This window comes from Tumebacillus amylolyticus, assembly GCF_016722965.1.
Lineage (GTDB): Bacteria > Bacillota > Bacilli > Tumebacillales > Tumebacillaceae > Tumebacillus > Tumebacillus amylolyticus.
This window is the reverse complement of the sequence record NZ_JAEQNB010000003.1, coordinates 114,688-172,358: the sequence shown is the minus strand read 5'-3', so window position 1 is coordinate 172,358 and position 57,671 is coordinate 114,688. Positions and strand designations below refer to the sequence as shown.

The window sequence follows — 57,671 nt, the reverse complement described above, 5'->3', positions numbered from 1 at the left end:
AAGAAGATTCCCAAGCATGAGGGTGCTCATCATCAGCGATTCCCACGGCCGCACCGACCGGATTCAACTCGTCGTGCGGCAGGTGGGCCGCTTTGATTTGTTGGTGCATGCGGGAGATCATGCGGACGACGTGCTCGATGATTTCCCCCGCGCCATCGCGGTCTGCGGAAACTGCGACGACCCGGCAAGCGCCGCCACCGAGCAGGAATTCGAACTGCTGGGCTTGAAAGTTCTGCTCGCTCACGGCCATACGCTCAACGTCAAAACCACTCCGCTTCCGTTGCTCTATCGTGCCGCCGAACGACAGGCGGATATCGCGGTATTCGGACATACCCACACGCCGACGCTGACCGAAGAGGAGGGCCGAGTTTTTCTCAACCCAGGTTCGCTCTCGTACCCGCGCGGCTACACCGTTTGTACGTACTGCGTGCTCGACCTCACGCGCACCGAACAGGGCGGGGTGGAAGCAGACTTTGCGTTCTACACGCTCGACGGTGACCGGATTCCTGCTTTTGATCTAAAAAAAACGTGGGAAGCCCGTTGACTTCTCCACGTTATCTGATGTATACTAAGTTTCGTTGCCGCGACAAGCGCGGCTTTCTTCTCTGCGGGTGTAGTTCAATGGTAGAACTCCAGCCTTCCAAGCTGGTCGCGTGGGTTCGATTCCCATCACCCGCTCCATTGCTTTGACTCAGTAGCTCAGCTGGATAGAGCAACCGCCTTCTAAGCGGTCGGTCGGGGGTTCGAATCCCTCCTGGGTCGCCATTTCTATTTAATTCAATATCAACATGGCGGTCGTGGCGAAGTGGTGAACGCACCAGATTGTGGCTCTGGCATTCGGGGGTTCGATTCCCCTCGATCGCCCCATGTTGGGGAGTCGCCAAGCGGTAAGGCAACGGACTTTGACTCCGTCATGCGAAGGTTCGATCCCTTCCTCCCCAGCCAATGCAACGATAAAATCCTCGCCCTTGGGCGAGGATTTTCTGCATGTATTTGAAAGTTGATTGGGTTGTGTTATAATGTGATGGTCTATCCAATCAAAAATACAACTCGTGGAGCCACGACCTACATATGGACGAGCTTTCGCACGGTATTTTTAAGGAGGAAATTGTCAGATGGCAGTTGCAGTCAAAAAATGGGAAAAAGTTGAAAAAAACGTCGGCGTTCTTGAATTCCAAGTCGGCGAAGCAGAAGTAACCGAAGCGCTTGATCAAGCGTTCAAAAAAGTTGTAAAGGGCGTTTCCATGCCGGGCTTCCGCAAAGGCAAAGTGCCGCGTGCGATCTTCGAAACCCGTTACGGCGTCGAGGTATTATATCAAGACGCGTTGGACATCCTGTTACCGATTGCCTACTCCCAAGCAGTTCGTGAAGCGAACATCACCCCGGTTGATCGTCCGGAAATCGATGTTGTTCAATTCGGCAAAGGCCAAGAAGCGGTTATCAAAGCAACCGTAACCGTCAAGCCGGAAGTTGAACTCGGCGAGTACAAAGGCCTCGAAGTCGAGAAAAAAGACTTCACCGTTTCCGCTGAACAAGTGGAAGAAGAACTCGCAAACCTGCAAAAGTCCCACGCTGAAATCGTGGTTGCAGGCGACGACGTAGCGGTTGAAAACGGCGACATCGTCTTCATGGACTTCAAAGGTTTCGTCAACGGCGAAGCGTTTGAAGGCGGCGAAGCAGACAACTACCAACTCGAGATTGGTTCCGGTCTGTTCATCCCGGGCTTCGAAGAGCAACTGATCGGCACGAAGAAAGGCGAAGAGAAGGAGATCAACGTTACCTTCCCGGAAGCTTACCATGTGAAAGCTCTGGCGGGTCAACCGGCTGTCTTCAAGATCACGCTCAACGACGTGAAGCGCAAGCAATTGCCGGCGCTGGACGATGAATTCGCGAAGGACATCTCCGAGTTCAACTCCCTCGACGAATTGAAGGCTGACATCTCGAATAAACTTCAAGAAAAAGCCGAGCAAGATTCCAAGAACTACCTCGAAGAAGCTGTGATCTCCAAAGCTGTGGAGAACGCAACCATCGACATCCCGACCGCGATGTTCGAAAACGAGATCGAAGTTCTGATGAACGACTTCAAACAACGCCTGCAAATGCAAGGCATTCCGTTTGACGCTTACGTTCAATTCACGGGCGCATCCGAAGAATCCCTCAAGGACGAGTTCCGCGGCCAAGCCGAAGCTCGCGTCCGCACCGGTCTCGTTCTCGAAGCGATCACCGCTGCAGAAGGAATCGAAGCTACCGATGACGAAGTAAACGTTGAACTCGCAAAAATCGCAGAATCTGCGAAAATGGAAGTGGACCGCGTCAAGTCGATTCTCGAATCCCGTGACCCGGAACTCTCCAACCTCAAGAACGACATCAAGACCCGCAAAACGGTCGAATTGCTCGTTTCTTCCGCGAAGTAATTGTAGTAACCACATAGCTTGTTGGATCGAAACAAGGCACTTTCATAAGTGCCTTGTTTTTCCAAACATACATAACCCTACCGATATTCCCGACAGTGAAGGAGGATCAGACACATGAACTTGGTACCGATGGTAGTTGAACAGACGAGCCGCGGGGAGCGTGCCTACGACATCTACTCCCGCCTGCTGAAGGACCGTATTATTTTCATCGGCACGCCGATTGACGACATGGTGGCGAACGTGGCGGTGGCACAACTCCTGTTCTTGGCTGCAGAAGACCCGGAGAAGGACATCCACCTGTACATCAACTCGCCGGGTGGTTCGGTGACCGCCGGTATGGCGATCTACGACACGATGCAGTACATCAAGCCGGACGTCTCCACGATCTGCATCGGTCTTGCCGCGAGCATGGGTGCATTTCTCCTGAACGCCGGGGCCAAAGGCAAGCGTTACGCGCTGCCGAACGCCGAGATCATGATCCATCAGCCTCTGGGTGGCGCACGCGGCCAAGCCAGCGACATCAAAATCCACGCTGATTGGATCCTCAAGACTCGTGAGAAGCTCAACCGCATCATGGCGGAGCGCACCGGCCAACCGCTGGAGCAGATCGAGAAAGACACCGACCGTGATAATTTCATGTCGGCGGCAGAATCCAAAGACTACGGTCTGATCGATACCGTCATCGAGCGGATCGACCAGATGTAAGGTAAGGGGGGAATCTCATGTTCAAATTCAACGACGACAAGGGACAGCTCAAGTGCTCGTTCTGCGGCAAAACGCAGGATCAAGTCCGCAAGCTGGTCGCCGGTCCGGGCGTCTACATTTGCGACGAGTGCATCGAACTCTGCAACGAGATTGTAGAGGAGGAGCTCGGGGAAGAGGAAGAGTTTGAAATGAAGGATGTCCCGAAACCGCGGGAGATCCGAGAAATCCTCAACCAATATGTAATCGGCCAAGACGACGCCAAAAAAGCGCTGGCTGTAGCCGTTTACAACCACTACAAGCGCATCAACACCGGCTCGACCAAATCCAGCGAGGAAGTCGAACTGTCCAAGTCGAACATCCTGCTGATTGGTCCGACCGGTTCCGGTAAGACCCTGCTCGCACAAACCCTTGCCCGCATCCTGAATGTTCCGTTCGCGATTGCCGATGCAACTTCGCTGACCGAAGCAGGTTATGTCGGGGAGGACGTCGAAAACGTGCTGCTTCGTTTGATCCAAGCAGCCGACTACGACGTGGAGAAAGCGCAGAAGGGCATCATCTACATCGACGAAATCGACAAGATCGCCCGCAAGTCGGAGAATCCGTCGATCACCCGCGATGTTTCCGGCGAAGGCGTGCAACAAGCCCTGCTGAAAATCCTCGAAGGCACCACCGCTTCCGTTCCGCCGCAAGGGGGACGCAAGCATCCGCACCAGGAGTTCATCCAGATCGACACCAAGGACATCCTGTTCATCTGCGGCGGTGCTTTCGACGGTATGGAGCAGATCATCAAGCGCCGTATGGGGGACAAGGTCATCGGTTTTGGCAGCGACCCGGCCAAGAAAAAGGAAGAGTTCGTTCTGACCAAACTGATGCCGGAAGACCTGCAGCGCTACGGTCTGATCCCGGAGTTCGTCGGCCGTCTGCCGGTTCTGACTTCGCTCGAACCGCTTGACACCGACGCGCTGATCCGCATCTTGACCGAGCCGAAGAACGCCATCGTGAAGCAGTACCAACGTCTGCTGAACATGGATTCCATCGAGCTGGAGTTCACCGATGAGTCTCTGCATGCGATCGCCGAAGAAGCGATCAAGCGCAAGACCGGTGCGCGTGGTCTGCGTGCGATCATCGAGTCGACGATGTTGGACATCATGTTCGACCTTCCGTCGCGCGATGACGTCACCAAGTGCGTGATCACCAAGGAGAGCGTCGACGGCGAAGAGAAACCGCGTCTCTTCACCGCCGAAGGGCAAATCCAAGGCGAGTCCGCGTAAAAAGTTACAAAAAAGAACCGATCCTCTTGCGAGGATCGGTTCTTTTTTTGCTTCAAACTGGACATACTACTATCCATTACTGGGAACGTGAACAAGAGGGGGTTACGCAATGTTTACCTTTACGTCCATTCTCAGCCTCGTGCAAGTGTTTTTTGCCGTGGTGATCGGGCTGTACTTCTGGAACCAGTTGAAAGCCCAGCAGGGCAACCGATCTGCCATCGAGTCTGAGTCGAAAAAGGAACTAGAGAAGCTTCGCAAGATGCGTGCCGTGTCCCTGACCGAGCCCTTGGCGGAGAAAACCCGCCCGAGCAAGTTCGAAGAAATCGTCGGGCAAGCAGACGGCTTGCGTGCCTTGCGCGCAGCACTGTGCGGGCCGAATCCGCAACATGTCATCATCTACGGCCCGCCTGGTGTCGGCAAGACGGCAGCGGCCCGCTTGGTGCTCAGTGAAGCCAAGCGCAACTCGACGTCGCCGTTCGGGCAAGAAGCAAAGTTTATCGAGCTCGACGCAACGACTGCGCGTTTTGACGAACGCGGCATCGCCGATCCTCTGATCGGCTCTGTACATGATCCGATCTACCAAGGTGCGGGTGCGATGGGCATGGCGGGAATCCCGCAACCCAAAGCGGGTGCCGTCACCAAAGCGCACGGCGGCGTGCTGTTCATCGACGAAATCGGGGAACTGCACTCGATTCAAATGAACAAACTGCTCAAAGTGTTGGAAGACCGCAAAGTGTTCTTGGAGAGTGCGTACTACTCCTCCGAGGACAATCAGATTCCCAGTCACATCCACGACATTTTCCAAAACGGGTTGCCGGCTGACTTCCGCTTGATCGGGGCAACCACTCGTACACCGGATGAGATTCCGCCGGCCATTCGCTCGCGTTGTGTGGAGATTTTCTTCCGCTCTTTGAAACCGGATGAGATCATGTCAATCGTCCGCACCGCCGTCAAGAAGATCTTCTTTGACATCGAGGACGCTGCAATTGAGACGATTGCCAAGTACGCGACCAACGGTCGTGAAGCGGTCAACGTTGTGCAGATTTCCGCAGGTGTTGCTCTCGGGGAAGCCCGCAAGCGCATCACCACCGCCGATGTTGAGTGGGTCATCAACTCCTCGCAGATTTCACCGCGACCGGAGAAGTGCGTACCCGACAAGCCGCAAGTCGGTTTCGTCAACGGTCTCGCCGTCTACGGCCCGAACCTTGGGATGTTGCTTGAGATCGAAGTCACCGCGCAAGAAGCGTGGGAGAAGGGCAAAGGCACGATCAACATCACCGGCGTCGTCGAAGAGGAACAAACAAACGGCGGTGCGCGCAGCACCCGCCGCAAGTCGATGGCAAAAGGTTCGGTGGAGAACGTCATGACCGTTCTGCGCCGCATCATGGATGTTGATCCCTTGGATTACAACCTGCACGTCAACTTCCCCGGCGGTATCCCGGTCGACGGGCCGTCTGCCGGTGTAACGATGGCGACGGCGATCTATTCGGCGATCAAGGGCATTCCGGTCGACAACTGCGTGGCGATGACCGGCGAAGTTTCGATTCGCGGCTATGTCAAGCCGATCGGCGGGGTTGTTGCCAAGATCGAAGCGGCTCAGCAAGCGGGCGCCACCCGCGTGATCATCCCCAAAGACAACTGGCAAGACATGTTCAAATCGATTAAGGGGATTGAAATCGTTCCGGTGGAGCGTATCGAACAAGTGCTGGAATTGTCGTTGCAACCGCAGGTGGAGGAAGAGACGTCCCGCGTCGCAACTCCCGCTCCGGGCTTGCTCTCCAAAGGTACGATACCGGCTCAAGCGTAAGGCAAAAAAAACTGCATAGGAGCAGGCAGGGAGCTACCTCCCTGCTTTTGTTCTGCTTACATGTAGAGATTAATTTGCAAGTTAACTTTTGATTTGGTCAGGATTAGACAAAGCAGATTGCGTAAGGTACAATGGAAAAACATACGAACCCTGCCAGCAGGGAACCCTATGTAGGGTGTATTTGTTAAGGTAGTGGAGGTGAACTTGATGGGAATCACTCGTACGAAACGCAGACTGCCATTACTCCCGTTACGCGGACTGTTGATCTACCCGACGATGGTGATGCACCTCGATGTCGGCCGTGACAAGTCGGTGAAAGCGCTGGAGAAGGCGATGGTCGGCGACAACCTGATCCTGCTCGTATCCCAAGTGGAAACCCATATTGACGACCCCGAGCCGGATGAGATTTTCGAGATGGGGACGATTGCCCGCGTGAAGCAGATGCTCAAACTCCCCAACGGGACGATGCGCGTGCTGATCGAAGGGTTGAACCGCGCGAAGATCTTGGAATATCTCGATTCGGACGACTTCTACCTCGTAGAGGCCGAGGAGTTGCCGGAGAAGGAAGAGCATGACCCGGAGATTGACGCCCTCATGCGTGCGATCCTCCATCAGTTTGAACAGTATATCAAGATCTCGAAGAAGATCACGCAGGAGACCCTCGCCGCTGTCACCGACATCGACGACCCGGGCCGCTTGGCCGATGCGATCGCGTCTCACTTGACCTTGAAGATCAAGGACAAACAAGTGATTCTCGAAGCGGTTGACGTCAAGGAACGCTTGGATAAACTCCTCAAGATCCTCTCCGACGAACGCGAAGTGATCGAACTTGAACGCAAGATCAACCAGCGCGTGCGCAAACAGATGGAGAAAACGCAGAAGGAATACTATCTGCGCGAACAATTGAAGGCGATTCAGAAGGAACTCGGCGAGAAGGAAGGCCGTGCGGGTGAAGCAGACGAATTGCGCGAAGAGCTCGCTGCCAAGAACCTGCCGGACGAAGTTCGCACCAAAGTCGAGAAAGAAATCGAACGCCTCGAAAAAATGCCCTCCACTTCGGCGGAAGGCTCCGTGATCCGTACATACATCGATTGGATCCTCGCGCTCCCGTGGAGCGAAGAATCCGAGTCGGAAATCGACATTAAGCGAGCAGAAGAAGTGCTCGACGAAGAGCATTACGGCTTGGAGAAAGTCAAGGAGCGCATCCTTGAATACCTTGCCGTCCAAGCTCTCGTCAAGAAACTCAAAGGCCCGATCCTCTGCTTGGCGGGACCTCCCGGCGTGGGGAAAACCTCGCTTGCTCGTTCCATCGCCAAAGCGTTGAACCGCAAGTTCGTGCGCGTCTCTTTGGGCGGCGTGCGTGACGAAGCGGAGATTCGCGGCCATCGCCGTACCTATGTAGGCGCGATGCCGGGCCGCATCATCCAAGGGATGAAGACGGCCGGCGAGAGCAATCCGCTGTTCCTGCTTGACGAGATTGACAAGATGACGTCCGACTTCCGTGGCGACCCGTCGTCTGCGCTTCTTGAAGTGCTCGACCCGGAACAGAACTCCACGTTCAGCGACCACTATATCGAGACGCCGTATGACCTTTCCAACGTGCTGTTCATCACCACGGCGAACGTCCTGCACAACATCCCAGGCCCGTTGATGGACCGGATGGAAGTGATCAACCTCTCCGGCTACACCGAAGTGGAGAAGTTGCACATCGCCAAGAACCATCTCTTGAAAAAGCAGATCGAGAACCACGGTCTGACGATGGAGCAAGTGGAGATCACAGACGACTCGCTCTACAAAGTCATCCGCGGTTACACCCGTGAAGCGGGCGTGCGGAGCTTGGAGCGTCAAATTGCCGCTCTGTGCCGCAAAGCAGCGAAGCAAGTCGTGTCGGGTGAAGCGGAGAAAGTCGTCATCACCCCTGACAAAGTCGAGGAATACCTCGGCGGCGAGCGCTTCCGTTTCGGCATGGCGGAAAAGGAAAACCAAGTCGGCGTCGTCACAGGTCTTGCCTGGACGTCCGTTGGCGGCGATACGCTGTCCATCGAAGCGTCGATCTATCCGGGAAAAGGCAAGCTGACCCTGACCGGGCAGCTTGGCGATGTGATGAAGGAGTCGGCACAAGCTGCATTCTCCTACATTCGCAGTCGTGCGGACCAATTGGGTATCGACCCTGACTTCCTAGAGAAAAATGACATCCACCTGCACATCCCCGAGGGAGCCATTCCAAAGGACGGCCCATCGGCGGGCATCTCGATGTGTACCGCATTGATCTCTGCGATGACCGGCATCCCGGTCAGGCGCGAAGTTGCCATGACGGGCGAGATCACCTTGCGCGGTCATGTTCTGCCCATCGGCGGGGTCAAGGAAAAGTCCATGTCGGCGCACCGTGCCGGCATCACAACCATCCTGTTGCCCATTGACAACAAGAAGGACATCGAGGACATCCCGGAATCGGTTCGCAACGAGTTGACTCTTCACCTCGTCGAGCACATGGATCAGGTATTGGAATATGCCTTGACCTCCAAGCCGGAACCGAAACCCGCACTCCAAAAAGAATAGAAGTGATACACCCATGATTATCAGAGACGTAGAATTTATCATCTCCGCCGTCAAACCGGACCAATATCCGATCACAACGATGCCGGAAGTTGCGATGGCGGGCCGCTCGAATGTCGGCAAATCCTCGCTGATCAACAAGTTGCTGAACCGTCGCAGTGTCGCCCGCGTTTCGGCGACGCCCGGCAAGACGCAGCAGATCAACTATTTCTTGATCAACAACGATTTCCACTTGGTCGACTTGCCGGGCTACGGATTTGCAAAAGTACCGGTCGACGTCAAGCGCCAATGGGGCAAGATGGTGGAAACCTATCTCAGCCGCCGCGAGAACTTGCGTCTCGTGATGCTGTTGATCGACATCCGCCATGCACCGTCCAAGGAAGACGTGGAGATGTACCAGTACCTCGCGCACTACAACCGCCCGCACGCCATCCTCGTGACCAAGGCGGACAAGATTTCGCGCGGTCAGTACCCGAAGCATCTCAAGATCATCAAGGAAACGCTCAAGATCCTTCCGAACACCCCGATCATCATCACCTCGTCGGAGACCGCCCTCGGTCGCGACGAAGTGTGGGACTTGGTCGAGAAGCACTTGATCCCGTTGCCTGAACCGGAGTTCCAAGATGAAGAAGAAATTCCCTCCGAATAACGGAGGGAATTTTTTTGTGCAAAAAAAGTGAAGGGAATCCACTTTCAACTTCGTCTATACAGACAAATACCAAAAAGGTACAGGAGCGTGACGTATAGATGAAGACGAGAACCGCAATTGGCTTGGCCGTCATCGCAATCGGTGTAGCAGGGCTGATCGGAGCGGGCCTGACGTATTTCCAACCGCAAGACATCCTCGCAGAGAAGTTCGCAGGCACTTTGGAGAGCAAACTAGACAACATCGGAAACGACATTAGCAACAGCATCAACGAGAACAGCTTTTCCTCGGAGAAAGACACGCAACGTGAAGAGGGCGACCTCCAACTTGATGTGAAGAACGCCAAAAAGTTGATCGTCAACTCCGAAGTCGGAAACATCCACGTGGTCGGTGCCGGCAGCAACACAGACGGCACTCTGCACTTCGTCAAGGGCGTGTTCGGCTACAGTGACGCAGAAGCGACGAAGTTCCTCCAGAACGTGAAACTTGACGTCGTCCGCAACGGCGACACCGTGAACGTCAATGTCAACGATGCAGCCAACAAGTGGTTGAAGCGCCTGCACATCGACCTCGAAATCTCGATCCCGGAAACGCTTGACGTCCAGTTGACCAACAAAGTCGGCGAGATCACCACCCAAGGTCTGCAAAGCGCCGTCACCGTGGCAAGTGAAGTGGGCTCGATCAACATTCAAGGCTACAAAGGAACGGTCAAAGCCAACTCGAAAACGGGCAAACTCGACATCGCAGGCGGTCAAGACATCGCATCGGTCAACGTCGAAACCAACGTGGGCAAAGTAATCGTTGCGCTGCCCGCAGATGCCAACCTAAACTTGGAAGCTCAGACCGACATCGGGCACATCAACAACGAACTCACCCTTAACGACTCTCACATCGACCGCCAAAAAGTCACCGGCACCCTCGGCGACGGCTCCAAAGGGCATGTCTACATCAAAACCAACGCCGGCTCCATCGACATCACCAAACAATAAGCAAAAAAAGAGACCGAACCTCACAGGGGTTCGGTCTCTTTTTTCAAGAAAAGGTCAGGTGCTCGGCACGACGTCCGGTTCCGGCGTGTCTTTGTGCCCGCCGAGCTCTGCAATCAGCGTGCCGCCGAGGATCATCAGGCAGCCGATGATCTGCTGAACATCGAGTCGTTCTCCCGCCCAGAAGTAAGCGGTGATCGCTGCGAACACAGGCTCCGTCGCAAAGATCAACGCCGTGCGGGTCGGGGTGGTGAATTTCTGGAACTGATTCTGCGCCACGAATGCAACCGCCGTCGCGAGGACGGAGCAGATCAACAAGCCCCAGAGCACCCACGGATCGAAGAGCACAGCCGGCGAGACAATCACCGAGACGTCCTCAAACAGGAACGACCCGATCAAGTTGAACACACCGCAGAAGAAAATCTGCAAGAGCGCCAACGAGAACGCATGATAGCGCGGAGCGTAGCGCCCGACCAAGACGATTTGCAAACCGTACGAGATCGCGCACAGGAAGACCAACAGATCTCCGAAATTGACGCTGAGGTCTCGTGTCAACGACAGCAGGGCCAGCCCAATCGTGGCAACGCCGGAGCCGAGCAGGGCGTTGCGCTTGAGTTTCTGTCCAAGCAGCCACAGGCTGAGGAACGGTACGAACACGACCGACAACCCGGTGATGAAGCCGGCCTTGGAGGACGTGGTGAACTCCAATCCGAACGTCTGGAACGCATACCCGGCAAACAACCACAGCCCAAGAATTGCGCCGGAGATCCACAAACGGCGGTCCATTCCCTTGAGCGAGTCACGGGCGAAAAAGAACATAAAGAGGAACAGAACAAGTGCTGCAAACAGAAAGCGCACCGCCAAAAACGTGAACGGCGGCATCGTGTTGATCGCTTCTTTGACCAGCACGAACGTTGCACCCCACACGAAGGTGACGCCGAGCAAAATCAGATCCGCCAAGAAAGATTTTTTCATGTATGTTACGCCCTCCGTAAAAATGTCTGACTCATTCTTTCATAGAAGAGTCGTCCGCGTCAAGACCATGAATATACATATGTCGACATCAAAACTCCACGGGCAGAGGGAGGGGATGGAGTGGAGGTCTTGGGACTTTTGTTTTTGACATCATTTCTGTACGTGATCTTCAAGATCGTACAGAGGCAAGAGCAGTAAAAAACGAGAGAGCTCGCCGGGCGGGCTCTCTCGTTTTTTTAATAAGAATAGCTATGGTGGTTCGACGAATCGACGGCGATGGCAAAAATCATGAGGACGGTTACGAGGAGGGCGACCAGCAGACCGATGATGGTCATCACAAGCCCGGCGACCGCCATACCGCGCTCGTTGGATTTCATGCCGAAAGCGGAGAGGATGAGTCCTGTTAGGTTGACGATGAATCCGAAGAAGGGAATCCAGCAGAAAATCAATCCAACGATCCCGACGATCATGCCGGCGATGGCCAAGCCGCCGCCGCTTTTTTGCGGTTGGGGAGCATCCGGGAAGTCGTACATGTCGTTCATTGTGTTCACCTCAATTTTCTACACGAGATAGCTCCATTGTAATCGCCTAATCCTTCCATTTCAATGAACGTTTTTCCAAGAGAGAAACGGCATGGTACATCACGGTGGAGACGAGGAGGATGACGAACAGCGAGAGCATGACGAGCGTGAGGTTGAACACTTGAAAGCCGTAGATGATCAGATATCCGAGACCCGCTTTGGCCACGAGAAATTCGCCGACGATCACGCCGATCCAAGCAAGCCCGACGTTAACTTTGAGTGTGGAGAGGATGGCCGGGAGAGATGCGGGGAACACGACTTTCTGGAAGACCTGCCGCTTCGACCCCCCGTAGGTGCGGACGAGTTTGATCATGTTTGGATCGACGTCGCGAAACGCCGTGTAAACGACGATGGTCGTAATGACGACGGAGATCGCCAGTGCCATCATCAGAATCGACAGGAACCCCTGCCCGAACGCGACGATGAAAATCGGCCCGAGCGCGACTTTGGGCATGGAGTTGAAGATGACGATGTACGGATCGAGCACCCGGGCGAGGAAGTTTGATCCCCACAGCACCATGGCGAGCAAAGTTCCGGCGATGGTGCCAAGCAGGAAGCCGACCAACGTTTCGTAGACGGTGATCCAAGTGTGGTGGAGAAGCGTTCCATCGTGAAGCATGGTGAGGAATTGCGCCCAGATCTTTGACGGCATGGAGAAAATAAACGGGTTGATCCAGTTCTGTCGCGCTCCAATCTCCCAGAAGGCGAGCAACGCGATCAAGATCAACAGTTGCACGGTGAACACAAGCCAGGTTCGTTTGCGTTGCCCTTGCAGAAATTTTTTGTACTCCGGCGTTTTAGTATTCATCTTGGAGATCCCCCCAGATCATGCGGAAGAGGTTGTGAAATTCCGCGTTCTCCCGAGCTTCCAAGGGAGAGAGCTCGCGAATGGAGTGTGGAACTTCCAACACGCGCTTGATGCGGCCGGGGCGGTTGGAGAGCACCACGATGCGGTCGCACATCGCCACCGCTTCGCCGAGGTCGTGCGTGACGAGCACGCCGGTCAGGTTGCGAGCTTTCAGAGTCTCTGCAATCAGGTCCTCCAACTGCAACTTGATCTGATAATCCAGCGCGGAGAACGGTTCATCGAGCAACACGACCCGAGGTTCCGTTAAAAGCGTCCGCCCCAACGCCACGCGTTGGCGCATGCCGCCGGAGAGTTGATGCGGGTGTTTGGACGCCGTGTCGGAAAGCCCGAGTTCGTCGAGCAGGTGCAGGGCTCGCTGACGAAGTGCGGGGGTAACGGTGCCGGTGATCTCGGGGCCGATGAGCACGTTGTCGAGGATCGTGCGCCAAGGCAGGAGGTAGTCCTGTTGAAACATGTAGCCGCAGTCCGGAGACGGACCTGCGACTTTTTTGCCGAAGAGTTGTACGGTGCCGTTGGTCGGTTTGAGGAGCCCGGCGATCAGCGAGAGCAACGTTGATTTGCCGCAGCCGCTGGGTCCGACGAGTCCGATCAGTTCACCCTCCTGGATGTCCAGCCAGATCTCTTGCAAGGCGGTGGTCTCGCCGGACTTGGTCATGTACGTCTGGTTGACGCCTTCGAAGGAGATGGCCGTCATGTTTTTCACCTTCCTCTGAACGTTTGAGGTATAAAGGGTGGGGAAGTCGGAGAAGATAGGGATGAAAACCCATATTTCTCCTCTCCTTTTTCTTTGAAAGCCCCTGACCTACATGGACAGGGGCCTTTTTTTGTGAGCAAGCCCCTAGTTTTGCTTGGCTTTTTCTGCGAAGCTTGGTTGGACGACTTTTTCATACGGGACGTCTTGCTGAAGTTGGCCTGCGTCTTGCATGATTTTTTTCATGTTGTCAAACTCTTGTTGGTCGATCAGCGTATCGGTCGGCCAAGCGTCGGAGTTTTGGTAGCGCTGAACCACGCGCACGAGGATGTCTTGGTCCACGTCGGTGAAGTACGGCTTGATCACTTGGGCGATCTCTTCGGGTGCGGTGCTGTGCAGGTAGGTTTGGGCTTTTTGCACCGCGTTGGTGAATTTTTGTGCCGTTTCCGGATGAGACTTCAAGTAACTGGCTTTGGCCATGAAGACGGTGTACGGCAATTTGCCGCTGTCTTGGCCAAACGACGCGACGACGTGGCCTTGGCCTTGTTTCTCCAAGAGAGAAGCAGCCGGTTCAAACGCTTGGAAAAAGTCCCCCGTGCCCGAGGCAAACGCTGCCGCTTGGTTGTCAAACGCGATGTTTTGGATGATTTGGTTGTCGGTCAGCGGCTTGATGCCGTGTTGCTTCTGAACGTATTCGGAGACCATCTCCGGCATGGAGCCGGCGCGAGAGCCGAGCAGGGACTTGCCTTTGAGTTGAGACCAGTCGAAGTTCGTGACGTTCTGGCGGGCGACGAGGAAGGAACCGTCGCGCTGGGTGGCTTGGGCGAATGAGACGAGGGCGTCCGGTGAGCCTTGTTGTTGAACGAAGATCGTCGTTTCGGCGCCGACGAGGGCGACTTCGTCTTGGTCGGCTAGCACACGGGTGGCCGCTTTGTCACCGCCCCATGCGGTGTCGAGTTGGACGTCGAGGCCTTGGTCTTTGAAGTAGCCTTTTTCAATCGCCACGTACTGCGGCGCGTAGAAGATCGAGCGGATGACTTCGGTCACACGGACGGTTTCCGTTTTTCCGTTGTCGGTCTTGGAGCTGTCACCTCCGCATGCTGTCAACGTAAACAGCATCGCGCCAAGGGAAGTTGCGACCGCAACTTTTTGCCAATGCTTCATGGGAAAACCCCCTTGGGAGTGTTTTGTGTTAGCATGTTATGCATGGGCTGTTGTCACGGTGAATGTCGAAGCTGACATACTCTTGTCAAATTTCGTCGGCGGTTTTGGGACAGCCTATGGTATAATGAGGATGTTTGACCGTTCGGAATTCGATACGTACGCAATCTTACTTTGATATAGAGGGCGTTTTGAATGGTTCATGAGATAGGGGAGTGAGAAGGGATGTACATCATGGTCGTGGGTCTGAATTACCGTTCGGCCCCTGTCGAGATCCGCGAACGATTCGCCCTGCAGGAATCGCAATTGGATGGGGCGCTGTCGAAGTTGCGCGCGTCCGGCGATCTGCACGAAGTCGTGCTGGTGTCCACCTGCAACCGCACGGAAATCTACGCAGTCGCAGAAGAACGCGCCGGCGGGGAAGAAGCAATTCACGGTTTCCTCGCGGAGCTCTCGGGTGTGCCGCGCGCGAAGTTTTTGCCGCATCTGTACCAATACGGTGAGAATGCGGCGATTCGTCACCTGTTCCGTGTGACAGCGGGACTGGACTCGATGGTGCTTGGGGAAACGCAAATTCTCGGCCAAGTCCGCTCGGGCTTTTTGTTCTCGCAGGAAATTGGGGCCACCGGTCCGGTGTTCAACAACTTGTTCAAACGCTCCGTCACCGTGGCGAAGCGTGCGCACAACGAAACGAAAATCGGCGAGAACGCCGTGTCGGTCTCGTATGCGGCGGTGGAGCTGGCCAAGAAAATTTTCGAGTCGCTCGATCACAAAACGGTGCTCGTCATCGGGGCGGGCAAGATGTCGGAACTGACCGCGAAACACTTGAACGCCAACGGGGCCACTCGGGTCATCGTCGTCAACCGCACGTACCAGCGTGCGAAGGAGTTGGCCGACAAGTTCAACGGCAAAGCGCTCGACATGAACTCGCTGGATTTGGCGCTCAAGGAAGCGGACATCGTCGTGTCCTCAACAGGGGCAGAAGGCTATGTCGTGACCAAAGCGCACGTCCAAGCGACGATGAAAGCGCGCCGTCACCGCCCGCTGTTCTTGATCGACATCGCGGTGCCTCGTGACCTCGATCCGGAGATGTGCAAAGTGGACAACGTGTTCCTCTACGACATCGACGATCTGGAGGGCGTCATCGCGGTCAACATGAAGGAACGCGCCAAGGAAGCGGAGAAAGTCGAAGGCATTATTGCCGAGGAAATGATCGCGTTCCGTCAATGGCAGAACGAACAGAACGCCAAGCCGCTGATCATGAAACTCCGTGAATCGGCGATGGCGAACCAAGCGCAACTGATGCAGAACTTGGTGAACAAAGTGCCGGGTCTGACAGACAAAGACATCCACACCGTCAACAAGCTGACCACCGCGCTGATCAACCAGATGATTCACGGTCCGATCACGCAAGTCAAAGAGATGGCGGCGGAGAAGGAAGCGGACATGTACCTGGAGGTGTTCGCCCGCATCTTCGGACTGGAGAACACGGTGGACGAACCCGCAGGCAAAAAGGACTCTGACAAGCAGAGCCCGCAAAAGCCCGCAAACGGCCAGTCTGCGGGAACCGCTCAACCTGTCAAAGAAGCAACTCCGATGGTACAAGCCATCGGTTTGAACGCCAACGCCGCGGCGAAAGTGGCGGTCACGAAGCAACTGGAGCAAACCCGTCAAGAGGAAGCGCCCGCCGCAACCCGCACCATGGGATTGCGCGGTCGCTGGGGGACGCACTAGAGCTCATGCCTTTCGTGGAAAGGAGGAACGTGCACCATGCCAAGAAGTGTTCTTCTCTATGACCTCATGACGTTTTTGTATGCGGTTTGCATCGTCTTGTACTTTGCCGATTTTGTTACTCATAAGCAGGTTCTCAACCGCATCGCGTATGGATTCTTGGCGGTCGTCTGGGGCTTGCAAACGTCCTTCTTCCTAACGCGGATGACAGAGGTTCACTATGTGCCTCTGATGACCACGTTTGAGACGACGCTGTTTTTCTCTTGGTTGTTGATCACGTTTTCGCTGGTCATCAATTATTTTTACAAAATCGACCTGTTTGCGTTTTTCACAAACGTCATCGGGTTTGCGATGGTTGTGTTTGATTTATTTACGGGAGAGGGCGCTTCAAGCGTTGTCGGCGAAGGATTGCAGGGGAACCTGTTGATCATCCATATCACGTTGGCGTTCCTGAGTTATGCGGCGTTCTCGCTGTCGTTCATCTTCTCGATCATGTACCTGATCCAGTCCAAGATGCTCAAGGAAAAGCGTTGGAACTCGTGGTTCCGCCGTCTCCCGGCGCTTGATAAACTCGATGCGTTCACGTACCGTCTGATCATCGTCGGCTTCCCGATGTTGTTGCTGGCGTTGATTCTCGGGGTGAACTGGTACTACAAGATGTTCGGCTCGGTGTTGGTGTTCGACGCCAAGCCGTTGGTTTCCATCGTGTTGCTCGGCTTCTACGTCGGCTGGTTGTATTTGCGAAATTCATTCGGCTGGTCGGGACGGAAGCTGGCTTGGTGGAACGTCGCGTCGTTCTCGCTGGTTGTCGTCAACTATCTGTTTGTCGGGACGTTTTTCTCCGGCTTCCACCGCTGGTAGGTGGTGGAGATGAACTCCTACGGAGTTTTTTTGAATCTGACAGGGCGGCGGTGTCTCGTCGTCGGAGGGGGCCCGGTGGCGGAACGCAAGATCACCGGGCTTCTCGATTGTGGGGCGGACGTGACGGTCGTTTCGCCAACTGTGACGGATGTCATAGCCGCTCATGCAGAAACTGGTACACTGAAGTGGGAAGCGAGGGCCTACCGAGAAGGGGATGCCACTCGTTCTTTTTTGGTCATTGCAGCGACAGATTCCAAAGAGTTGAACCGACACGTCTACGAAGAAGCCGAAGCGTCGGGGAGATTGTGCAACGTCGTCAATGACCAGAGCATCGGAAACTTTACCGTCCCGGCGCTGGTCAGACGGGGCCGTTTGCAAGTGGCCGTCTCGACCGGCGGAGCAGCACCGGCAGTGGCCAAACGCATCCGCCGGGAGTTGGAAGAACATTTTGGCTTTGAATATGCCGCATTTTTGGATGAAATGGCAGAGATTCGCCAGCTTTTGCTGGGCACAGTAAGAGATGAGAGGCGACGTACGAAGATCTTGCAGATTCTAGCCGAGTCGGAGCTGTTGACGCTCCTGCGCGACGGGCGAGGGGAAGAGGCCCGGCGGCTGGTGGAAGACTGCTTAGGAGGACACGAGATATGAAGTCAATCGTCGTCGGGACTCGCAAGAGCCCGCTCGCACTGACGCAGACGGAATGGGTATTGGCTCAACTGCGCAAACACTATCCGGAGCTTGAAATCGGCATGGAGCAAATCGTCACCAAGGGTGACCGCATCCTCGATGTCACGCTCTCGAAAGTCGGGGGCAAGGGCCTTTTTACAAAAGAACTGGAACAGGCGATGTATGACGGCACGGTCGACTTTGCGGTCCACAGCCTGAAAGATATGCCCAACGAAATGCCGGAAGGGCTGATGATCGTCGCGATCACGCACCGTGAAGACCCGCGTGACGTGCTGATCTCCCGCAACGGCTCGAAGTTTGAAGACTTGCCGATCGGGGCGAAAGTCGGCACCTCGTCGCTTCGTCGCTCTGCGCAATTGCGAGCGGCGCGCCCGGACTTGGAGATCGTCTCTCTGCGCGGCAACATCAACACCCGCCTCGCAAAATTGGAAGAGCAGCAACTCGACGCCATCGTCTTGGCGGCGGCCGGGTTGGAACGCATGGGCTGGGGAGACAAGATCACGGAGCGATTGTCTCCGGAACTGTGCATTCCGGCTGTTGGGCAAGGTGCTCTCGCGATTGAGTGCCGATCCAAGGACGAAGATGTCCGCCAACTGCTGTCCGTGCTGGAAGATCCGGCGACCCGCAAGATCATCACTGCAGAACGCACGGTGCTCGGTAAGTTGAACGGAGGTTGCCAGATTCCAATCGGAGCGTATGCGGAGTTCATCGGCGACGACGAACTGCGTTTGACGGGCATCGTCGGTTCGGCAGACGGTTCCATTCTATTGCGGGAGAGCGCGACGGGTCATGATCCGGTTGCACTTGGCACTCTCATTGCAGATCGTCTGATCGAAAAAGGTGCCGGCGCCATCCTCGCCCAAGTTCGCGAGGAGCTGAACGCCTAATGAAGCCGCTGCAAGGCAAACGCGTCGTGGTCACACGCTCGCGGGCACAGGCGAGTGAACTTTGCCGACGAATTGAAGATCTCGGGGGCTCTACCTATGAGTTCCCGGTGATTCGCATCGAGTGGCCGGAGGATCTCAGGCCACTCGATGCCGCTATACATAGTGTGGAAACGTACGACTGGGTGGCATTCACGTCGCCTAACGGAGTGGAGATGTTTTTCGAGCGGTTGCAGTCGTCGGGTCGGACAACCCAGGCGATGCAGAGCGTGAAAATCGCCGCCGTCGGCCCCAAAACCGCCGCGCTCGTGGAACAGCAAGGACTGACCGTTCACGCTCTGGCCGGAGAATTCGTCGGCGAAGGGCTGGCCAACACTTTGACCACGCATACGCAGGCCGGGCAAAAAATTCTCCTGCCGCGCGCCAACCTCGCGCGCAAGCAACTCCCGCAGGCACTGCGGAACTTGGGCCTACACGTCACAGAAGTGGAAGCCTACCGCACCCTGCCCGTTACAGAGGATGCATCCGACTTGGTGAAACGACTGGAAAGCAAGGAGATTCAAGCCGTCACTTTCACTTCCTCGTCCACCGTGACCAACTTCCTCAACGCGCTCAAGGACTACCCGATCCACGACCTGCTCGCGGGCGTCACGCTCGCCGCCATCGGCCCGATTACCGCCGATACGGTGGAGAAAAACGGCCTCACCGTAGACGTCATGCCCGCAGACTATACAATTCTCGGACTTGTCGAAGCGCTTGTCCGACACCTTAGGAGGGACTGACACATGAACCTGTTCGACTTCCAACGTCACCGCCGCCTGCGTCGCAGCGCCGGCATCCGCGCGATGGTGCGCGAGAATCACCTGTCTGTCAACGACATGCTCTATCCGGTTTTCGCTGTCGAAGGCGAAGGCATCAAGCAAGAAATTCGCTCGATGCCGGGCGTGTATCATTTCTCGCTCGACAAACTGAAAATTGAAATCCAAGAGGTCGTCGACCTCGGCATCCCGTCTGTGATCTTGTTCGGCGTTCCGTCGCACAAAGACGAGTGCTCTTCGGAAGCCTATTCGGAGAACGGCATCGTCCAACAAGCGATTCGCATGATCAAAGCGGACCACCCGGACCTCGTCGTCATCACCGACGTCTGCCTCTGCCAATACAACCCGGCGGGTCATTGCGGCATCGTGGACGCAGAGAGCGGGAACATCCTCAACGACCCGTCTTTGGAATTGATCGCCAAAACCGCGCTGTCGCACGTCCAAGCGGGCGCCGACATCGTCGCACCGTCCGACATGATGGACGGCCGGATCGCCGCCATCCGTCACTTGCTTGATGAGAACGGCTACACCGACATCCCGATCATGTCCTACTCCGTGAAGTATGCGTCTGCGTACTACGGTCCGTTCCGTGAAGCGGCACACTCCGCTCCGGCGTTCGGTGACCGCAAGACCTACCAAATGGACCCGGCGAACTCCCGTGAAGCGCTGCGTGAAGCAGATTCCGATGTGGTCGAAGGAGCCGACTTCCTCATGGTCAAACCGGCGCTTGCGTACCTCGACATTCTGCGTCAACTGCGCGACCGCTATGACTTGCCGATTGTGGCGTACAACGTCTCGGGCGAGTACGCGATGATCAAAGCGGCTGCACAAAACGGTTGGGTTGATGAAAAAGCCATCGTCATGGAAACCCTGCTCGGCATGAAGCGCGCCGGTGCCGACATCATCATGACCTACTTTGCCAAAGACGTGGCACGCTATCTGAAAGAAGGCAACTAATTCCCCACGAGGTGACTCTGATGCACAAAGGCTACATTCGTTCTGAAGCGGCATTCGCCGAAGCGAAAAAAATCATCCCGGGCGGCGTCAACTCTCCGGTGCGCGCATTCCGCGCTGTCGGAGGCACTCCGGTGTTCATCGAGCGCGGGTCCGGCTCGAAGATGTACGACATCGACGGAAACGAATACATCGACTACTGCCTCTCTTGGGGCCCGTTGATCCTCGGTCACGCTCATCCGGAAGTTGTGCATGCGATCAGCGAGTACGCACTGCGCGGCACTTCGTTTGGCGCACCGACCCTGTTGGAAACGGAAATGGCGCAACTGGTCACCGAGATCATGCCGTCCGTTGAAGTGGTTCGTATGGTCAACTCCGGTACGGAAGCGACGATGTCTGCACTGCGTCTCGCACGCGGCTACACCAAGCGCTCCAAGATCGTCAAGTTCGAAGGATGCTACCACGGTCATGCCGACTCTCTGCTGATCAAAGCGGGCTCCGGCGTTGCCACCCTCGGCTTGCCGGATTCTCCCGGCGTTCCGGAGGCTGTCGCGACGAACACGCTGACCGTTCCGTACAACGATGTCGAGAGCTTGAAACTCGCGTTCGAAAAGTTCGGCGATGACATCGCAGCGGTCATCTTGGAGCCGATCGCCGGCAACATGGGTCTCGTGAAGCCGCGTGACGGCTACTTGCAACAAGTCCGCGAGATCACCAAGCAATACGGCGCGTTGTTGATCTTTGACGAAGTCATGACGGGCTTCCGTGCAGCATACGGCGGTGTTCAAGCACTCTACAACATCGAGCCGGACCTGACCACGCTCGGCAAAGTCATCGGCGGCGGTCTGCCGGTCGGCGCATACGGCGGCAAGCGCGAGATCATGGACATGATCGCACCGGCTGGCCCGATCTACCAAGCGGGCACCCTGTCCGGCAATCCGCTGGCGATGATCGCAGGCTACACCACGCTGAAAATGCTCGGCGAACCTGGCGCGTATGATCGTCTGGAAGCGATGGGCAAGCGTCTCGTAGAAGGCTTCCTCGCAACGGGCAAGGAACTTGGCATCCCGGTGACCGGCGCGTATGTCGGCGGGATGATGGGCACGTTCTTCGCCGAGCAGGAAGTCGTGGACTACGACACGGCAAAGCAAGCTAACTTGGAACGATACGCGAAGTACTTCTCGCTGATGCTGGAGCGCGGTGTCTATCTCGCGCCGTCGCAGTTGGAAGCGGGCTTCCTCTCGCTGGCACACACCGATGCGGATCTCGACCGCACGTTGGAAGCGTCCCGCGAGGCGATGAAACAGCTGTAAGAAATGGAGAAGCCGTCGGGGCGGAAGCGACCGGCGGCTTTTTTGGAGGGAAAAACATGGCGTTGCAAGCAATTCTGTTCGACCTCGACGACACGCTGGTTGACCGCATGGCGACGATGCCGAAGTACGCCGAGAAGTTCCGCGAAGACTTCGGCCATCTCCTGCTCGAACTGACGGTGGACGAAATTGCGCGGGTGATCGTGGAGACAGACGGCGGCGGGTATCGGGGACGTGATAAGTTCCAGGATCTGCTGAACGCGTTGCCGTGGACGGATCGACCCACGGAGGACATGTTGATCGAGCATTGGAACCGCGTGTTTCCGCAAGTGGTTCAGCCGATGGCGGGGCTGTTCACGATGTTGAACCAACTCACCGTGCGAGGATATCGGCTCGGGCTGATCACGAACGGGCAAAGCCAACGTCAGAATGCAAAAATCGATCTGCTCGGCATCCGCGATTTTTTTGACGTGGTGTTGATTTCGGAGGAAGTCGGGTATGAGAAGCCTGAACCGTTGATTTTCCTGCTGTCGCTCGAAGCGTTGGGACTTGCGGCGGAGGAAGTGATCTATGTCGGCGACCATCCGCGCAACGATGTCGGCGGCGCAGAATTTGCGGGCATCACCCCCGTTTGGCGGCGCGGTTGTCACCCGTGGCCGGAGGGCCAACCCCAACCGCAGCACCAATTCGTCACGTTGGCTGAATTTCTTATATGGCTCGAAACCTACAGCAAGAAGTAGAGAAAAAAGGAGGGGGAGAACCCAATGAAAGACACCTTAGAAAAACACCCCCAAGGTCCGTTACTCTGGTTGCAAAGCGTGCAGTGGATGGTTTTCTTGCTCGCCAACACGATTGCAGCTCCCATTGTCGTCGGAGCGGCGTTTGATCTGTCGACAGGCGATGTGTCCTCGCTGGTGCAGCGGATGTTGCTCGTCAGCGGCGGCGTGACGCTGTTCCAGTTGTTCTTCGGCCACCGCTTGCCGCTGCTTGAAGGAGCGGCCGGTATGTGGTGGGCGCTGTTCTTGACGTTGGCGGCGGTTGCGACTTCGGGAGATAAAGGCGCGGTGCTGCAACAATTGGAGATGGGCTTGCTGGCGTCGGGCGTTGTGCTCGTCATCCTGAGCCTCTTGCCGATCATGGCACGGCTTCGCGAGTTGTTCACACCTCTGGTCACCGGGGTCTATCTCATCTTGCTCGTCGTCTCGCTGACGGGCTCGTTCTTCAAAGGCATGCTCGGCGTCACCCGAACGGGAGAAATCGATGGAGAAGTGGCGGTGTTGTCGCTGATCGTCATCTTGCTGGTGCTGATCCTCTCGCTCAAGGGACGCGGGCTTTGGAGGAGCATGGGCCCGTTGATCGGCATCGGATCGGGTTGGATTCTGTTTGCGATTTTCGGCTTGATTCCGTCAAACACCAACGCCGAACCCACCCCGTGGTTTGCGTTGCCGAAAGCCTTCGACTGGGGGATGCCGGCTTGGGACACAGGGATCGTCCTGACATCGGTCCTGACCGGGCTGATTCTGATCTCCAACGTTGTCGCTTCCATCCTCGTCGTGGCACGTACGCTGGGTGTGGACGTGACGGCGGACACCTATCGTCGTGGTTTGCTTGGCAACGGGATTGGCGCGGTCCTCTCGGGATTGCTCTCGTGTATCGGCCCCGTGCCGCTGTCCGTTTCGGCGGGCTTCATCTCGACGACGGGCATTCGTTCGAAGCGTCCGTTTCTGATCGGGGCGACGTTGGTGTTGGTCAGTGGGTTTTTCCCGCTGGTCGGGAACTTTTTTGCGACGTTGCCGTCGGAAGTGGCGTATGCGGCGTTGTTTGTGCCGTTTGCGCAGATGATGGGCTTTGGGGTGCGCGATCTCATGTCGCTGATTCCCAGCCAGCGGAATTTGCTCGTTATCGGGCTCTCTCTGATGGTCGGCGTCGGCGTGATGTTCCTCCCGCCGTCCGCATTCGCCTCACTCGCTCCGTGGCTTCGAAGCGTGGTGGCCAACGGCCTGCTCGTCGGGTTGATCCTCTGTCTGCTGTTGGAGCACGTCATCTTCCGGGAGACGGAAAAAAACAATCCTGCCTCGTCTTGAGGCAGGATTGTTTTTTCATGGAAAGGAAACACCGAACATCCGCAGCTCCGGCGATTTCTCCGTTGTCGTCGCCAGCAGCGTGCCTCGGAAGCGAATCCAAGAGGCGGGCGTGCTGAGTTGGAGCAAGAGCGCGTCGGGTTGAATCTGTCGGTACTCGGTCCACGTCCGTCCGTCCACGGAGGTGCTGCACTCCAGATTCAAGGAATCGTCCGGGGTGGGGAGGTAGATCATTCTCAACAGACGGATGGTTTGAAAGGAATGGTCCACATGTTGCGGGATGGTCTCGAACATCCCAAATCGTTGTACATCTCCAAATGCGGGTGGCACTTCGGTCGAATCGTCCAGCGTTAGAGCGCCGGTGGAGAGAAACCGCACATTCACGGCGCGGTCAAGGGTCAGGGGATAAATGGTACCTGTGTCCACGAGGGGAGACGAGGTTGTCGAGGTGGTTCCGCATCCGCTGAGGAGAAGCGTCAGTCCCACGAGGGCAGATACATGCAATCGTTTCATATCCATCTCCTCATTTTTTTATACACTTATATTCTATCACTAATCACTTACAATCGGGAACGAATTTTCATACATCAACACGAAAAAAACCGCCTCCATGACCGGAGACGGTTTTTTCTGATTACCAGTAGTAGCCGCCGTACCCCCAAGGGGAAAACGCGGCTGCCGTTGCAAGAGCGACAAATGGAAGGAACAGAAGCGGGAAGAATACCGCCTCCCCTTCGATTGGTTGATGGCCGTCGGCGTGTTGTACGGTCAGTTCGTCGGTGCGGCCTGCAACGCCACTGTAGGGTTGGCGTTGCAGGTAGACACCATCGTGAGTCACGCTGTGGAGAACCCCATAATGGCGGGTGCCGTCATGACAGGTCAAGCACACGTGGCGACCGATGTGTTTGCGAAGCTGGCAAGGAGAGAGAGCCATATCGAACATGCTCCTCCTTTCTCATAGGATTTATGATATCCTACGAGTCCCTTGTCCGTCTTGCTCTGGGCATCCGACTCATTTTGACGGTGTCGTCTCGTCCTCACCACGGATTCGGGCGAGCATTTGGCGTTGAACACGCATCATGGTCTGCAAATCTTCCTCCGGCAATTGCAACGCGAACGACATACGTTGCAAGAACACCGACGTTTCCGGGTTGAACGCTTCACGGACTCGCTCGCCTCCCGCCGGGGAGATGCGCAGTTCCAAATGGCGGCGGTCGCGTTCGGAGCGTTCCCGAACCAAAAGTTCGGTTTTGACCAGACGGTCGACGATTCCGCTGAGCGTGCTCGCGGAGAGTTGCATCGTTTCGGAGAGTTGTTCCAGACCGCCAAGCGGGTTGTTGGCGACTTCAAACAGGACGATCAACTGCTGTGTGGTGATGCCGACGCGTTCGGCGTCCTGTCCAATCAGCTTGTACACTTCCTTGTTGAAGTCGCGCAAAGGAATGGAGACGGCCTTGATATTTTCTAAGTTGGGGATCTTGATCATCGCAAAGCCTCCCAGTAGGAGCTGTTACGCTTCATGATACCGCTCTACGGGCGGTGAAGCAACTTCCGGGATGGTGCTTTTCGGGATGCTGCGACGGCGGATGAAGACTGCAAATACCAGCGCAACGGCCGTCATACCGGTCCCGACTACAAATGCGTCGTTGATGCCTTGAATGGTGGAGTTTTTTACAACGAGCCCGTACACCACACTCGACATCGTCTTGCCCATCTGAGTGAACTGCTGGACCAGGATCGGGTTCGTTGAAGTGAGCTCGTTGGAGTACGCCGCCGTGTGGAAGAGGCTGCGGTTGGACATGACGGTGACGAGCAACGCCGTGCCAAGCGAGCCTGCCACTTGTTGCATGGTGTTGGAGATCGCCGTACCGTGGCTGTTGTAGCGCGCCGGTAGTTGGTTCAACCCTTCCGTCGTACAGGTCATCATCATCAGCGCAAGCCCGATCATGCGAATGCAGTTGACGAACAAGACATGGCTGTAGGAAGTGTCGGCTGAGAGATGGGTGAATTGCCACGTTGTGATCACGGAGATCAACAGACCGGCGACGACCAAGGGTCGAGCACCGATTCGGTTGAGCAAGCCGCCGGCAATCGGTGAGAACACGCCCATCAGCACGGCGCCCGGCAAGAGCAGGAGGCCGGATTCGACCGGCGAGAACCCGCGGATGTTTTGCAAGTAGAGCGGCAGGAGGACCATCGCCGCCATCATCGACATGTACATCAGCGAAGAGACGGTGACTGTCAACGTGAACACGCCGTAGCGGAACGGGCGCAGGTCGAGCATCGGTTGCTCAGCGGTCAGTTCCCGCCAGACGAACAGAATCAGAGAGATGATCCCGACGGTAATCGGCAGGGTGACTTCCCAAGAGGACCAGCCTGCCGAACCTGCTTTGGAGAAGCCGTAGAGCAAGCCGCCGAAGCCGAGGGTGGAGAAGACAAAGCCCGGTGCGTCGAACTTGTCCTTGGCGCGCTCTGTGACGTCACGCAGCCAAGCAATCGCCAAGAACAGGTCGATCAGCCCGATCGGAATGACGAGGATGAACAAGAGACGCCACGAGTAGTTCTGAACGAGCCAGCCGGCGAGGGTCGGACCGATCGCCGGAGCGAAGATCATGACGATGCCCATAACCCCCATCGCGACACCGCGACGTTCGGGCGGGAATACGGTGAGAAATACGGTCATCATCAACGGCATGATACAGCCCGCACCCGCTGCTTGTACGAATCGACCGATCAGCATGATCGTAAAGCCAGGTGAAACGGCGCAGATCAACGCGCCGAGTGTAAACAGGGAGATGGCGGCGATGAACAGATTGCGCGTACCGTATCGACGAATCAAGTAGGACGTCAACGGAATGGTGACGCCGTTCATCAGCATGTAGCCGGTGATCAGCCATTGAATCGTCGTGGCGGAGACGCCGAGGTCGTTCATCATATGCGGCAATGCGATATTGAGCAGAGATTGGTTCAAGATCGAGACGAACCCGCCGAGCAGGAGCACAGCGAGGATTTTCCCGATAGGCAGGGATGCTCGGTCGATCGTGCCTGTCGAAGTTGAGGCCTTCTCGACAGGAGGGTCCTGAACAGATTGCGAAGCTTGCAGAGACTGCGATTCAGCTTCGGGCTCGTCCATTTTTGAGACCTGTGCGTTTGCGCTTTTTCGGCGGACGAGCAGGTTTGCCGCCAAGAGGACGAACACGGCAAACGCGCCGTATCCGATTAGAAATGCGGACATTGAGTTCACCCGCCTCTATTTGTGGATGCGAACGGTCGTGTTCATACCGGGCGCAAGATCGAGCCCTTTGTAGCCGTCGAGTGTGATCGTGACCGGGATAACTTGCGTCACTTTGGTGTAGTTGCCGGTGGTGTTGGAGCTTGGCAGCAGCGAGAACGTGTTCGCCGTCGCCAAACCGACGGTGCTGACTTTGCCCTTCAAGGTGGTGCCGTTGTACGCATCGACGTACACATCAACTTCTTGACCCGCTTTGACGTCGTTGATGTCGGTTTCCTTGACGTTTGCGGTCACATGCAGTTGGTCGAGGTTGAACGCGTACGCAAGCGGCATGCCGGCTGCGACGAAGGAGTTTTTGACAGCGCTTTGCGTGACGATGGTGACCGATTCCGGTACGGTGATGTCGACACGACCCTGAGCAGTTTCAACGGCGCCGATTTTTTCACCGGCCGAGTAGGACTTGCCGAGCTCGCCGTTCCATTCGACGAGTTTGCCTGCAACTGGCGGAGCGATGGAGACGGATTGACCGTCGACTTTGGCATTGTCTGTGGATAAGTAGTTCACCGATTGATTGTAGAAATAATACCCGGCGAATCCGCCGCCGACCAAGACGATCAGCAGGACGATGTTGAGAATGATGATGCGACGAAAGCTTTGAGCGGTCATTTTGTTTCTCTCCTCTTTAAGAACGTTTCGAATAAGAACTTTTTGAGTACGAATCCTTCGCATACGAAATATTATACGTTTCGTAGAACTCTGTCAACAAAAAAAGCCAACTCTTCCATTGAAGAGTTGGCTTTCTCCTTACAGATCCATCAACGATCCGCCGTTGACGCTGGTGTAAGATCCCGTCATGTATTTCGAATCGTCGCTGGCGAGGAACGCGATGACTTTCGAGAGATCATCCGGCTGACCGAGACGGCCGAGCGGAATGTTTGCGGCGATCGCTTGGCGGGCTTCGTCGGTGTAGAACGAAGTTGCGTCCGTTTCGATCAGGCCGGGTGCCACGTTGTTGGCGGTGATGCCGTAGGGGCCGACTTCCTTGGCGACGTAGCGCACGAAGGAGTTCAGACCGGACTTGGCGGTGCCGTGTGCGATGAAGCCCGGGGTGACGTTTTTGCCTTGGCCGCTGGTGATATAGATGAGACGGCCGGACCGTTGTTCTTTCATAACCGGGAGGACGGCTTTGGTCAGGAGGAACGCGGCTTTCAGCTCGTTGTTCAGTTTGTCGGAGAACTCGTCCCAGGTCATGTCTTCGAGCGGCTTGCGGACGAAATTCATGTTGGCGTTGCTGACGAGGATGTCGAGGCGTCCAAAGTGGGTGAGAGTTTCGTCGATAAGTTTTTGAACGTCCGCTTCCACGGTGACGTTGGCTTGGACGGCGTGAGCGTGACCGCCGGCTTTTTTGATTTCTTCGACAACCTCTGCGGCGGCCGCCGCGTTGCCGACGTAGTTGACGATGACGTTTGCGCCCTGTGCGGCGAGTTCCTTGGCGGTGGAGGCTCCGATGCCGCGACCGCCGCCGGTGACGATGGCGGTTTTGCCTTGCAGTTTCAATTTAATCTACTCCTTTATCTTACGTATTTCTTATTATCATAGGCTAGAGGAGCGAGAGAATGCAAGAGATTGTGTCGGCACCGGGGAGTCTCGCTCACCTCGGCGGGATCAAGAGTGATTTTTTCAGCGCTTCCAAGTTGCGTTCCATCACCGTCACATAATCCATGTGTTGCGCCTGCTCTTCTTCGGACAAGCCTTCTAAAGGGTCGAGCACGGCGGTTTCGCATCCAATCTCCTGTGCGACCATCTCGGCGATTTTCGGAGAGACGAGAGATTCGAAGTAGATGACCGGAGTTTTGCGGTCTCTCGCGATCTTGACCACATCCGCTACCTGTGTCGTGGTCGGTTCGATGTCTGGGTTCAAGCCTGAGATCGGAATCTGTTCAAGGCCGTAGCGTTTCGCCAAATAGCCGAATGCCGAGTGGGACGTGACGAAATCCTTGCGGGGGGCGTTGCTCGTCACATCACGGTAGGCGTTGTCGACGTCCTGTAGTTGACGGATGTACGAACCGGCATCGTCTTGGTAGTGCGCGGCGTTGGCGGGATCGAGATCGGACAGGGCTTGCTGGATGACTTTGACCTGTTGTTGAGCCAGCACGGGGTCGAGCCAGACGTGTGGGTCCATCGGATGCTCGTCGGATCTGTCCGTATGCTCCTCTTGCTCTTGACCATCGAGAAGCGGCAATCCTTTGGAGGCTTCTACAACTTTCAAATTGTCGCGATGCAAGCTCTGAAGTGTTTTGTCCACCCAGCCTTCGAGCCCGGCTCCGTTGTAGACGAAGACGTCCGCATTTTGAATTTTGATCAAATCTTGGGGCGTCGGCTCCCAGTCGTGCGGCTCGACGTTGGCGGGGATCAACAGCGTCACATCGGCGCGATCTCCTGCGACATGCTTGGCGAAGTCGTACATCGGGTAGAAGGTGGTGACGATCTTCAACTTATGTGAGGCTTTGGCATCTGTCGAGGTGGTACAGCCGGTTGCAAGCAGAGCGGTCAACGCCAAGAGGCTGATGACTTTTTTCCATCTATTCATATGAGGAAGCGACCTCCTAGATAAGAATGATTTTGATTTGCGTTGTTTGTAGCATACTGGAAGAGGCGGTGCTTTGTAAACAGGAATATTTCCGATTTGCCTATTCTTGTGCAAGTACCCAAGTTCGGGTAAGCTAAGGCAAGGTGAAAAAAGATCGAATTTGAGGTGACCGCACTCATGGCAGAAATACAATGGCCGTTGGTACATACGCTCGTCTCCGAACTGGAAGCCGCGAGCATTTCGTATATGTTGGTAGAAGAGTCCGCACTGTGGGCGCAAGGTGTGGAGGGGATTCTGCCCGCGAAACTCACCATTGAGATTCAATGGGATCAGTTTCCGGACGCACGAGACCTGTTTACGAAGTACGACCCGCGGGAGGACGAAGGCAAGGGCTGGTCAAGCCTGTCCTTCACACTCGACGGCGTATCGGTTGAGATACTCTGCCGCTACAACACGGTGATTGTCACCAACATTGACCGCTGGAGCGTCGTCCACGACGGGCGCAAACTGTACGCCAAGTCGTTCGACTTCTACCGTCGCGAGTGGGGGCCGGATGACCCGCGCACGGCGAAGATCACGACGTTCCTGCGCAACTTGCAGAGAGAGCACAGCCGGATCAATGAAGAAGCGTGGAACCAAAGCACGTACGACGCTTGGGTTCACCGCTACGGAACGCCGGCAACAGCCGCCGCTTGGATCAAAAAAGACCCGGAAGCCCGCCTCTCACCGCTGAACGAGTATCTCGGCGATCTCAAGGGGAAAAAAGCGGTCAACCTGCTCGGCTCCCACGGTGCAAAAGGAGTCGCGATGGCATTGCTCGGAGCCGATGCCGCCGTGATGGACATCTCCCGTGAAAACGCCGCCTACGCGCTCGATGTTGCGCGTGAAGCGGGCGTGGAGCTGAAGTACGTCGTGTCCGACGTGCTGGATTTGCCTGCTGAGGAATTGAGCGGGGAGTATGACGTGGTGTTGATGGAGTTGGGCATCCTGCATTACTTCATTGACCTGTTGCCGCTGGGGGTTGTGGTTCGTGAACTGTTGAAGCCGGGCGGGAGATTTGTCTTGCACGATTTCCACCCGATTTCCACGAAGCTGATCACGTCGAAGGGCAAGAAGCACAAAGTCACGGGCAACTACTTCGAAAGCGGCTTTGAAGAAGCGGACGTAGCCTACAGCAAACACTTCCCCGACAACCGTGAGTTGAAGAAAGTTCGCCATCGCAAATGGACGCTCGGCGAAATCGTCACCGCTTTTGCTCAGGCGGGGCTGGTGATTCGCGTGCTCAGTGAGGAGCCGAATACAAAAGTGGACGACATCGGACTGCCCAAGACGTTCACGATGGTTGCGGAAAAAGCGGGGAAGTGACTGCATGATAACGCTCACTGAAATGTTTGAGAAAGTCGCGAGAGACTTTCGCGTGCCGGACCTGATTCCACAGAACGCCCGCATGGTGTTCCTCTTGGAGAGCCCGCACACACAAGAGCTTCTGCACGGCGTTCCTGTCGCGGGTCTCTCGGGCGGTTCGATGGCGAAGCACTTGCTCGGCGTCAGCGACAAACTCGGCCCTGTGGTCAAGTCGGACCCTGAACGCTATGGCATCGGATTGATGAACGTCTGCTCGATTCCCATGCAGACAGCCGCTTATGAAAAATACCCGCAGTTGCGCCCCGAGGCGTACGGAGGTTTTTTCCCGACGTTGGAAGGCTTGCGAGCCGGTCGGAAAAAAGGCGTAGAGCTCTCCGACTGGGACGAACTCCAAACCTTGATCTTGGACAATCTTCGAAGCCGCCTGCAAGCTCTCACGAATCGACGCCTCACCCTCGTTCCCTGCGGAGCCTTCGCCCAGAAATACTTCAAACTCGCAGGGGTCACTTCTCCAAACTGGCGACTCCTCGCAGACGTTCCGCACCCGTCCTTCAACAATTGGGACAAGGAACGGTACCGAGCCAAAATCGAGGAAGTAAAAAAAGCATTCACCCTCTCGTGAGGGCGAATGCTTTTTTTCAGCTTACATCTCTTGCATACGAAATCCTTCCACCAAAATGTCTGCCGCTTCCAGCCGGTCACGAATTCGGCGTGCGAAGTCCAGCGCATGCGGGCCGTCTCCGTGGAGGCAGATCGTGTCGGCTTGGATGGTGACGTCCTCGCCGGAGAGAGCGCGGACTTTGCTTTCCATCACCATGCGCAAGACCTGCTCCACCGATTGCTCGGGGTCTGTCAGCAAGGCATGGGGGTGACTGCGCGGCGTGAGAGTGCCGTTCGCTTGGTATGTACGGTCGGCAAACACTTCATGCGCCGTTTGCAAGCCGATGCGTTCAGCCGCCTTGACCAGTTCGCTCCCCGCCAATCCGAACAACATCATGCTGCCGTCGAGGTCGTACACCGCTTCGGCGATGGCTTCGGCAAGTTTGCGGTTGACGGCAGCCATGTTGTAGAGCGCCCCGTGCGGCTTGACATGTTGAAGGCTCGCCCCGCAGGCGCGAACGAAACCGCCGAGTGCTCCGATTTGGTAGACGGTCATGTCATACGCTTCACGCGGCGTGATGTCCATCTTTCGTCGTCCAAACCCTGCCAGGTCAGGCAATCCGGGATGGGCACCGATCCCGACGCCTCGTTGCAGGGCCATATGAACGGTGCGGCGCATCGTGGCGGGGTCGCCCGCGTGGTAGCCACAGGCGATGTTTGCCGAAGTTACGACAGACAGAATTTCTTCGTCATTTCCCAAGGGATACACGCCGAAACTTTCTCCCAAGTCACAATTCAAATCGACACGATACATAGCTTGTGGTCCTCCTCCGGTTGGCAATGTTTTAATGGAAATGAGCCAAGGCAAACCGCAAGGAAGTCAGGGCGGCCTCCCTCGCGAGAAATAAGGCATGAGCTTCCGATAAGGTGATTTCTTGAAACCGCACAGAGTCTCCCGGCTTCAATTGTGCAGCCAGCGGGAGGTCTACCGCCGCGACCTGTGCGATCTTGGGATAGCCCCCCGTCGTCTGGCGGTCGGCAAGCAAGAGGATCGGCTGGCCCTGCGGAGGCACTTGCACGGTGCCGAACGTCACCGCTTCGGAGATCATCTCCTGAGTTGTCTCGACCTCAAGCGGGGTCCCTGCCAACCGACAGCCCATGCGATCCGATTGCGGTGTCACGGAATACGCGCTTTGAAAAAAACGTTCCCGGCACGCCTGCGAGAACGTCTCAAACTGGTTGCCGGGGATCACGCGCAGCACGGGACTCGGCGAATAAGGGGGTAAGAGAGCGGGCGAGAGGTACCAAGAGGCCGTCTTCGCATCACTTGATGAGAGCTTTTGCAACATTCGTGATGCCCACGCAGACGCTCTACCCGTCCCGACAACATCGCCATCCTTCATTGCCCGTCCTAGCCCGCCGCGCAGATAGGTGCTTCTGCTCCCCAGAATTACAGGCACATCCAACCCGCCGGCCAACGCCAGATAGGCACGGCATCCGAGACGCGGCGCTCCGAATTCAAGTATACTGCCTCGTGAAACCGATACGGGACGCCAAAGTTTCACAGCAGTACCATTCAGCGTGGGCGATAAATCAGCGCCACATACTGCGATGAGCCTATCCTTCAGAAATTCCAACCGTGGCCCGCGCACTGTGATTTCAACCCCTGCCGCGCCCTCCGAATTGCCGACGAGCAAGTTGGCGACTCGCAAGGCAAACGCATCGACGGCTCCGCTGACCACGACACCTTGGTTCTGGAACCCGGTTCGTCCTAAGTCTTGCACCGTCGTGAGCAGGCCCGCACGCAGCACGCGCAGGCTCATGGAGTCTCGCCCTCTTGCCAAGCTTGAAACTCGTCCACGGTCACCGCTCGAAACTTCACGCGGTCGCCTCCTTGCAACAAACTCGGACGCTCAGACTCGGGACGGAACAATCGCACGGGAGTTTGCCCGATAATCTGCCAGCCGCCGGGTGTTTCCAATGGATACACGCCCGTCTGTTTGCCCGCTATGCCGACCGATCCGGCCGGAATTTTGATGCGCGGGGTCGATTTTCTCGGCGCCGCGATCTCTTCCGGCATCCCGCCCAGATAGGGGAAGCCGGGTGCGAAACCGATCATATAGACAAGGTACTCCGCATTGGTATGGAACTTGACGACTTCTTGCACATCCAGCCCGTTTTGCTCCGCCACAAACTCCAAGTCCGGCCCGAATTCCCCGCCATAGCAGACGGGAATCTCGACCACACGCGAAGTCGGCGCAGAATTCGCGGGACGGGAATGGAGCGCTTTTTCTACATAGGAACAAACTTGCTCGTAGGACGAAACGTGCGGGTGATAGAACACCGTAAGCGTCGTGAACGCCGGAATCATCTCCCACATCCCCGGGAACGGCCGCGCCTCCAGCTCCGCCGCCAGCGCCGTCACCTCATAGAACGTCTCTTCCCGAATCTCCATCCCCAAGCGAACCAACACCGCCTGCTCACCCAAGGGCTCGAAGTTTACCAAATCCGTCCACCTCCTTATAAGTTTAGCATAGCAAAAAAACGAGCGGGCGTCTTTATCAGGAATTTCACAGGGGTACAAAAAAAGCCCACAGTCTATGACCGGGGCTTTTTCTTGCTTTTTTTCGACGGGGGCATGGGCGGGAGCGGTTGCGGGTTGTTCACGGCGTCGAGCGTCTTGCGCACGACTCGCATGATCAACAGCGTGAACAGCGAAGCGACAAACCCGACGACCGACAACAGCGTGGCGGTCGTCAGGGTTTCGTTGTTGAAAATTCCCTGGGTCTTGAACGCTCCCCATACCAAGCCGAGCGCCAAGTACGAATACAGGAACATCGTGACCATTCCCCAATACATCGCCCGTTGTTGGTACAGCAGAATGCCGATGATCCCGCCAAGTACCGCGATGGTCGCCGGGTTGACGAGCAGAGCGGAAATCAAGGGGAGATTGCGCGGCGGGGAGTCTGTGAAATGGTTGTAGCCGATGAGAGCGAACAGAATGGGGAGGAGGACGATCAGCAAGACGATGAGATAGCGTTTTTTCATTGGTCTTTCACCTTCCGTAGCAAGTCAGCGAAGTCTTCCGGCTCCGGCGCTTGAATTTCCAACGTTTCGCCCGTAATCGGATGCGGGAAGCGGAGGAACTTGGCGTGCAGAGCTTGTCTTTGAATCAAATCGGTCCGCCCGCCATACAGCTCGTCGCCGAGAATCGGGTGTCCGAGATGGGCAAAATGCACGCGAATCTGGTGGGTACGCCCCGTGCGCAAGGAGGCTTGCACCAGCGTCGCTTGTGCGCCGAAGCGCTCCACCACGCGGAAATCGGTCTGCGCGGGCTTCCCTGTCGCCGAAACGCGACGGCGGGTCGCATGGTTGCGGTCGCGGCCGATCGGGGCGTCGACGGTGCCGTGGTTGACCCGTATGTATCCTTGCACCACTGCCCAATACTCGCGCTTGATCGCGCGCTCTTGGAGCATGGAGTCGAGCAATCGTTGCGCAACCGCATGTTTGGGAAACAGGATCGCGCCCGACGTTTCTTGATCCAGACGATGCAACAGACGGACCCGCGTCTCCAAGCCCTGCATCTGGAAATGCCACGCCAGCGCATTCAAAAGCGAGCCTGTCTCGCCTTCGTCGTTGGCATGGACTTTCATCCCAACGGGCTTGTTCACGACAATCAAGTGGTCGTCTTCGTAAAGCACCTCAAGATCCAGCATCTCCGGTTCGATGCCATACGGCTCGTCCGGGAACAGCAGACAGCGCACGCGGTCGCCGGTTTTAACAGGATCGTGGAGTGAGGCAAGGTCTTTATTCAGCGCGAGGCGTTCGTCCTGCGCGAGTTGTTCAATCACCGTGCGGGGCAAACCGACTTCACCCTCCAAAAACGAGAGCATCGTCCGCTCGGTCTCAACACGTGTACCCTTGGCGCGAATCTCCAGCCATGGGCCGATTTTTTCTGCATGCATGGTGTTTTACCCCGTCTTTCCAAGTGGTTTGGCACAAATTCTATTGTACTCCAATCTTTTTTCGAACACAAAAAAACCTTTATGCTATGCTAGGAGTAAGCCCTACCTAGGAGTTGATCCCTATGAAAGTGGTATTCGACGGACACTGCGGCATCTGCCAAGCGACGATGCTCCGACTGTTCGAGATGTTCGGCACGCAAATTGAGCCGGTGGACTTCCGCACGTACAACGATGTCGCAGAAATCCATCCCGACTTGCGTGAGGACGCATGCAAAGCCCGCATGCACGTCATCAAAAACGGCCGTGTCTTCGGCGGGGCCGAAGCGGCCGTGCAAGTGATGCAACTGCACAAACTCTACCGCTGGCCGACCAAACTCTACTACATACCGCCGATCGGCTGGCTGTCCGAACGCATCTATAACTGGGTCTCGCGCAACCGCTTCAAGCTCTCCAAATGGCTGGGATTGAAAGTTCCGGAATGCACCGACGCCTGCTCCATTCACCACGCGCCCAAATCCAACAAAAAAAGGGACTAGCGATTCTGCAAGTCCCCCGGTCGGATCACACGGTACCGCCGTCCCTTGATATGGATCGCGACATAGAGATCATCGCCAGCGCTCTGCGACATGCGGATCGCGTCAATCGTATGTTGGAAAAAGTACCACGGCAACCGCTCGCCCTCCTGCTCGACGAGAGACAAGAACTGCGGCAACTCCTCTTGGGTCAAATACCCGTAGCGGATCATCGTCATGGGGGAAATCCCATGGTCGAACAGGTAGCGACCGTGTGTGAGATAACCCCAATAGCGTTTGAGCAAGCTCTTCTTGGGCAGTCGGCACAGCGCATCGTGGTAGTCGATCTGATAGTCTTTGTCGTCAAAAAAGTTTCGGCAGCTCGGAAGCACCTGCACGATCTGGTTCAAAGCTTCGTTGTAGAGGTCTTCAGCGAACAATTCATGGTAGAGCAAGCCGTCTTGGATGACGGCGCGGCAGATCGTCAAGAGTTCCGGGTCGTGCTCCAAGGCAGGTTGTATCTTGTGCAACAGGCCCTTGTCGTTGGACCCGATCGCTTCATATAACTCCCCGAGTCGAAACGAGTAATAATAGATACTCATCGCACGTCACCCCCTTTTGTTCCAGTATAGTCAAAAAGCCCCTGCTCAAAAATACGTTTTGGGCGGGGGCTTTTCTGCGTCTGGTGTAAGTTTAGGATTGGGTCAGTTCCCGGAGTCGAAGCGTCAATTGCTCCAACTCCGTATAGCTCGCCACGACTTCTGCAACGTGACGGTTCTGTTCTTCGATGTTGGCGAGAATTTCTTCGACGGAGGCGGCGTTCTGCTCCGTCATGTTGGCAATCGCGCCGATCTCGCCGGCGATCTGCACGGAGGATTCCTGCAGATGTTGGTTCATCGTCTCGACGTGTCCTGCTTGTTGGACGACACGGGTGGTGTTGTCTTGGATCTGACCGAAGAACTGCGACACGCGCTTCATCGCCACTTGCGAAGTCGAGACGGCCGTTTGCCCGCTCTGGACTTGGCTTGCGACTTCGGCGGTCTTGGTCTGAATCTCATGCAGGACGGCGGCGATCTCCTTGGTCGATTCCAGCGAGTTCTCCGCCAAGACGCGGACTTCATGGGCGACGACGGAGAAACTGCGGCCTTGCTCACCGGCGCGTGCCGCTTCGATGGCGGCGTTGAGGGCCAGCAAATTGGTTTGCGCGGCGATCTTGTCAATCGATTCGACGATGTCGGAGATGCGCTGGGTCTGTTTGTTGAGATCGCCGGTAATCTGAACGGTGACGTCGATGATCTCATCGACGTTCGCCATCTCCCGAGAGAGGGTGGCCATCTCGCGGCTTCCCGCTTCGGTGACATGGGCGGTCTCGGCAGACAGTTCGCGCATCGTCAGCGAGGCTTGGTTGGCAGATGTTACGCGTTCGCCGACCGCTTTCATCGAGTCGGAGATGTCTGTGACGCTCTCGGCTTCCAGTTCCACCGAGCGGGCGATGACGGTGAAGGTGGCGGCGACTTCATCGGAGATGCTGCGGGTGACGGTGATGTTCTCGCGCAAGTTCTCGGAGAACTGGGTGACGATCCCGACCGAATCTTTGATTTGGTGGAACAGGTCTTCGATGCGGGTCTTGACCTCCATCGCTTCGGTGTGTTTCTGGTCGATTTGCTTGCGCAGTCGCTCCGAAAACACGCAGGAGAACACCAAGAGGACGGTCACGAGCAAGATGAAGGAATGCAAGGTCTGGAGATCGGTGTCCGCAAACGCTTTGAACATCGTATCGCGGTAGTTCATCCAGAAGTACTGCGTCATCCCCAATCCCAAAGCTCCGGAGAGCACCAAGGGACGCCAGTTTTGGTAGAGGGCGACGGCGGCGAGGTTGTAAAAAATCAAGAAATAGTTCGTGAAGCCTTCGGTCATCGTCACCATCGTGAACGTGACATCGGCACACATAAGCGCGACGAGGAACATGATCTTCGTCGTCAACACACGGCGCCAGTTCAAGATCGTGAGCAACACGGAGTTGAAACCGCCGACCGCAAGCAAAATCAGCGTCGGTTTGAGCGGCATGTGCGCGGCAAAAGAGCTGCCTACGCCCAAGAGCAAAGAGAACCACATGAGGTTGGCGAGCAGTTTGTTGCGCTTATGAATGATTTCCAGGTGTTCCATCCAGGGGTTACCTCTTTCTGTCTCGGAATGTATACTCGATGTTAGTAGGACTATTCCTTACAGGGTAGGGGTTTTTCCTGCCGAAACAAGCAGTAACAAGAAAAATTTTTTTCAAAGAAGGGTTCTAGATGATTAAACAACTTGACATTCAACTGCATGAGAACGCCCAAAGGCTTCTTGCGCTACAAATTCCTTCCTATTTAATAGAAGCAAAATTGATAGACTTTGACGGCATTCCTCCTCTGCATGACACGGTGGAAACGCTGATGGCCTGTGGCGAGACGTTTTTTGTTTACGAGAGGGACGGACGCTTGGCGGGGAGCATCGCCTGTGAGCGAGAGGGGGACGTTCTCGTGATCTCGCGGATGATGGTTCATCCGGACTTCCTTCGCCAAGGGATCGCTCGCAAGTTGCTTAGGCACCTGCAAGCGGTGTCAGACTTCACAACGGGCTTGCGCGTCTCCACCGGATCGCGCAACACACCGGCGTTGCAACTCTATAGAAGCGAGGGTTTTCGAGAGACAGGGGAGCGCGAAGTGGCTCCGGGCGTCTTCATCACGTTCTTGGAAAAGGGCTCCTGCACGTAAGCGTGCGAGGAGCCTTTTTTCATGGGCGGCGATGGGCGGACGCCTCACGTTTTCGTGGGCGGCTACATAGGCTAGGGTGGAAATACTCAACGGGTTGAGGAGGGACTTCACTTGGCAAAGAAAGAAAGTGTGACATACGATCTGAGCGATGTGATTCCGGGGGTGGATCTGCGCGAGCTGTACGGGTTCGAGGTGTTGAGCGCCAAACCTGTGCGCGCCGTCGTGCGCATCGAGACCGATCAAGGGGTGTTCGCCCTGAAAAAAGTCTCCCACAAGCCGGAGAAGCTGCAATTCATGTTCGAAGCGCAAGAGCATCTCTGGAACAACGGATTCCAGACCTTGCCGCGCTTCGTGAAGACGGTGGATGGCCGTCCGTTCGTGGATCTCGGAGAGGAACTGTTGTTCTTGAACAACTGGCTCGACGGTGAGGAGATGAATGTCAAAAGTCGGGAACAACTGATCGAAGTCGTGGAGGTGCAAGCGAAACTGCATGCCGCGTCTCGCGGGTTCAACCCGACGCTGGATGCATCGATCAAAACCCGCTGGGGCGGTTGGATCGAGCGCTACGAAGACCAGTTGAACGACATCCTCGTCTGCTACGATCGCATGAAAGACCAAGAGCCGCGCAATGAGATGGAAGCGGTGTTCCTCGAAACGGTCGAGCCGATGTTGGAGATGTCCCGCAAGAGCGTCGAGTTGCTCAAGGAATCGCCATACCTTGACGTCCTCTACCGCGAGCGCGGGCAAAAAGGCTTCATTCACGGCGACTTCACCTACCACAACTTCATCCGCACGCCGGAGGGCGTCATGCAGGTCATCGACTTCGACTACTGCGCTCATGAACTGCGTGCGCACGACTTCGCCCGCTTCCTGCGCAAGATGCTGCGCCGTGCCGACTGGAACCCGGAAGTCGCCGAGACGATCCTCAAGACCTATCATGCGATCGACCCGTTGTACGCAGACGAACTGCAAGTGCTCAAAGCGATCCTCTACTTCCCGCAACGCTACTGGCGTGCCGTGGAGCGCGGGTTCCTCTCGCATCGCTATTCGCCGGAGGGTGCTGTCAAGAAAATGCGTCAGGAAGTTGCCAAACTGGATGAATGGAAGAGCTGTTTGGACGTCTTCCCGACCTCCCTGTAGAGAGACGGGAGGGGACTTCAATGGGGGAACAGACCACGATCTCGCAAGCGCTGGTAGAGAGCGGATTTGCGCCGGAAGTGCTCGATGCGTATGGATTTGACGTGTACGACGCCGAATCAGTGCGCAAGGTGGTGCGTTTGAACACGTCCCTTGGCATCTTGGCGCTCAAAAAGTTCAAACTCTCCGACGAGGAACTGGACTATTCGCTCGCTGCGATGCGCCATGTCAAGGAACAAGGCTTCGAGGTGCCCGGCCTGATTCCGACCCGCGACGGCCGCCTCTATGTGACTCTGGAAGATGCGAAATATTTCGTCATGGAGTGGCTCCAAGGTCGGGAGAGCAAATACAGCCACATCCATGACCTGGCGTTGTCTGCCCGCGGCTTGGGAGATTTCCACAAAGCGACGCGCGGGTTTACGCCTCCGTCGTCCTCACGCCTTGCAGGCAAAGAACAGTGGGGGTCGTGGACGGGACACTTTTTGGAGCGCATCGAAGAGCTGAGAAATTGGCAGGTGCAAGCGGAGCAGGGCGGGACGCCGTTTGACAACATGTATGCGGACGTGGTCGCATATGGTATCCAAGAAGCGACGCGGTCTGTGGAGCTGTTGTTGTCGTCTCGGTACGAGGAGATTTCCAAGCTGGAACAGGCAGAGCAGGGCTTCTGCCACCACGATTATGCGCATCACAACGTGTTGATCACGCAGGAGAACGGTCAGCCTGGAATTGCGATCATCGACTTCGATTATTCGATCTCCGACATTCGCGCCCACGACCTCGCTTCGTTGATCCTGCGCAACATGAAAAGCGACAAGTGGGATGCCCGCACGGCCTTTTTTATCCTCAAATCGTACTTTGAACGCGCCACTCCGCACGGGGGGGAAGAACGGCTGCTGCATGCGATGATTCGCTTCCCGCAGGACTTGTATGAAGCGGCACGGTATCATTTTGTGGGAAAAAACCGACCTGCCGACGTGCTGGAATCGCGCTTGCGCAAGTGGGCCGAACAAAAGCATCGCCGTGAGCGGTTCTTCCGCGACTTTGAAGACGGAGCCCGCTATGTGCTGGAACAGGGGAAGATCCGCTGACGTGAAGGAGTGACACGATGAAGATTGGCGTAGACGCACGAGGAGCAATCTGGTATCGAGGTACGGGCATCGGAACCTACACGTACCAGTTGGTCAAGAATCTTCACATGCTCGACAAGCAGAATCAATATCGGTTCTTCTGGCCGGGTGACGAATATAAAAACCTCGACCCGTCGGTTGACGAGGTGTTCAATTCGATTGAACGGAGCAAGGATAAGTTCTGGGAGGAAGTTCACATCCCGATGAGCGTGGAGCAGGAGCAGATCGACATCTTCCACGTTCCGCAAAACGGCATCGGCCTGCCTGCGAAAAAAGGCTGCTTGAACGTGGTCACCGTCCACGACTTGATTCCGTATATCTACCCGGAGACGGTCGGGCGCGGGTATCTCAAGATCTTCTTGAACGAGATGCCGCGGATCATGGAGCAGTCCGACTTGGTCATCACCGTATCGGAGCATTCCAAGCGGGACATCCAGCGCATCTTCCAACTGCCGGATGACAAAGTCGTCGTCACGTATGAAGCGCCGGAAAGCGTGTACCGTGAGATCGACAAGGCAGAGGCGCAGAACTACGTGCAGGAGAAGTTTGGCATCAACTCCCGCTATATTCTCTACATCGGCGGATTCTCACCGCGCAAGAACGTCAAAGGGCTGATCAATGCCTTCTACGAAATTCAGCACGACATCCCCGCCGATACCAAATTGGTGCTCGTCGGCAAGGAAGCGCGTGATTATGACGATACGATGATGCTCGTTGAGGCGTTGCGTTTGCAAGACAAGGTCGTATTCACCGGATTTGCGCCGGTGTTGGAACTTCCCTATCTGTACGCGGCGGCGAATCTGTTCGTCTATCCGTCGTTCTACGAGGGCTTCGGTCTGCCGCCGCTTGAAGCGATGGCGTGCGGCACGCCGACGATTACCTCGAACACGTCTTCGATCCCGGAAGTGACAGGGGACGCCGCGTTGCTGATCAACCCGCATGATATGTACGACCTCGCCGGAAGAATGGTGAAAGTTCTCAACGACGAGGACTTGCAAGCCAAGATGCGTACCGCAGGGTTGCAACAGGCTTCGAAGTTTACGTGGCAGCGATGTGCGCAAGAAACAATGGCTGCGTATCAGAAACTTTTTAACCGCACCAAAGTGTAGGAAAAAAAACAGCGCCTCTCTCGGGGGCGCTGTTTTTATTAGAATAAATATAATTAAAGCTAACTTGAATTTTGACTGGACAGGCTAGATTTAACGACCTATACTGTTCTTATCAATTTGGTTAATGAGGAAGAACATGCATTGGAGGCATTTGGAGATGAATGAACACTCTCATATCATTCATCACTTGTTCAATGAGCAGGTCGAAAAAACCCCCGACCACGTGGCGGTGTCGTACGGCTCGCAACAGGTGACATACCGAGAAATACAGGAACGCTCCAACCGATTGGCGCACTTCCTGCAAGAGCAGGGCGTGGAGCGAAGTGAACCGATTGCGATCCTCTTGGAACGCAGTGTGGAGATGGTGGTTACGTTGCTTGGCGTGCTCAAGGCCGGAGCAGCATTTGTCCCGCTTGATCCGAAGTATCCGTTGGACAGGCTCACGATGATCTTGTCTGAAGTTTCGCCCAAGTGGGTGATTTCACAGCGTTCGTTTGCAGGGAAGTTGCAGGAATTGGTGGCAGATGCGGAGCTTCAGGCGATGCGCGCTCTGTACACAGACGAAGTTCCTGAGGAGAGAGCGTCCGGTTTGGCGCAGGCGTTCTCGTTTTCGGTGTTGGATTCGTACTCGTCCGGGAATCTGGAAGTGATCAATGAACCGGGTGATTTGAACTATATCTTCTACACGTCCGGCTCAACGGGCAGACCCAAGGGAGTCATGGGTTGTCACAAGAGCCTCGCACATTTTATCCGTTGGGAAGCGGAGGAGTTCGGCATCGGGGAGGGCGACCGCGTTTCGCAGTTTGCCGCGTTGTCGTTTGACGCTTCTCTGCGCGACATCTTCGTCCCGCTGTGCAACGGCGGGCGGGTTTGCTTGCCTCCGCAGGACGTGTTGTCGGATCGTGCAGAGTTGGTGAAGTGGATCGAATCTGAGCAGTTGACGATCATCCATTGCGTCCCCAGTGTGTTCCGCCTCTTGTTGGCAGAAGCGCGTGAGGGACTTTTTCCGAATCTGCGCCATATTCTCATGGCGGGTGAAGTGCTGGACGTGAAGCATGTTCGCCGGTGGATGGAGATCTTCGGCACTCGGATTCAACTGGTCAATTTTTACGGTTCGACAGAGACGACGATGATCAAAATGTTCCATCGCATCGAAAAACTTCCCGTGGAAGGCAAGCCGATCCCGATCGGTCGCGGGATGAAAGGTGCCGCGCCGTTGATCCTCAACGTAAAACAAAAGCTCTGCGGGATCGGGCAGGTCGGGGAGATCTACATCCGCAGTCCGTTCCTGTCGCTTGGGTATTACAAGCGGCCGGAGTTGACGGCAGAGGTGTTTTTGCAGAATCCGTTGCGTCCCGTGCAGGAAGGTGTGGACCCGGTGTACCGCACGGGGGACCTCGGGCGCTATCTGCCGGATGGGTCGGTCGAGTATATCGGACGTCGGGACAATCAGGTGAAAGTGCGCGGGATTCGTGTGGAGCTCGCGGAGATTGAAGCGGCGATGGTGCGAGTCGATGGACTGCGCGAAGCTGTGGTGGTGGCACGGACGGAGGAGGAGGGCGATTGTACGCTGATTGCCTACTTCACCGGAGAGGAGATCACGGTGGAGTCCTTGCGTGCGTCTTTGCAGCAGAAGTTGCCGGACGTGATGATTCCGTCTCAGTTCCATCTCTTGGCGGAGATGCCGCTGCTGCCCAATGGCAAAGTGGACCGCAAAGGTCTGCAAGCGATGGCGTTGGATGCGAAGCCGGAGTTGGGTACTCAGTATGTGGCACCTTCAACGGAGACGGAGCGCGTGCTGGCCGACATCTGGGCGCATGTGTTGAAGGTTGAAAAAGTCGGCGTGGCCGACAGTTTCTTTGCGCTGGGCGGGCATTCGTTGCTGGCGATGCAAGTTTTGGCGCGGGTGCAGGAAGCGACAGGACTGCGCGTGACGCTGCAGGACTTTTTTGCCAAGTTGACGGTGGGCGAGTTGGCGGCGCATCTGGACGGGTTGGCGGGATCGAAGGCGGTGGGTACGGAGCGTGGCATCGTTCGTCTGCCGGAGCAGTCTCGGTATGCTCTGTCTCATGCGCAGCGTCGTTTGTGGTTCTTGCAACAGTTGGACCTCCAGAACGTTTCGTACCACATGCCGTACAGCGTCGTTTTGAAAGGGAATCTCGATCTGAAGGCGTTTGAAGCGGCTGTTGCTCGAATGGTGGAACGGCATGGGATTTTGCGCACGGTGTTCTTGGAAGAGGAAGGCGTGCCGTATCAAGTGGTTCGGGAGAGCGTCTCGTTGCGGGTTCAGTTTGAGGATTTGGCGCATCTGAACCCTGATGAGCAGGAGCAGGCGTGGCGAGAGCGGATGGCGGGAGATGCAGCGACTCCTTTTTCGTTGACGGACGGTCCTCTGACGCGGATGATGCTGTTCCGCACGGGGGCGGAGGCGTACCGTTTTTACATCAATACGCATCACATCATCTCGGACGGGTGGAGCACCGGCCTGTTCGTGCAGGAGTTGGCGGAGTTTTACCATGCGTTGACTCACGGTCAGGAAGCAAGTCTGGTCGCCGGCGATCTGCGCTATGTGGACTTTGCCGCTTGGCAGAATGAACTTCTCGCAACCGGGCAGTTGGACGGGGAGGAAGCGTATTGGCTGGAGACGTTGGCGAAACCGTTGCCGACGTTGAATTTGCCGCTTGATTTCGAGCGCCCGACCGTCATGACCGACACCGGGGCTCAGTTTGCGTATGCAATGGACGGCAAACTGGTCGAGCGGGCGCGCAAGTTCGCACAGCAGGAGGAAGCGTCGCTGTTCATGGTCTTGCTGTCCGCGTATCACTTGCTGCTGCACCGATTGAGCGGAGATGAAGACATCATCGTCGGAACTCCGACGGCGGGGCGTACGACATCCGAGTTGGAATCGTTGCTCGGGGTGTTCATCAACATGCTCTCGATTCGGGCACGATTTGACGCGGAAGACACGTTCCGCGGGTTGTTGCAACAGGTGAAAGCGCGTTGCGTGGAGGCGTATGATCATCAAACCTATCCGTTCGACAGGCTGATTGAAAAAGTACAGCCGGAGCGCGACTTGAGCCGATCGGCTGTTTTTTCCACGATGTTTGTGTTTGAGAATACGCCGTTCGCTTTGAAGTTGCCGGGGCTGGAAGTGTCGCCCGCTGAGATTCATCGTCTCTCCTCCCAGTTTGATCTGGCGTTGAAAGTGTTGGAGCATGACGGCGAGACGTCGCTGTACTTTGAGTACAACCCGGATTTGTTCTTGGAGTCCACGGTGGCCAAGATGGCGGAGCAGTATGTGCGCTTGCTGTCGGCGGTGCTCGGGGATGCCGAGCAGGGGTTGTATGAAGCCGATCTGCTGACAGAGATGGACAAGCAAGTATACGCCGCGCTGAATGAGACGGCGGTGGCGTACGACTTGGAGCATCTGCTGCTTGAAGCGTTTGTCGAACAGGCGGAGCGGCATCCTGAGCGAATCGCGTTGTCCGATCCGAGTGTGGGACGGACGATGACGTACGGCGAATTGCATGAGCGTTCGAACCAAGTGGCGCACTACCTGCGGGCGCAAGGCGCGCAGAGAAACCAGTTGGTCGCGATCATGATGGAGCGCAGTGTGGAACTGATGGTGGGGCTCTACGGCATTCTCAAGTCCGGCGCGGCTTATGTGCCGATCGACCCCGAGTATCCGGCGCAACGAATTCAGTACATGCTCGCCGACTCCGGGGCGAGGGTCCTCCTGACGAAGCGGGCGTACATGGAGCAGGTGGTGGAGAAAGAGTCCCTGCAAGCTGTGCTGTTAATGGAAGAAAATGATCTTTCAGACCTGCCGACCTCGATGCCTGAGCCGGTAGGAACCCCGGATGACCTCGCCTACATGATCTACACGTCGGGCTCCACAGGCCAACCGAAGGGCGTCCTCATCCAGCATCGAGCGATCCTCAACCGTTTGCATTGGCATCAAGAGGAGTTCCCCTTGACGCCGGAAGACGTGGTGATTCAGCGTACGACCGTTTGCTTCGACGACTCCGTCATCGAGCTGTTCTGGCCTTTGCGTCACGGCGCGGTGCTGTCGATTATGCCGCAAGATGTTGTGCTCGATTCCGAGCGGTTGATCGGACAATTGGTACAGGAACGCGCGACGTACATGCAATTCGTGCCGTCTCTGCTCACCGTGGTCGTCTCGGCTCTACAAGAGTTGCCTGCAAGTGAACGCCCGCAGTTGCACACCATCATCGTCTCAGGAGAAGCTCTCCCCTCGAAATTGGTCGAGCAATGGTTCACGATCTACCCGACGGGCACGAAGCTCGTCAATATGTACGGTCCGACGGAAGCCGCGGTCGACGTTTCCTTCTCGATCTATGAAGGTCCGCAGAAGCACATCACCATCGGGCAGTCTGTTGCCAATACGCAACTCTATGTCTTGAACCCCCAACGCCGACTCTGTCCTGTAAACGTCGCGGGTGAACTGTACGTTGGGGGCGTGCAACTCGCCGTCGGCTACCACAACAAGCCGGAAAAAACGGCAGAGTCGTTCGTTTCGAACTCTCTGCCGGGCACCCCGGGCAATCGTCTCTACCGCACCGGCGATTCTGTGCGCCTCTTGCCTGACGGGAACATCGACTATTTGGGCCGTATTGACAACCAAGTCAAAGTCCGCGGCTTCCGAATTGAGCTCGGGGAGATCGAGGAAGTGCTCTCTCAATATCCGGATGTCGTAATGGCCGTCGTCCTTGCACGCAAGGGGTCGGACGGTATCAACTCGCTGTTCGGCTTCTATACCGCGAATCGCGAGAACGTAGAGGCTGCGGAACTCAAGGAACACCTGCGTATCAAACTCCCGGACTACATGATCCCGCCGCGTCTCGTGCAACTGGAGCGCATGCCGCTCACGCCGAACGGCAAAGTGGACCGCAAAGCGCTCGTTGCCATGGCAGGGGAGTACGCGGTCGAGAGCGGAACGGAGTATGTAGCGCCTTCTACGCCGACAGAGGAAGCTCTGGCTTCGATCTGGTCGGAACTGCTGGGTCGCGAGCAAGTGGGAGCGGGGGATCACTTCTTCGAACTGGGCGGTCACTCGCTGTTGCTGATGCAGGTGAACAGCCGTATTCGCAAAACGCTGGGTGTCGGGCTTGAGTTGAAAGAACTGTTCGCGTATCCGACGCTTGCCGAACTTGCGGCACATGTGGAATCTCGTTTGGAAGCGGGAGATACAAACTTGGATCGCTCTGCGGGCACCGTCCGGATCGAGCCTGCTCCTATCCAACCGCATTACGAACTGTCACACGCTCAGAAACGCCTCTGGTTCCTCCAAAAGTTCGATCCGGAAAACGTGGCGTACCACGTCAACCTCAACATCCGACTGAAGGGCGAAATTCACTTCGAGAAGTTTGCAGAAGCGTTTGACGTGATGATTCGCCGGCACAGTTCCTTGCGCACAGTCTTCCGCGAAGTTGACGGTATGCCGCGCCAATTCGTGCAGGACGATTCCTCGTTCGCGTTGGAATTTGCCGACTGGACGAACTTCGATGGAGTTGAGCGGGAGTCTCGCTTGCGGGCGAAATTGCGCGAGACGGAAGCGAAGCCGTTCGATTTCAGCAACGGGCCGTTGATGCGTGCCATGCTGTACCGTACGGGTGAAGCGGAATATCAATTCCTGCTGCAAAAGCACCACATCATCACCGACGCTCTGAGCCGAGACCTGTTCCTGCGCGAGTTGCAGGAAGTCTACGCAGCCCTCGTGGAAGACCGTGAGCCCAACTTGCCTGCGGTGGAACTGCAATACACCGACTACGCAGAATGGCAAGCCGCACAAGCGGAAGCGGGCGTTTTTGCCCAAGAGCAAGAGTATTGGGTGAACGTCCTGGCCAAACCGTTGCCGATCCTCGACTTGCCGACCGATTTCCCGCGTCCTGAGGTGCAGACGTACAACGGCGGTCTCGTTTCGCAGGTGCTCTCGGCGGACTTGGTCGAACACGTGCGCAAAGCGACGCAACTCGAAGGCGTCTCGATGTTCATGTTCCTGTTCGCGGCGTATGTGCGTCTCTTGAACCATCTGAGCGGAAGCGACGACATCGTCGTCGGGACGACGATTGCGGGACGGACGGCGGAGCAGTTGGAATCTGTGTTTGGTTTCTTCGTCAATACGCTGGCGCTGCGTGTTCGTCTGGACGGTGTACAAACGGCGGGCGAGTTGGTGCAAGAGGTGAAGCGACTGGCGGTGGAAGCGTATGACCATCAGTCCGTTCCGTTCGACTTGCTGATTGAGCGCATCAATCCGGAGCGTGACATGAGCCGTTCGCCGATTTTCTCGACGATGTTCCAGTATGAGATCGGGATGGCGAAAGGTTTGCAAGGCAAGCACTTTGCGTTGGAGTTGACGGAGAATCCGTTCGAGGTGTTGACGAGCAAGTTTGATCTGCAGTTGAACCTCATGGATTTTGAAGAACAGGGGTTGCACTTGTTCTTCCAATATAATTCCGATCTGTTCACGCAGGAGACGGTGGAGAAGTTTACCGCGTTGTTCCTGCAAGTCGTGGAGTCATTTACAACGGAGAGAACGGCGCCGCTTGGGGCGGTGACGCTTTTGACCGAGGGAGACTTGCGCGTCTATGAACGCATGAATGAGACGGCAGCGGCGTACGACAATGAACATTTGCTGTTGGACGCGTTCATCGAACAGGCAGAGTCACATCCGGAGCGGGTGGCGTTGAGCGATCCGAGTGTAGGTCGGACGATGACCTATGGCGAGTTGCATGCGCGTTCGAACAGACTGGCGCACTTCTTGCGCGGGCAGGGAGTCGAGCGAAATCAGTTGGTCGCCATCCTCATGGAACGCAGTGTCGAGATGATGGTGGGACTCTACGGGATTCTCAAGTCGGGCGCGGCGTATGTGCCGATCGACCCCGAATACCCGGCGCAACGAATTCAGTACATGCTGGAAGATTCGGGGGCACGTGTGCTCCTGACGAAGCAAGCGTACTTGGAGCAGGTGGAGACACAAGGATTACAAGCTGTACTGCTCATGGACACGAAGTCCGGGTCTGAGTCCGTACACGTCTGGAACGAGCTTCAAGACCTGCCGACCTCAACCCCGGAACCCATCGGCACACCGGACGACCTCGCCTACATGATCTACACCTCCGGCTCCACCGGTCAACCGAAGGGCGTACTCATCCAGCATCGTGCCATTCTGAACCGTTTGAACTGGCACCAAGACACCTTCCACGCAACGCCTGCGGACGTCATCATCCAGCGCACCACCGTTTGCTTCGACGACTCGGTGATCGAACTGTTCTGGCCGTTGCGCCACGGAGCGACGCTCTCAATCATGCCGCAAGAGATCGTGCTCGACCCGAAACGCCTGATCCAACAACTGCTTTCGGAAAAAGCGACGTACATGCAATTCGTCCCGTCGCTGCTCGCCGTCGTCGTCTCCGCCATTCAAGAGATGCCGCCGCACGACCGCCCGAACTTGCGCACGCTCATCGTTTCCGGCGAAGCACTGCCTTCCAAACTGGTCGAGCACTGGTTCACGCTCTACCCGACGGGCACCAAACTCGCCAACCTCTACGGCCCGACCGAAGCGGCCGTCGACGTATCCGGCGCGATCTACGAAGGACCGCAAGGGCTGATCACCATCGGCAAACCGCTCGCCAACACCCAGCTCTACGTCCTGAACACCTACGGACAACTCTGCCCCGTCAACGTCAAAGGCGAGCTCTACGTCGGAGGCGTTCAATTGGCACTGGGCTACCACAACAAGCCGGAAAAAACGGCAGAATCGTTCGTGCCGAACTCTCTTCCGGGCACCCTGGGCGACCGTCTCTACCGAACAGGCGACGCCGTTCGTCTTCTGCCTGACGGAACGATCGAATATCTGGGCCGCGTCGACAACCAAGTGAAGATTCGCGGTTTCCGCATCGAACTTGGGGAAATCGAGGAAGTGCTCACCCAACATCCTTCGGTAGAGATGGCAGCCGTCATCGCCCGCACAGGTCCGGACGGGAACAAAGCCCTTTTTGGCTACTATACGGCAAGCGGGGAACTCGGAGTCTCCGCGCTCAAAGACCATCTGCGAGCCAAACTACCGGACTACATGGTGCCACCGCGCCTCGTGCAACTGGACGTGATGCCGCTCACTCCGAACGGCAAAGTCGACCGCAAAGCGTTGGAGCACTTCGCCTCCCAAGATTCGTTTGAGATCGTCGCCGAATACATCGCTCCGTCCACGCCGACGGAGAAAAAACTGGCCGCGATCTGGGGAGAACTGCTCAAGCGCGAACAAGTCGGCGTCAGCGACAATTTCTTCGATCTCGGCGGACATTCGTTGCTGGCGATCCAGATTCTCAACCGCGTTCGCAACGAACTGCACACCTCACTCGAATTAAAAGACCTGTTCGCCAACCCGACCGTCGATGCGCTGGCCGCCACCATCGACGAACGTCTCCAAGCGGGCGAAACGGAAACGAGCTTCGAGATTCCAAAAGCGCCGGAAAAAGACCACTACCCGCTCTCCAACGCCCAACGCCGTCTCTGGCTGATTCACAAAATGAACCCCGAGAGCCGCGCCTACCACGTCCCGTTGGAAATCTCGATCAAGCGCGCACTCGACGTCAAACTGTTCGAGAAAGCTCTGCACCAACTCGTGGAGCGGCAGGAGGCCTTGCGGACCGTATTTATTGAAGTAACAGGTGAACCTCGCCAGCAAATCCTGCCGAAAAGCAACCTGCGCCCGTTCTTCAAAGACCTGTCCAATAAAACCCGCGAAGAACAGGACGTCTACATCCGCGAGACGATCGCCCTCAACGAAAACCGTCCGTTCGACCTCGCGAAAGGCCCGCTGGTCAGAACGTTGCTGTTCAAGTTGGCAGAGGAGCACTATCACTTCTACCTGAACCTGCACCATATCATCACAGACGGGTGGAGCAACGAACTTCTCGCTCGCGAGCACGCCGCTCTCTATGAAGCGTTGGTGAACGGGGAGGAAGCAGCTCTTGCGGACTTGCCGATTCAGTACGCGGACTACGCAGAATGGCAAGAGCAAGAAGTTGAGAACGGACGCTGGGCGGAGGACGAGTCCTACTGGCTCGACACGCTCGCAAAACCGTTGCCCCTGCTGGACTTGCCGACAGACTTCCCGCGTCCTGAAGTTCGCACCGACAACGGTTCCGTCCTCTGGTGGACGATCCCGCAAAACCTCACAACCGCGCTGCGTGAGCGGGCGACGGAGGAGGAAGTTTCGCTGTACACGCTGTTGCTGGCAGGATATGTGTTGTTCCTGCACAAGCAGACGCGCCAAGAGGACATCATCGTCGGAACCCCGATTGCGGGTCGTATGACGGAAGCTTTGGAGCCGATTATCGGATTCTTCGTCAACACCTTGGCGATTCGCACGCGCTTAGCCGGCGTGAGAACGGGTCGTGATCTGATACAGACCGTGAAGGAGCAGTTCCTCAGCGCGTATGGGCACCAAGGAATTCCGTTCGACCTCTTGATCGAAAAAGTGAACCCGGAGCGCGACCTCAGCCGTTCGCCGATCTTCTCCACCATGTTCACTTACCGACAGTTCCTGGAAGCCATGTCTCCGCTGTACGAACCGATGATCGAAACCGACTCTCACGTCAGCAAGTTCGACCTCACCGTCTCTGTAAATGAAGAGAACGACGAGATGCGCGTCTCCTTCGAATACAACACCGATCTTTTCAAAAAAGAGACGGTCGAATCCTTCGCCGCCTCTTGGCAAGAAGCGCTTGAACTGTTGTCCTATGAGCCGACAGCACAAGCAATCACGGCAGTCAAAGAAAAGTCAGACTCGCAAACAACGACGCTTCCTTCCAACTTCGGGCTTTCGACCGACGAAGTTGCAACTGAGTCAACCGCGGTGCCCTCCACCGTAGAAATCTCGAACGATGAAGCTGCATCCGAACCAACGGCGGCAATCTCCCCCGCAGAGCGAGCCCTGCTCTTACAAGGGCTCAACCCAAACCCGGTTGACTTCCCGGCGGACGACACGTTGCAAGAGCGCTTCGAACGTCAAGTGACTGCGACGCCGGACGCGTTGGCTGTCACGTGTGAGGGTCTGTCTTGGACCTACTCCCATTTGAATTCTGAAGCCAACCGCATCGCCCATTTGCTCCGCCAGCGCGGGGTTGCTGAGGGAATGCCGGTCGTCCTCGTTCTGGAACGTTCCCTTGACATGATCGCCGCCATACTTGGCGTCGTCAAAGCGGGCGGCGTCTATGTCCCGGTCGACCCGGACTATCCGGAGGAGCGCATCACCTACATCGTCGAGGACAGCGGTGCGCAACTCCTGCTCCTCCAAGGCGAGACACCGGCATCTCTCCGCGAATTCCAAGGCACGGTGCTCTCTCTCGACCAAGACCGCGCCAACTTGACCGCGATGCCCGATACCAATCCGACTCCGGTGATCAACGCCGACAGTTTGATCTACGCCATCTACACGTCAGGCTCCACCGGCAAACCCAAGGGCGTCTTGCTCACGCATCGCAATGTCGCCCGACTCATGGATGTCACGCATCCGTACTACAACTTTGACAGCTCGGATGTCTGGACGATGTTCCACTCCTACTGCTTCGACTTCTCCGTCTGGGAGATGTACGGCGCTCTGCTCTACGGCGGACGTGTCGTCATCGTCCCGAAAGTCGTCGCGCAATCAACTTCCGACTTCTACAACCTGCTTCTTGAAGAAAACGTCACGGTGCTCAACCAAACCCCGTCCGCTTTCTACCGCCTCATCGAAGCAGACGGAAAAAACACCGATGCCGCACTCGGTCGTCATCTTCGCCACGTGATCTTCGGCGGTGAGGCCTTGAACTTCACGCATTTGCGTCCCTTCCTCGACCGCTACCCTAACGGTCCGCAACTCGTGAACATGTACGGCATCACCGAAACCACCGTTCATGCCACCTACCGTCCCATCTCGCGCCAAGACGTGGACGTCGATTGGAAAGGAAGCCCGATCGGTGTCCCGCTGGACGACCTCAAGTTCTACTTGCTCGATGAAAACTCCCAACTCGTCCCGCGAGGCGAAGCGGGTGAAATCTACATCGCAGGTCCCGGCTTGGCGGCCCGCTATCTGAACAACCCGGACAAAACGGCGGAAGTCTTCCTCGAAGCCCCGCTCCCTGAATTGTCCGGCACACGTCTCTACAAAACGGGCGACCTCGCCCGCATTCACGAAAACGGCGAGCTCGAATACCTCGGTCGCGTCGATCACCAAGTGAAAATTCGCGGGTTCCGCATCGAACTCGGCGAAATCGAGAACACCCTCGCCCGTCATGACGATGTGAAAAACGTCCTCGTCGTGGCGAGCCCTGACGCGCACGGCGACCTTCAACTTCTCGCCTACTTGGAAACGGACGCCGACCACCCGGCGAAGGAATGGAGACGCTATGTGCGCCAATCGCTTCCTGAGTACATGATTCCGGCTGTGGTCATCGCAGTCCCGGAGTTCCCGATGACCCCGAACGGCAAGATCGACCGCAAAGCCCTCCAAGCTCTCGACGTGAAAAAACCGCCGAACACGCAAGCGGCGGCGGTACAGCTTCCGGCCAACGAACTGGAAGCGCAACTCGTCGATCTCTGGAAAGACGCTCTCCAACACGAAGACTTCGGGCTTCAAGACAACTTCTTCGATGTCGGAGGTCACTCGTTCGCGTTGGTGAAGGTGGGCAACGGCCTGCAAGAGCGTCTCGACTTGAAAGTCCCGCTGACCGATCTCTTCAAATACCCGACGATCCAAAGCTTGTCGGAAGCGTTGGTCGAGCAGAGCGAGGGCGGGGGAGAGACAGAGCCGTCCGTCGAAGAGCAACGCTCTGTGCGGGTTGCAGACGATGCCGTGGCGATCATCGGCATCTCGCTGCGGTTGCCGGATGCAAGCACCCCGCATGAATTCTGGGAGAACTTACGCAACGGGCACGAATCGGTGCGCGAGTTCCCGGTGGAGGAAGTGGAGGACACGCCGTTCAACCAAGACCCGGAAGTTCGTGCGCAACTGGTGCGTGTCGCCGCGATTTTGGACGACATCGACAAATTCGACGCTTCGTTCTTCGGCATCCCGGAAAAGGAAGCCCGTCTCATGAATCCGCAACACCGTCTCTTCCTGGAATGCGCATGGGAAGCGATTGAGGACGCGGGCTACAATGTCGATGACCTCCGTGCACCTGTCAGCGTGTACGGCGGTTGCGGCGGCTACGAATACCTGCCGCGTCAAGGAGTTCCGAACCTCACGCAGTCGGAGTTGTTCCAAGGCATGCTCGCGTCGCAGCCGAAGTTCTTGACGACCCGCGTGTCGTACAAGCTCAACCTTAGCGGAGAGTCGATGTTGATCGACACAGGTTGCTCCACTTCGCTGGTCGCCGTTCACATGGCGTGCAGGAGTTTGCTTGAACACCAGTCCGATTTCGCGTTGGCAGGCGGCGCTTCCGTTGCGTTGCCTCAGAAGCAGGGCTTCCTCTATGAGCCGGGCTTCGTCAACTCGGAGGATGGACATTGTCGAGCGTTTGACAAGGACGCGACGGGCACGGCGAACGGAAGTGGTGTCGGGATGGTCTTCCTGAAACGCTTGTCTGACGCGGTGCGCGACGGGGACCCGATCTATGCGGTGATTCGCGGGTCGGCGATCAACAACGACGGCAGCTTCAAGATCGGCTATACGGCTCCGAGTCAGAACGGGCAAGCGCAAGTCATCGCCAAAGCGCAAGCGGCGGCAGGCGTGAAGCCGGATGACATCTCCTACATCGAAGCGCACGGCACAGGCACGACGCTTGGCGATCCGATTGAAGTGGCGGCGTTGACCGAAGTGTTCCGCCGTCAGACGGACCGTCGTCAGTTCTGTGCGCTCGGTTCGATCAAAACCAACGTCGGGCACTTGGATGCTGCAGCGGGCGTTGCGGGGCTGATCAAGACGGCCCTCGCCCTGAAACACCGTGAACTGCCGCCGAGCCTCAATTTCAAAGAGCCGAACCCCGCTCTGAATTTGGAGACCTCTCCGTTCTACGTCAACGCAGAACACCGCCCTTGGGTCGTAGAATCAGGAATCCGCCGCGCCGGCGTCAGCGCCTTCGGAATCGGAGGCACCAACGCCCACGTCATCCTCGAAGAACCACCCGTAAACGAATAAAAAAAAGGCCGGCTCCCACGCGGAGCTGGCCTTTTTTTCTCGACTATTTGTCCAGATGGCGGTCGTTGGTTACGTCACCCATGGTGACAACGACTTTGCGGGCTCCGGTGTAGGGAGCTCGTCCATGCGCGACGAGGTAGTTGTCGAGCATGAGGATGTCGCCCGTTTCCCACGGGAAGGAGACTGTCACTTCGTCATACGCGTTGCGAATCGCCGCCAACGTTTCAGGCTCAAACGGAGCACCGTCGCCGTAGTACGTGTTGCGGGGCAAGTTCTCTTCGCCCAGCGCAAACACCAACGCCTCTTGCACTTCCTCGGGCAAGTTCGAGACATGGAACAGATGCGCCTGATTGAACCACACCGCTTCCCCGGTTACCGGATGCTTCGCCAGAGCGTCTCGAATCGCCGTCGTCCGCAGGCTTCCGTCTGCTTTCCATTCCCACGTCATGCCGTTTTGGCGACAATACGCTTCAACTTCCGACTTGTCATTCGTCTGGAACACTTCCTGCCACGGCAAGTCCAACCCCGCCATGTGGTTTCGGACATACCGAATCTTGCGTTCTGCAAGGCGCTCCACCAGAGCCGGCTCCAGTCGCTTCAACACTTCCCGCGAATCGGCAATCGGCGTCTCACCGCCCGTTTCCGCCATGACCACCGAGTAAAAGAAGATCTTCTTGGGCCACGCAGCCGCATACGACATTTCGTTGTGCATCGGAATGGATTGCTCTGCGGGATACGAGGTCGAGGTGTAAACTTTGCCTTGTACTTCCGAACGCGGCGTGGAGCGCTCTGTATAGCCCTCCAGATTCGGACAGATCGTTGCAGTAAACGATTCAAACTTGCCAATGTCCGTCACGTTCCAGTTGCGGAACAACAGCCCGCCGTGCTCCCGTACTTTTTGCTCCAACCACTCCCGATTCTGCTGCGCCCATTCCAACAGATCGACGCCCTCAGCCGCCGGTTGAATCACCAAGGGCAACGTCTGACCCGGTTGCAGTTCCGACAGGGCAATCATGTCGCTTCGAACCTCCATCGTTCCATCCTCCTACTAAAATTCGTATGCCTTGAAAATACCCGAAATGTACCAAAAATTCAAGCAATGACGCTAACCTAAAGTTATTCTAAATCCGAAATCTAAAATTTTCTAATAAAATATTGTACAGATGTAATTTACTTTCTCGTTCTACTGCTACAAAAATATTACTAGACATGGAAACATAACTTAATTATACTATTCTTGTCAATGTGATTTATAGTTGTTGTAAAAACGGTGAATGATTCAATCGAACGACCGACACGGTAACGGGCTACGAGGAGGATGTGCATGGAGAAAACAGCAGCACAGCAGTCACTTTGGAAGAATCGGATTTTTACCAAGATGTTCGTTTCGTACTCCATCTCGAGTTTCGGCGATTGGTTCGACATGACCGCCCTGATGATTTTGTTCAGCTACACGTGGCAAGCCAACTCGTTTCTGGTGGCGTTGGTGCCGATTTCCTACGCGTTGCCCAGCATCTTCCTCGGGCAGTTGGCGGGCGTGTATGCCGACCGTTGGAGAAAGCTGCCGGTGATGATCGGCACGGACTTGATACGCGCCGTGCTGACGATCGCTCTGATCTGGGCGGGTACTCCGTATTTGGCGCTTCCGATCATGTTGCTGAGGGCCACCGCTTCGATTTTTAACACGCCGGCACAGCAAGCGCTGTTGCGCAAAACGGTAGCAGAGGAGCACTTATTAAAGGCCAGCACGATGATCGGGATGGTGATGCAGATTTCCAAAGTGGCAGGTCCGTTGCTTGGCGCAACGCTGATCGCTTTGTTCTCTGTCAAAGTCTGCCTGGTTATAAACGTGGTGAGCTTTTTCGTATCTGCGTTGATTCTGGTCTCGGCAGGCAAAGTCGCAGAGCCGGGCATGGAATCTGCTCAACAGATGGCGGCCGCGAAGAGTTCGGTGCTTTCCTCTTGGAAGGAAGGTTGGAGCACGCTGTTCTCGATTCGCGTGTTGTATATGAGTTTTATTTTTTATCTGATTGGCTTTTTCACGTTGCAGATGGTCGACTCGCAGTTTGGGATCTTGCTGCGAACGTTGGCTCCGGACTCCGCTTCGCTTCTCGGGTATGTGATCGCGATGGTCGGATTCGGAATGTTCTGTG

Annotated in this window: 47 protein-coding genes and 4 tRNA genes (2 of these 51 only partly in view); 31 read left to right on the top strand and 20 right to left on the bottom strand. The window is 56.3% G+C overall.

Annotated elements, in window-relative coordinates:
• The 13 genes from JJB07_RS10830 to JJB07_RS10770 form a co-directional block, all read left to right on the top strand.
• Window positions 1-20, top strand: partial view of an XTP/dITP diphosphatase gene (locus JJB07_RS10830; protein WP_201634855.1) — the final stretch only. Its footprint begins 595 nt before the window's first position; 20 of the gene's 615 nt are visible here — the last part of the coding sequence; its start codon lies off the left edge, out of view; the stop codon is at window positions 18-20.
• Window positions 17-544 carry a YfcE family phosphodiesterase gene (locus JJB07_RS10825; RefSeq protein ID WP_201634853.1) on the top strand — a complete coding sequence of 176 codons (528 nt, stop codon included), beginning with the start codon at window positions 17-19 and terminating at the stop codon, window positions 542-544. The genes JJB07_RS10830 and JJB07_RS10825 overlap by 4 nt, the downstream gene beginning before the upstream one ends.
• A gap of 63 nt (window positions 545-607) precedes the next feature.
• A tRNA-Gly gene (locus JJB07_RS10820) sits at window positions 608-681 on the top strand.
• Between the two features lie 7 nt (window positions 682-688).
• Window positions 689-765: transfer RNA gene (locus JJB07_RS10815), tRNA-Arg, on the top strand.
• Window positions 766-791: 26 nt separating this feature from the next.
• Window positions 792-867, top strand: a tRNA-His gene (locus JJB07_RS10810).
• A 3-nt stretch (window positions 868-870) separates the two neighbouring features.
• Window positions 871-945 (top strand) — tRNA-Gln (locus JJB07_RS10805).
• Between the two features lie 170 nt (window positions 946-1,115).
• Window positions 1,116-2,414 carry a trigger factor gene (tig, locus tag JJB07_RS10800; RefSeq protein ID WP_201634851.1) on the top strand — a complete coding sequence of 433 codons (1,299 nt, stop codon included), beginning with the start codon at window positions 1,116-1,118 and terminating at the stop codon, window positions 2,412-2,414.
• A gap of 114 nt (window positions 2,415-2,528) precedes the next feature.
• Window positions 2,529-3,119 (top strand): ATP-dependent Clp endopeptidase proteolytic subunit ClpP, encoded by a 591-nt coding sequence (gene clpP / locus JJB07_RS10795; protein ID WP_201634849.1) that lies wholly within the window; start codon window positions 2,529-2,531, stop codon window positions 3,117-3,119.
• A 17-nt stretch (window positions 3,120-3,136) separates the two neighbouring features.
• The gene (gene clpX, locus JJB07_RS10790) at window positions 3,137-4,390 is read left to right on the top strand and encodes an ATP-dependent protease ATP-binding subunit ClpX (RefSeq protein ID WP_201634847.1); all 1,254 of its coding nucleotides are present in this window, start codon (window positions 3,137-3,139) and stop codon (window positions 4,388-4,390) included.
• Between the two features lie 109 nt (window positions 4,391-4,499).
• Window positions 4,500-6,197: an ATP-dependent protease LonB gene (gene lonB, locus JJB07_RS10785; RefSeq protein ID WP_201634845.1), complete on the top strand. Its 1,698-nt coding sequence runs from the start codon at window positions 4,500-4,502 to the stop codon at window positions 6,195-6,197.
• Window positions 6,198-6,404: 207 nt separating this feature from the next.
• Window positions 6,405-8,756 carry an endopeptidase La gene (lon, locus tag JJB07_RS10780; protein ID WP_201634843.1) on the top strand — a complete coding sequence of 784 codons (2,352 nt, stop codon included), beginning with the start codon at window positions 6,405-6,407 and terminating at the stop codon, window positions 8,754-8,756.
• 13 nt (window positions 8,757-8,769) lie between these two features.
• Window positions 8,770-9,402, top strand: coding sequence for a ribosome biogenesis GTP-binding protein YihA/YsxC (gene yihA / locus JJB07_RS10775; protein WP_201634841.1), 633 nt, complete (start codon window positions 8,770-8,772; stop codon window positions 9,400-9,402).
• Between the two features lie 98 nt (window positions 9,403-9,500).
• A complete protein-coding gene (locus tag JJB07_RS10770; RefSeq protein ID WP_201634839.1) occupies window positions 9,501-10,388 on the top strand; it encodes a DUF4097 family beta strand repeat-containing protein in 888 nt (295 codons plus the stop codon).
• Window positions 10,389-10,442: 54 nt separating this feature from the next.
• On the opposite strand, the gene JJB07_RS10765 is transcribed toward JJB07_RS10770, so the two are convergent.
• From JJB07_RS10765 to JJB07_RS10745, 5 genes are all read right to left on the bottom strand, one after another.
• Window positions 10,443-11,360: a DMT family transporter gene (locus JJB07_RS10765; protein ID WP_201634837.1), complete on the bottom strand. Its 918-nt coding sequence runs from the start codon at window positions 11,358-11,360 to the stop codon at window positions 10,443-10,445.
• 236 nt (window positions 11,361-11,596) lie between these two features.
• Entirely contained in the window at window positions 11,597-11,902 is a 306-nt protein-coding gene (locus JJB07_RS10760) for a hypothetical protein (RefSeq protein ID WP_201634835.1), read from the bottom strand.
• A 46-nt stretch (window positions 11,903-11,948) separates the two neighbouring features.
• Window positions 11,949-12,749, bottom strand: a complete 801-nt coding sequence (locus JJB07_RS10755) for an ABC transporter permease (protein WP_201634833.1) — start codon at window positions 12,747-12,749, stop codon at window positions 11,949-11,951.
• The gene (locus JJB07_RS10750) at window positions 12,739-13,503 is read right to left on the bottom strand and encodes an ABC transporter ATP-binding protein (protein WP_201634831.1); all 765 of its coding nucleotides are present in this window, start codon (window positions 13,501-13,503) and stop codon (window positions 12,739-12,741) included. The genes JJB07_RS10755 and JJB07_RS10750 overlap by 11 nt, the downstream gene beginning before the upstream one ends.
• 144 nt (window positions 13,504-13,647) lie before the next feature.
• Complete coding sequence (locus tag JJB07_RS10745) at window positions 13,648-14,664, bottom strand: ABC transporter substrate-binding protein (RefSeq protein WP_201634829.1); 1,017 nt, start codon at window positions 14,662-14,664, stop codon at window positions 13,648-13,650.
• 222 nt (window positions 14,665-14,886) lie between these two features.
• Between JJB07_RS10745 and hemA the strand changes: the two genes are divergently transcribed.
• From hemA to JJB07_RS10700, 9 genes are read left to right on the top strand one after another with little or no spacing between them, the layout of a single operon-like run.
• The gene (gene hemA / locus JJB07_RS10740) at window positions 14,887-16,395 is read left to right on the top strand and encodes a glutamyl-tRNA reductase (protein ID WP_201634827.1); all 1,509 of its coding nucleotides are present in this window, start codon (window positions 14,887-14,889) and stop codon (window positions 16,393-16,395) included.
• Between the two features lie 36 nt (window positions 16,396-16,431).
• Complete coding sequence (locus JJB07_RS10735) at window positions 16,432-17,253, top strand: cytochrome C assembly family protein (protein WP_201634825.1); 822 nt, start codon at window positions 16,432-16,434, stop codon at window positions 17,251-17,253.
• A 9-nt stretch (window positions 17,254-17,262) separates the two neighbouring features.
• Window positions 17,263-17,901 (top strand): precorrin-2 dehydrogenase/sirohydrochlorin ferrochelatase family protein, encoded by a 639-nt coding sequence (locus JJB07_RS10730; protein WP_201634823.1) that lies wholly within the window; start codon window positions 17,263-17,265, stop codon window positions 17,899-17,901.
• Entirely contained in the window at window positions 17,898-18,827 is a 930-nt protein-coding gene (hemC, locus tag JJB07_RS10725) for a hydroxymethylbilane synthase (RefSeq protein ID WP_201634821.1), read from the top strand. The genes JJB07_RS10730 and hemC overlap by 4 nt, the downstream gene beginning before the upstream one ends.
• Entirely contained in the window at window positions 18,827-19,606 is a 780-nt protein-coding gene (locus JJB07_RS10720) for a uroporphyrinogen-III synthase (protein WP_201634818.1), read from the top strand. Before hemC ends, JJB07_RS10720 begins: the two co-directional genes overlap by 1 nt.
• 3 nt (window positions 19,607-19,609) lie before the next feature.
• A complete protein-coding gene (hemB, locus tag JJB07_RS10715; protein ID WP_201634817.1) occupies window positions 19,610-20,599 on the top strand; it encodes a porphobilinogen synthase in 990 nt (329 codons plus the stop codon).
• A 20-nt stretch (window positions 20,600-20,619) separates the two neighbouring features.
• Complete coding sequence (hemL, locus tag JJB07_RS10710) at window positions 20,620-21,909, top strand: glutamate-1-semialdehyde 2,1-aminomutase (RefSeq protein WP_201634815.1); 1,290 nt, start codon at window positions 20,620-20,622, stop codon at window positions 21,907-21,909.
• Window positions 21,910-21,965: 56 nt separating this feature from the next.
• The gene (locus JJB07_RS10705) at window positions 21,966-22,646 is read left to right on the top strand and encodes an HAD family hydrolase (RefSeq protein WP_201634813.1); all 681 of its coding nucleotides are present in this window, start codon (window positions 21,966-21,968) and stop codon (window positions 22,644-22,646) included.
• 24 nt (window positions 22,647-22,670) lie between these two features.
• Window positions 22,671-23,990, top strand: coding sequence for a purine/pyrimidine permease (locus tag JJB07_RS10700; RefSeq protein WP_201634811.1), 1,320 nt, complete (start codon window positions 22,671-22,673; stop codon window positions 23,988-23,990).
• Between the two features lie 15 nt (window positions 23,991-24,005).
• On the opposite strand, the gene JJB07_RS10695 is transcribed toward JJB07_RS10700, so the two are convergent.
• The 7 genes from JJB07_RS10695 to JJB07_RS10665 form a co-directional block, all read right to left on the bottom strand.
• Window positions 24,006-24,500, bottom strand: coding sequence for a hypothetical protein (locus JJB07_RS10695; RefSeq protein ID WP_201634809.1), 495 nt, complete (start codon window positions 24,498-24,500; stop codon window positions 24,006-24,008).
• Between the two features lie 121 nt (window positions 24,501-24,621).
• Window positions 24,622-24,921, bottom strand: a complete 300-nt coding sequence (locus JJB07_RS10690) for a hypothetical protein (protein WP_201634807.1) — start codon at window positions 24,919-24,921, stop codon at window positions 24,622-24,624.
• Window positions 24,922-24,999: 78 nt separating this feature from the next.
• Window positions 25,000-25,473, bottom strand: a complete 474-nt coding sequence (locus JJB07_RS10685; protein WP_201634805.1) for a MarR family winged helix-turn-helix transcriptional regulator — start codon at window positions 25,471-25,473, stop codon at window positions 25,000-25,002.
• 24 nt (window positions 25,474-25,497) lie between these two features.
• A complete protein-coding gene (locus tag JJB07_RS10680; RefSeq protein ID WP_201634803.1) occupies window positions 25,498-27,222 on the bottom strand; it encodes a DHA2 family efflux MFS transporter permease subunit in 1,725 nt (574 codons plus the stop codon).
• A 15-nt stretch (window positions 27,223-27,237) separates the two neighbouring features.
• Entirely contained in the window at window positions 27,238-27,885 is a 648-nt protein-coding gene (locus JJB07_RS10675) for an HlyD family secretion protein (RefSeq protein ID WP_201634801.1), read from the bottom strand.
• A gap of 138 nt (window positions 27,886-28,023) precedes the next feature.
• Window positions 28,024-28,776 (bottom strand): SDR family NAD(P)-dependent oxidoreductase, encoded by a 753-nt coding sequence (locus tag JJB07_RS10670; protein ID WP_236588011.1) that lies wholly within the window; start codon window positions 28,774-28,776, stop codon window positions 28,024-28,026.
• Between the two features lie 94 nt (window positions 28,777-28,870).
• Window positions 28,871-29,809 (bottom strand): metal ABC transporter substrate-binding protein, encoded by a 939-nt coding sequence (locus tag JJB07_RS10665; RefSeq protein WP_201634799.1) that lies wholly within the window; start codon window positions 29,807-29,809, stop codon window positions 28,871-28,873.
• Between the two features lie 177 nt (window positions 29,810-29,986).
• Between JJB07_RS10665 and JJB07_RS10660 the strand changes: the two genes are divergently transcribed.
• Window positions 29,987-31,174 (top strand): class I SAM-dependent methyltransferase, encoded by a 1,188-nt coding sequence (locus JJB07_RS10660; RefSeq protein ID WP_236588010.1) that lies wholly within the window; start codon window positions 29,987-29,989, stop codon window positions 31,172-31,174.
• A 4-nt stretch (window positions 31,175-31,178) separates the two neighbouring features.
• Window positions 31,179-31,796 (top strand): uracil-DNA glycosylase family protein, encoded by a 618-nt coding sequence (locus JJB07_RS10655; protein ID WP_201634797.1) that lies wholly within the window; start codon window positions 31,179-31,181, stop codon window positions 31,794-31,796.
• A 21-nt stretch (window positions 31,797-31,817) separates the two neighbouring features.
• On the opposite strand, the gene JJB07_RS10650 is transcribed toward JJB07_RS10655, so the two are convergent.
• From JJB07_RS10650 to JJB07_RS10635, 5 genes are all read right to left on the bottom strand, one after another.
• Window positions 31,818-32,588, bottom strand: coding sequence for a LamB/YcsF family protein (locus tag JJB07_RS10650; protein WP_201634795.1), 771 nt, complete (start codon window positions 32,586-32,588; stop codon window positions 31,818-31,820).
• Window positions 32,589-32,619: 31 nt separating this feature from the next.
• A complete protein-coding gene (locus JJB07_RS10645; RefSeq protein ID WP_201634793.1) occupies window positions 32,620-33,597 on the bottom strand; it encodes a 5-oxoprolinase subunit C family protein in 978 nt (325 codons plus the stop codon).
• The gene (gene pxpB, locus JJB07_RS24005) at window positions 33,594-34,280 is read right to left on the bottom strand and encodes a 5-oxoprolinase subunit PxpB (protein ID WP_283809102.1); all 687 of its coding nucleotides are present in this window, start codon (window positions 34,278-34,280) and stop codon (window positions 33,594-33,596) included. The genes JJB07_RS10645 and pxpB overlap by 4 nt, the downstream gene beginning before the upstream one ends.
• A gap of 92 nt (window positions 34,281-34,372) precedes the next feature.
• A complete protein-coding gene (locus tag JJB07_RS24000; protein ID WP_236588009.1) occupies window positions 34,373-34,822 on the bottom strand; it encodes a hypothetical protein in 450 nt (149 codons plus the stop codon).
• Window positions 34,819-35,739: an RluA family pseudouridine synthase gene (locus tag JJB07_RS10635; RefSeq protein ID WP_201634789.1), complete on the bottom strand. Its 921-nt coding sequence runs from the start codon at window positions 35,737-35,739 to the stop codon at window positions 34,819-34,821. Before JJB07_RS10635 ends, JJB07_RS24000 begins: the two co-directional genes overlap by 4 nt.
• 122 nt (window positions 35,740-35,861) lie before the next feature.
• Here JJB07_RS10635 and JJB07_RS10630 point away from each other — a divergent pair, with 122 nt between their 5' ends.
• The gene (locus JJB07_RS10630) at window positions 35,862-36,275 is read left to right on the top strand and encodes a thiol-disulfide oxidoreductase DCC family protein (RefSeq protein ID WP_201634787.1); all 414 of its coding nucleotides are present in this window, start codon (window positions 35,862-35,864) and stop codon (window positions 36,273-36,275) included.
• Here JJB07_RS10630 and JJB07_RS10625 read toward each other — a convergent pair.
• A complete protein-coding gene (locus JJB07_RS10625; RefSeq protein WP_201634785.1) occupies window positions 36,272-36,853 on the bottom strand; it encodes a hypothetical protein in 582 nt (193 codons plus the stop codon). The two genes, JJB07_RS10630 and JJB07_RS10625, sit on opposite strands and share 4 nt — an antisense overlap.
• 91 nt (window positions 36,854-36,944) lie before the next feature.
• Entirely contained in the window at window positions 36,945-38,417 is a 1,473-nt protein-coding gene (locus JJB07_RS10620; RefSeq protein ID WP_201634783.1) for a methyl-accepting chemotaxis protein, read from the bottom strand.
• Between the two features lie 128 nt (window positions 38,418-38,545).
• On the opposite strand from JJB07_RS10620, the gene JJB07_RS10615 reads away from it, so the two are divergent.
• The 5 genes from JJB07_RS10615 to JJB07_RS10595 all read left to right on the top strand — a co-directional run bounded on the left by JJB07_RS10615 (window position 38,546) and on the right by JJB07_RS10595 (window position 55,518).
• Window positions 38,546-39,004, top strand: a complete 459-nt coding sequence (locus JJB07_RS10615) for a GNAT family N-acetyltransferase (RefSeq protein ID WP_201634782.1) — start codon at window positions 38,546-38,548, stop codon at window positions 39,002-39,004.
• Between the two features lie 111 nt (window positions 39,005-39,115).
• The gene (locus tag JJB07_RS10610; protein WP_201634780.1) at window positions 39,116-40,144 is read left to right on the top strand and encodes a CotS family spore coat protein; all 1,029 of its coding nucleotides are present in this window, start codon (window positions 39,116-39,118) and stop codon (window positions 40,142-40,144) included.
• Window positions 40,145-40,164: 20 nt separating this feature from the next.
• A complete protein-coding gene (locus tag JJB07_RS10605) occupies window positions 40,165-41,229 on the top strand; it encodes a CotS family spore coat protein (RefSeq protein WP_201634778.1) in 1,065 nt (354 codons plus the stop codon).
• Window positions 41,230-41,246: 17 nt separating this feature from the next.
• Window positions 41,247-42,377, top strand: a complete 1,131-nt coding sequence (locus JJB07_RS10600; RefSeq protein ID WP_201634776.1) for a glycosyltransferase family 4 protein — start codon at window positions 41,247-41,249, stop codon at window positions 42,375-42,377.
• A gap of 157 nt (window positions 42,378-42,534) precedes the next feature.
• Window positions 42,535-55,518, top strand: a complete 12,984-nt coding sequence (locus JJB07_RS10595) for a non-ribosomal peptide synthetase (protein WP_201634774.1) — start codon at window positions 42,535-42,537, stop codon at window positions 55,516-55,518.
• 43 nt (window positions 55,519-55,561) lie between these two features.
• Here the strand turns inward: JJB07_RS10595 and JJB07_RS10590 are convergent, their stop codons facing one another.
• Entirely contained in the window at window positions 55,562-56,551 is a 990-nt protein-coding gene (locus JJB07_RS10590; RefSeq protein ID WP_201634772.1) for a TauD/TfdA family dioxygenase, read from the bottom strand.
• Between the two features lie 291 nt (window positions 56,552-56,842).
• On the opposite strand from JJB07_RS10590, the gene JJB07_RS10585 reads away from it, so the two are divergent.
• Window positions 56,843-57,671 carry the 5' portion of an MFS transporter gene (locus tag JJB07_RS10585; protein ID WP_201634770.1) on the top strand. Its footprint extends 416 nt past the window's final position, so the window shows 829 of its 1,245 coding nt (coding positions 1-829); it begins with the start codon at window positions 56,843-56,845; its stop codon lies beyond the right edge, outside the window.

Excerpts from the sequence above, each read along its gene's own strand:
- JJB07_RS10825 (WP_201634853.1), top strand. The coding sequence starts at position 17 with ATGAGGGTGCTCATCATCAGCGATTCCCACGGCCGCACCGACCGGATT.
- tig (WP_201634851.1), top strand. The coding sequence starts at position 1,116 with ATGGCAGTTGCAGTCAAAAAATGGGAAAAAGTTGAAAAAAACGTCGGC.
- clpP (WP_201634849.1), top strand. The coding sequence starts at position 2,529 with ATGAACTTGGTACCGATGGTAGTTGAACAGACGAGCCGCGGGGAGCGT.
- clpX (WP_201634847.1), top strand. The coding sequence starts at position 3,137 with ATGTTCAAATTCAACGACGACAAGGGACAGCTCAAGTGCTCGTTCTGC.
- lonB (WP_201634845.1), top strand. The coding sequence starts at position 4,500 with ATGTTTACCTTTACGTCCATTCTCAGCCTCGTGCAAGTGTTTTTTGCC.
- lon (WP_201634843.1), top strand. The coding sequence starts at position 6,405 with ATGGGAATCACTCGTACGAAACGCAGACTGCCATTACTCCCGTTACGC.
- yihA (WP_201634841.1), top strand. The coding sequence starts at position 8,770 with ATGATTATCAGAGACGTAGAATTTATCATCTCCGCCGTCAAACCGGAC.
- JJB07_RS10770 (WP_201634839.1), top strand. The coding sequence starts at position 9,501 with ATGAAGACGAGAACCGCAATTGGCTTGGCCGTCATCGCAATCGGTGTA.
- JJB07_RS10765 (WP_201634837.1), bottom strand. The coding sequence starts at position 11,360 with ATGAAAAAATCTTTCTTGGCGGATCTGATTTTGCTCGGCGTCACCTTC.
- JJB07_RS10760 (WP_201634835.1), bottom strand. The coding sequence starts at position 11,902 with ATGAACGACATGTACGACTTCCCGGATGCTCCCCAACCGCAAAAAAGC.
- JJB07_RS10755 (WP_201634833.1), bottom strand. The coding sequence starts at position 12,749 with ATGAATACTAAAACGCCGGAGTACAAAAAATTTCTGCAAGGGCAACGC.
- JJB07_RS10750 (WP_201634831.1), bottom strand. The coding sequence starts at position 13,503 with ATGACGGCCATCTCCTTCGAAGGCGTCAACCAGACGTACATGACCAAG.
- JJB07_RS10745 (WP_201634829.1), bottom strand. The coding sequence starts at position 14,664 with ATGAAGCATTGGCAAAAAGTTGCGGTCGCAACTTCCCTTGGCGCGATG.
- hemA (WP_201634827.1), top strand. The coding sequence starts at position 14,887 with ATGTACATCATGGTCGTGGGTCTGAATTACCGTTCGGCCCCTGTCGAG.
- JJB07_RS10735 (WP_201634825.1), top strand. The coding sequence starts at position 16,432 with ATGCCAAGAAGTGTTCTTCTCTATGACCTCATGACGTTTTTGTATGCG.
- JJB07_RS10730 (WP_201634823.1), top strand. The coding sequence starts at position 17,263 with ATGAACTCCTACGGAGTTTTTTTGAATCTGACAGGGCGGCGGTGTCTC.
- hemC (WP_201634821.1), top strand. The coding sequence starts at position 17,898 with ATGAAGTCAATCGTCGTCGGGACTCGCAAGAGCCCGCTCGCACTGACG.
- JJB07_RS10720 (WP_201634818.1), top strand. The coding sequence starts at position 18,827 with ATGAAGCCGCTGCAAGGCAAACGCGTCGTGGTCACACGCTCGCGGGCA.
- hemB (WP_201634817.1), top strand. The coding sequence starts at position 19,610 with ATGAACCTGTTCGACTTCCAACGTCACCGCCGCCTGCGTCGCAGCGCC.
- hemL (WP_201634815.1), top strand. The coding sequence starts at position 20,620 with ATGCACAAAGGCTACATTCGTTCTGAAGCGGCATTCGCCGAAGCGAAA.
- JJB07_RS10705 (WP_201634813.1), top strand. The coding sequence starts at position 21,966 with ATGGCGTTGCAAGCAATTCTGTTCGACCTCGACGACACGCTGGTTGAC.
- JJB07_RS10700 (WP_201634811.1), top strand. The coding sequence starts at position 22,671 with ATGAAAGACACCTTAGAAAAACACCCCCAAGGTCCGTTACTCTGGTTG.
- JJB07_RS10695 (WP_201634809.1), bottom strand. The coding sequence starts at position 24,500 with ATGAAACGATTGCATGTATCTGCCCTCGTGGGACTGACGCTTCTCCTC.
- JJB07_RS10690 (WP_201634807.1), bottom strand. The coding sequence starts at position 24,921 with ATGGCTCTCTCTCCTTGCCAGCTTCGCAAACACATCGGTCGCCACGTG.
- JJB07_RS10685 (WP_201634805.1), bottom strand. The coding sequence starts at position 25,473 with ATGATCAAGATCCCCAACTTAGAAAATATCAAGGCCGTCTCCATTCCT.
- JJB07_RS10680 (WP_201634803.1), bottom strand. The coding sequence starts at position 27,222 with ATGTCCGCATTTCTAATCGGATACGGCGCGTTTGCCGTGTTCGTCCTC.
- JJB07_RS10675 (WP_201634801.1), bottom strand. The coding sequence starts at position 27,885 with ATGACCGCTCAAAGCTTTCGTCGCATCATCATTCTCAACATCGTCCTG.
- JJB07_RS10665 (WP_201634799.1), bottom strand. The coding sequence starts at position 29,809 with ATGAATAGATGGAAAAAAGTCATCAGCCTCTTGGCGTTGACCGCTCTG.
- JJB07_RS10660 (WP_236588010.1), top strand. The coding sequence starts at position 29,987 with ATGGCAGAAATACAATGGCCGTTGGTACATACGCTCGTCTCCGAACTG.
- JJB07_RS10655 (WP_201634797.1), top strand. The coding sequence starts at position 31,179 with ATGATAACGCTCACTGAAATGTTTGAGAAAGTCGCGAGAGACTTTCGC.
- JJB07_RS10650 (WP_201634795.1), bottom strand. The coding sequence starts at position 32,588 with ATGTATCGTGTCGATTTGAATTGTGACTTGGGAGAAAGTTTCGGCGTG.
- JJB07_RS10645 (WP_201634793.1), bottom strand. The coding sequence starts at position 33,597 with ATGAGCCTGCGCGTGCTGCGTGCGGGCCTGCTCACGACGGTGCAAGAC.
- JJB07_RS24000 (WP_236588009.1), bottom strand. The coding sequence starts at position 34,822 with ATGAAAAAACGCTATCTCATCGTCTTGCTGATCGTCCTCCTCCCCATT.
- JJB07_RS10635 (WP_201634789.1), bottom strand. The coding sequence starts at position 35,739 with ATGCATGCAGAAAAAATCGGCCCATGGCTGGAGATTCGCGCCAAGGGT.
- JJB07_RS10630 (WP_201634787.1), top strand. The coding sequence starts at position 35,862 with ATGAAAGTGGTATTCGACGGACACTGCGGCATCTGCCAAGCGACGATG.
- JJB07_RS10625 (WP_201634785.1), bottom strand. The coding sequence starts at position 36,853 with ATGAGTATCTATTATTACTCGTTTCGACTCGGGGAGTTATATGAAGCG.
- JJB07_RS10620 (WP_201634783.1), bottom strand. The coding sequence starts at position 38,417 with ATGGAACACCTGGAAATCATTCATAAGCGCAACAAACTGCTCGCCAAC.
- JJB07_RS10615 (WP_201634782.1), top strand. The coding sequence starts at position 38,546 with ATGATTAAACAACTTGACATTCAACTGCATGAGAACGCCCAAAGGCTT.
- JJB07_RS10605 (WP_201634778.1), top strand. The coding sequence starts at position 40,165 with ATGGGGGAACAGACCACGATCTCGCAAGCGCTGGTAGAGAGCGGATTT.
- JJB07_RS10600 (WP_201634776.1), top strand. The coding sequence starts at position 41,247 with ATGAAGATTGGCGTAGACGCACGAGGAGCAATCTGGTATCGAGGTACG.
- JJB07_RS10595 (WP_201634774.1), top strand. The coding sequence starts at position 42,535 with ATGAATGAACACTCTCATATCATTCATCACTTGTTCAATGAGCAGGTC.
- JJB07_RS10590 (WP_201634772.1), bottom strand. The coding sequence starts at position 56,551 with ATGGAGGTTCGAAGCGACATGATTGCCCTGTCGGAACTGCAACCGGGT.